We start from the raw sequence: 54840 nt of genomic DNA, 5'->3' as shown, positions 1-54840 counted from the left end.
GGCGGCTGAGCCCTTCGGCGAGCGCAGCGCCTCGTGGAACCATTCGTGGCGGTCCGAGGTGTGGTTGGGCACGATGTCCACGATGAGCCGGATCCCGGCACTGTGCAGGGCGGCGACCATGGTGTCGAAGTCCTCCAGGGTGCCGATCTTGGGGTCGACGTCGCGGTAGTCGTCCACGTCGTAGCCGCCGTCGGCCAGGGCCGAGGGGTAGAAGGGGCTCAGCCAGACGGCGTCGACCCCGAGGTCCTGGAGGTATCCCACCCGGGAGGTGATCCCGCGCAGGTCGCCGATGCCGTTGGCGTCGGCGTCGGCGAAGGAGCGCGGGTAGATCTGGTAGACCGCGGCCTGGCGCCACCAGTGGGGGTCGGTGCCGAGTCCGCTGGTCGTGCTCGGGGCTGCTGCGGTGGAGGTGAATGACAAGGGGTTCTCGTCCTTTCGATGTGTCGGGTGAGGCTCGGTCGCGGGTCGGGTCTCAGGGTCCGGGTGGATCATTTGACGGCGCCCTGGGTGAGTCCGGAGAGCACCCAGCGCTGGGAGATCACGTAGGCGATGATCGCCGGCGCCATCGCCATCAGATAGGAGGCGAAGGAGACGTGGTAGTTGTTGCTGAACTGGGTCTGGAAGATCTCCTGGATCACCGGCAGCGTCTGCAGCGTGGGGTCCGCGATGATCAGCGAGGGCATCATGAAGTCGTTCCAGGATTTCAGGAAGGCGAAGATCCCCACGGTGGCGCTCATCGGCGCCATCAGCGGGAAGACGATCCGCCAGAACGCTCCTGCGGTGGACGCGCCGTCCATCCGGGCGGATTCCTCGAGCTCCGCGGGCAGCGAGCGCAGGAACGCGGTGAACAGCAGCGTGCTGAAGGAGATCTGGAACATGATGTGCAGCAGCGCCACTCCGAGCGGGTTCGCCAGCTCGACCATGCCGGTGAGCTTGACCTGGGACAGCGCCAGCACCGGGAACGGCAGGAACATCGCGGCCAGCAGGTAGTAGAACGCCCAGCGGTAGGCCTTCTTCTCCCAGTTCCGCGAGATCGCATAGGAGGCCATCGCGCTGAGCAGGATCGTGCCGATCACGGTGACCAGGGTGATCAGGATCGAGATCGTGAAGGCGCGGGGGAAGTCGGTCAGCGCCCAGGCGGTGGTGAAACCCTCGATGCTGAACGGGGCAGGCCATGCGAACGCCTCCCCCTCGACGGCCTGCTCTCCGGTCTTGAAGGCCATCGAGATGGTGACGTAGAAGGGCAGGATCACGGTGAGCGCGCCGAGGAAGAGCAGCACGGTGGTGCCCCAGCGGTGCCGATCGGAGCGGCGAGAGGTGGGCAGCGAACCTTCCGTGGAGCGGCGCGGAGTCGTGCTCGCGGCGCAGCCGGGGACGGTGGTGGTGGGCAGAGTCATCAGATTCTCGCGTTTCCTCGGGTCAGGCGCAGCTGGATGAGTGCGATGGTCAGCGTGATCAGGAAGAAGATCGTGGAGTTCGCCATCTGATAGGCGTAGTCGCCGTTGTCGAAGCCGGAGAAGATCGTCATCGCCACCGAGCGGGTGGAGGTGCCCGGACCGCCGTCGGTCAGGCCCACGATGATCTCGTAGGTGCCCAGGAAGTCCTTGAACCCGATGATCACGTTGATCAGCACGAAGCCTGAGATCAGCGGCAGAGTGATGCTGCGCAGCTGCTTCCAGGCGGAGGCCCCGTCGATGGCGGAGGCCTCGTAGACGTCCCGCGGGACCGTCATCAGTCCGGCGATGTAGATCAGCATGGCCTGTGGGACCGCCTGCCAGGCGGTCACCAGCACGATGGAGATCCAGGCCAGATCAGGGTCCGCGAGGATCGACTCTTCCAACACCCCCAGCTGCAGCGCCTGGGCCGCGGCGGGGACCGTATTGGCGAAGATGAACTGGAAGACGAAGGCGATGATGATTCCGGAGACCACCATCGGCATCACGAAGATCGTGCGCAGCGCCGTCTTCGCCCGGATCTTGGCGGTCAGCCCGATGGCCAGGGTCAGGGCGACCACGTTGACCAGGATCACGGTGCACAGCGCGACCCCGATGGTGAACCCGTAGGAGGAGAGGATCGCCGGGTCGCTGAACATCACCAGGTAGTTGTTGAGTCCGACGAAGTCGAACTCTCCGAAGCCCACCGAGTCGGTGAAGCTGTAGAAGATGCCCATCGCCGCGGGCATGGTGATGCTCAGCGTGAACAGCACCAGGGTGGGCAGCAGGAACCAGAGGTAGACCCGGTCCGCGCGGGGTCGGCGTCGCACCGGCGTTCGGGACGCGGGGTCCCTCCCGGCGGGGACGTCTGCGGTCTGCGAAGTCCTGCGGGCGGGCTTGGTGGTCGTGGTCATGTCAGGCCTCGGTCTCTCAGCGTCGAGCCAGTCGGGCCCAGTCCTCGTCCAGCGTCCGCAGCGTTGCTTCCAGACTCTGACCGGTGACTATGCCTTGGGCGTAGTTCTCGAACGGGATGGTGCGCGGGATGGCCTGGGACACTCCCTGGTAGAACGCGGCGCGGTCGACGAAGGTCTGCAGGTCCTGCAGCCGGGGGTCCTCCACGGCGGGCGCATCCTCGCGGACTCCGAAGGCGAGGTTGTCCCGGTTATAGGCGTCGGCGATCTCCGGCGTGATCAGGTAGCGCAGCAGGTCCCGCGCGGGTTCTTGGGCGTTGGAGGCCTCGGGCACCCAGAGCGCGAGGTCGAGGTTCACCCGGACCTGCAGATCCTCGGGATCCTCGGTCATCGGCAGCGGGAAGATCCCGATCTGCGCGTCCGGGTTGAGTGTGGCGATCTCGCCCAGCGCCCAGGGGCCCTGCAGGTACATCGCGGCCTCGCCGCGGGCGAAGGCGACGTTGCCGTCCCCGTAGCCCCGGCTCGCGGCCCCGGGCTGTGAGAAGGCGGCGATCTCGAGCATCTGTTCCAGCGGTTCACGCAGGGTGCGGGAGAACGAGACCGGAGCGTCGGGCCCGGCGTCGGGGCCCTGGGCGCGCAGCTGCTCGAAGAACTCCGCGACGTCGACCGAACCGCCAACGCTGTAGTCGATGAGCCCCTGCGCCACGGTCCAGGGATCGGCGTAGGTGGAGTAGATCGGTGTCACTCCGGCCTCTTCGAGCGTGCCGCAGACCTCGAGGAACTCGGAGTAGGTGGTCGGGATCGAGAGGTCATGCTCGGCGAAGATCTCTTCGTTGTAGAGCACCGCGGCGGCCATCATCGAATACGGGATCACGCTGGTGCGCCCCGGGTAGGTCGGGTACTGGTCGACCAGGTCCTGGATGCTCGGGGCGATGCGCGCCTCCCCGGCGAGATCCGCGAGGTCGGAGAAGGCCCCGCGCTCCTGGAAGCGGACGATCTCGTAGTTGTAGTTCAGGCAGCCCAGGTCTGGCGGGTTGCCTCGGGCGAAGCCTGCTGAGAGTCCCGAGGAGGTGTCGTGGACCGCTCGCACGCCCGAGGCCTGCTGGTTGAAGTCCTGCACCAGGTCCCCGAAGTACGGGATCGCCTCGGGCTTCGACTGGTGGAACGAGACCTCTTGGGCGCCGCGGCCGGTGCCGCAGCCACTGAGGCCAGCGGCCAGAGCCACTCCTGCCAGTCCGCCGAGGAAGGCTCGTCGCGAGGGTGTGGGTGGAGCGTAGCTCACCAGGTCCCCCTTCTGTGATGTAGAACACTAAAACTTGATGTCCCGACTAAATATAGAGGCTTAATATAAGCGATGCAATAATGTGGGGAGATTTTCTCGCGCCCCACCGATCGGAAGCAGGCCACTATGAGTCAGACGCGCTCTCCGGCGCCGGCCGGTTCCTCGCAGCTGATCCGGCAGCTCAACGCGCAGCGCGTGCTGAGCTGCATGTGGGGCCGCGAACCCAGCACCGCCACGGAGCTGATGCATGCCACCGGCCTCACCCGCGCCACGATCCTGACGCTGTGCCGGGAACTCACCGAGCAGGGCTGGCTCGAGGTCTCGGAGAACTCCCGACAGGCCGGCCAGTACACCAAGGGCCGCCCTGCCCTGCGGTATGCGTTCCGCGAGGACGCCTGCCACGTGATCGGCGTCGACGCCGGGCTGCACCAGGTCACCGCGGCGGTGGCGAACCTGCGCGGCGTCGAAGTCGGCTGCGCCACCCGGCCGTCGAACCCGCAGGGATCCGACGCCCCGCTGCAGCCAGCGGCAGAACGACGACGCACCATCCTGGACACCATCGATGCCGCCCTGGGCCAGGCCGGTCTCACCCATGCCGATGTGGCCAGCCTGGTCATCGCCGTGCCCGCGCCCGTGGACTCAGACGGACACTCCCCCAAGGGGCTCAACGCCTTCTGGAGCCTGATGAACCCCGAGCTGATCACCCTGGGCGCTGAACACGGCTGGGACTGCGCGGTGGACAATGACGCCAACCTCGCCGCACTCGCTGAGCTCGACTTGCAGTCCAGCTCGGCAGATGACTCCTTCGCGGTGATCCTCTCCGGCGAGCGCCTGGGCGCAGGACTCGTGATGGACGGACGCCTGCTGCATCAGGCCCGCGGGGGCATCGGCGAGCTCGGCATGCTTGATCTAGTCCAGGGCGTCGAATCCTCCAACGGTCTGGGCTGGTGGGCTCGTCACCTCGCCCGGGAGACGCTGCGCCAGACCCCGGGACACCCCGGCCCGCTGGGCCAGGTGACCGCGGAGGACGTGACCAGCGAAGACGTCTTCGCCGCAGCGGCGGCAGGAGACCAGCTCGCTCTGGAGATCATGGATCAGCTCGCGGACCGGCTGGCGCGGATCTGCGTGGTGCTCGCCGGCCTGCTGGATCTGGATCGGATCCTGGTCTCCGGAGCGATCGCTCCGGCGCTGACCGATGTGGCCGCCCGCGCCAAGGAGAAGCTCGCCCAGCATCTCTACGCCCCCTGGCTGCAGATCGACGCCTCCACGCTGGGGGCCCACGCCGTGCGGCGCGGCGCGATCCGGCTCGCGGTGGACCGGATCCAGGACCAGGCGCTGCACCCCGGCCCGGCGGCCTGAACCCGGAGGCCCGCCCGGGGCGCGGATCCCGGCTAGATTATCTGCCATGGACACGACAGGGCGCAGCCCCATTCAGCCCGAGGACTCCTCGCCCGAGGACGCGGCATCCGAACACCAGCCGCCCGTCAGCGGCACCGCCAGGCCCGGGGTGACCGCCGATGTCGTCGTCCTGATCCTTGCCCCGTTCGCCGTGGCGCTGGTGTTTGCCTTCATGATCGCCCCGACTGCGGCGATCGGGCTGGGGCTGGTCCTTGCCGCGCTCCTCGCGCCCAGCGTGGCCGCGGTCTCGCTGCTGCGCCGGCGCCCCCGCGCGGTGTCCACCGCTGACCGGGTGACGCTGCTGCGCGTGGGACTGATCGGGGTGCTCACGGCCGCCGCGGTACTGATACTCGTCGAGGCGATTCCGGCTCGCAGCTGGGCCCTGGCCGTCGTGATCGGCGTCGCGCTGCTGCTCGATGCCGTCGACGGCGCGGTGGCCCGACGCACGCACAGCTCCAGCGCCTCCGGGGCCCGCCTCGACATGGAGGCCGATGCGGCGGCGCTGCTGGTCGTCTCGCTCATCGCAGCGGTCACCGTGGGCTGGTGGGCGGTGGCGATCGGGGCGATGCGCTACCTCTATGTGGCCGCGGCCCGGATCCGCCCGCCCCTGCGCGGGGAGCTGGGCTACAGCCTGTTCCGGCGGATCGTGGCCGCGATCCAGGCCTCGGTGCTGTGGGTGGCTATGCTGCCGATCACCCCCGTCCCCTTCGCCGCGGCGGTCACCGCGATCGCGCTGACCCTGCTGATCACCTCCTTCACCCGAGACGCGATCCAGCTGGAACGCTCCGCCAAGCTCGAGGGGCGGCACTGATGGCGCAGCACGCGTTCATCGTCCCGGCGGACCTCCCGGGACCCAGCGGCGGACTGACCTATAACCAGCGGGTGCTCGCGCAATGGCGGGCGCGCGGGCTCGACGTCGAGGAAGTGCCGATCCCAGGAGGGTGGCCGAACCCCGCCCCCGCGGATCGCGAGGTCCTGGCGCAGCGGCTTCAGCAGCACCGACAGGTGCTGATCGACGGCATCATCGGCTCCGCCGCCCCGGAGGAGCTCGCCCTCGCCGCCGCATCGGGCACCCAGATCGCGATGCTGGTGCATCTGCCGCTGCCCGCCGAATCCGGACTGAGCGCCGAGGAGCGGCAACGTCTGGCCCGCAGCGAACGCGCCGCCGTGGACGCCGCGCAGACGATCGTGTGCACCAGCAGCTGGGCGCGCGATGACCTGCACACGCGCTACGGACTGGACGCGGTCGCCGTGGCGGAGCCCGGCGTCGACCCGGCCGCACTGGCGGCGGGGAGCATGCCGCCGCGGCTGCTCTTCCTCGGGGCGGTGACCCCGCGGAAGAACCCGCTGGGGCTGCTGCAGGCCCTGGGTGGACTCACCGAGCTGCCGTGGACCGCCGTGATCGCCGGACCTGAAGCGCAGGACCCCGGCTACGCGGCGCAGGTCCGCGCCGCCGCGGACGCCCTCCCCGAGGGTCGTGCCGCGGTGATCGGGGCCGTGGGTGGTGAGCAGCTCGAGGCGCTGTGGAGCGAGACGGACCTGCTGGTGCTCCCCTCCCTGGTGGAGACCTACGGGATGGTGGTCACCGAGGCGCTCGCCCGCGGGATCCCCGCGCTGGTCGGCGCCGGCACCGGAGCGCAGAACGCTCTGCGCGGGGACGCAAGAGGCCCCCGAGCGGAGCTGCCGACACCGGGAGACGCACTGGATCCACACGATCTCGACGCCTGGTCAGCGCTGCTGCGGGAGTTCTTCGGCAATGCGTCTCTGCGGCAGCAATGGCGCGGCGCCGCGCAGGTCCACCGGGCTAGACTTCGGACATGGTCACACGCAGCGCAGGATCTCAGAACGGCGATCGAATGGTGACGCGGCCGGTGCCCGCGGACTGGCTGGGTGAGCGCCGTCGCGCCGACCACCAGGCACGCGAGAAGGCGACCCCGCTGATCGAGACGCTCACCATCCGGCTGCACGGGCTGCTCCCCGCAGAGGCCCAGACGTCCGACGCCGCCGAGACCAACGCCGCAGGGACCGGCGACGGCGCGGCCGCCGCCTCGGTGCACGTCATCGACGTCGGCGCCGGCACCGGGTCCAACCAGGCCTGGCTGGCTCCGCGCCTAGCCGTCGCGCAGCACTGGACGCTGCTGGACCATGACGCGAGCCTGCTGGAGGTCGCCGCGGAGGATCCCTCCGCCGCCGGGACGGGTCAGACCACCCGTGTGGTGGGCACAATCGAGGACCTTCCGGGCCTGACCCGCGGCGAGCAGGTCCAGCTGGTGACCTGCTCGGCCCTGCTGGACCTGCTCAGCCCCCGCGAGGCCGAGGTGCTCGCCGACGCCATCGCCGGACCCGACGCTGGTGCGAACGTCACGGCGCTGCTCAGCCTCACCGTGACCGGACAGGTGAACATCACCCCCAACCACCCCGACGACGCTGTCATCACCGAGGCCTTCGACGCCCACCAGCGCCGCGATGGCCTGCTGGGGCCCGACGCTGCTCACGCCGTGGCGCAGCTGCTGCGAGACCGCGGCGCCGAGGTCACCCTGTCCGAGACCGACTGGGCACTGGACTCCACCGAGGCGGCGCTCATCCAGCGCTATCTCCGCGACCGCGCCGACGTGGCCGTGGAACACGATCCGTCGCTGGCAGGCGTGGCTCAGGACTGGGTCGCTGCGCGCGAGGCGCAGCTGGCCCAGGACGAGCTGCGCGTCAGCGTCGGCCACCTCGATCTGCTGAGCCTGCCAGGCACCTGACTCGGTGACGCGATGAGCCTCGACCAGCGCAGCCAGACCTCCCGCCGGGGACACACCATGCTCCTCGCCGGCCTGCAGATCGCGATCACCCTGGGCATCTTCGGCTTCCTCGCCTCCCAATGGGGCATGAACCCGTTCATGGACGCGTTCAGACTGCTCCCGATCTGGATCTTCCCCGCCGCAGCGGTGCTCGGCGGTGTCGGGGTGCTCACCCAGGCCCTGCGCTGGCGCGTGATCGCCAGGCACCATCGGATCAGCATCGGTGTCGGCCCCGCAGTCGCACGCTGCTGGCAGGCCGCCTTCCTCAACGGCGTGCTCCCCGGGGGTCTGGCCGGCGACGCGCTGCGCGCTGCCGATGACAGCAGCGACGCCAAGGTCGAGGCCAGCGGCAGCGCCCTGCGCCGCGCCTTCGCGGCCATGGCCGCCGAACGGCTGATGGGCACCGCCGTGGTGTTCGTGGCAGCCGGGCTGACCCTGCTGCTGCTGGCACCGCTGGCTGGACTCGCCGCCCTGGGCGTGGCGACCGCCGCCGTCGTCGTGGCCTGGCGCTGGCTGAAGCCGCTCTCCCGCCGTGACGTCATCCACGTGGTGCTGCTCTCCGGCACCGGATGGGCGGCCTTCGCGGCGCTGTTCGCTCTCACGATCCTCGCGGTGACGCCTGAGATCCCGCTGGCATGGGCGCCCGGCCTCGCCGCCGTCGCGATCGCCGGCATGTCGGTCCCGCTGGGATTCGGCGGCTGGGGGCCCCGCGAGGCGGCCGCCGCCTGGGCATTCTCCCTGGCCGGATTCGTCCCGCACCTCGGAGTGACCGCGTCGATCAGCTACGGCCTGCTGGCACTGGCCTCCACACTCCCGGGTGCGATCATCCTGGCGCTGAGACTGCTCCCCCGGGTGGAGCGCGCGCGTCAGGTCAGAGAGCAGCGCGACGAGTCTGCCTAGGGACCCCTCGCACGTCAGCGCGACCCGTTCACCGCTGAACCCTGATGGCCTCTGGCAGGTTTCTCAAAGGAAACGCCAATAAATTCGGTTTTGTAGAAAAAATATTTTTGCTTGCGGGACCGCAGAAAGGGTGTTTAAATAAGCTTGCGCGATGGGAGGCGCAGTGCGCGCAGAGGCTCTTCTCACTGTCTCTGCGCGCATTTCCCTCGAAAAGAGGCAGCTTTCTCGTCCCGGTGTATGGATTCAGGGCCCAAGGTCTCGAAGAAGCTGTTCCACGATCGGACGATCCGCCGGGATCCACGGATAGTCCAGCAGCCGTGCGGTGACCGGGACCCAGTCCACACGGTCGTGATCCTGAAGCGGGAACGGCTCGCCGGCGAGGATCTCGCCGCGGAAGAGTCGCATCGCCGTCGTCTCCTTCAGCCACCAGCCGGCCTCTGCGACATAGCTGCTTGGTCCATCGCCGATGACCTCCGCGTGCAGCGCCACCTCGACGCCGAGCTCCTCCGTGAGTTCGCGGTGGAGCCCCTCGTGCAGCGACTCCCCGGGCTCGAGCTTCCCGCCGGGAAACTCCCACATCCCGGCGACGGACTCCGGAGAGGTTCGGCGCGCGATGAAGAGCTCCACGTCGTGGCCGGGGCGCTCGCGCAGCAGCGCTGCGGCGACGACGGTCTTGGTGAACTGGGCTGCGGTCCCGGTGCGCTGCGTGGCGGTCTGGCTCTCCATGGAGCCCAAGCTTAGGCGGAGGTCTCCACCACGGTCTTCAGGCGCGCAACAGATTGCGCCAGCATCCCAGAGCTGGTGGCCTTCGCGCGGTCAAGCCGCGACTCGTCCTGCAGCTGAGACCAGTCATAGGTGTGAGTGACCTCGGTGTCGCCGTCCTCGGTGGCGGCGAGGGACCAGCGCCACAGGTGACCGCTCGGCGCCTTGCCGACCTCCGAGGGCTTCCAGGCGATGAGCTCCCCTTCGAGGAACTCCACCACGTGGTTCTCGCGGACCTTGCCGTTGGTGAGCTCCATCCGGAAGACGTCGCCGACGCCGTTCACCCGCTGACCATTCTCGGCCTTGGCGAGGTTGTCGTTGCCGTCGAACTCGACCTGCAGCGCGGGATCGGCCAGAAACTCGAAGACCACCACGGGCAGCGCCTTGATGACGTCGCGCGCGCAGACCACACGTCCGCAGAACTCGGGGTCGTAGGAGAGATCCTCCGCGCCGTTCTCGCCGTACTGGGCCGCATGCGCGGGTGTCACAGGATCCATGGAACCGTCCTCGATTCGCCGTTGAAGTCTTGGAGCCTCAGCTTACGCCGCCGGTGCTGTGCCGCGTCTACACATGAATTCGGCCCGAATGACGACGACGGCCGTGACAGTGCTCACTCAGACCGTTCTTCCGCGCAGATCGGTGATCGACCAGCTATAGGCTGGCGCTCATGTCCGGATCCCAGAACGTTCCTCCCTGGCCAGAGGACAGAACCATCCCGCACACGCCCGCGGAAGATGTCTTCGGCGTGCTCATCGGCACCTTCCTCGCCTCGCTGGGCCTCTACGTGCTGCAGCAGTCCGAAGCCGTGACCGGAGGCACCGCGGGGTTCGCGCTGCTGCTGACCTACGCCACCCCGCTGAACTTCTCCTGGCTGTTCCTGCTCGTCAACGTGCCCTTCTTCGCACTGGCCATCTGGAAGAAGGGGTGGACCTTCACGCTCAAGACCGTGGCGGCGGTGGCGATCGTCTCCGGCTACGCGCTGCTGCATGGACCGATGCTGTCGCTGCCCGAGCTCACCCCGCTCTACGGGGTTCCGGCGGGCAACATCCTGATCGGCATGGGCCTGCTCGCGATCTTCCGGCATGGCGCCAGCCTGGGCGGGTTCAACATCGTGGCCCTCGTGGCGCAGGAGCGGCTGGGGCTGCGCGCCGGATACGTGCAGATGAGCCTGGACGTGGTGGTGATCCTGTTGGCGCTGACCGTCGTCGACCCGCTGAACGTGCTCTACTCCGCTCTGGGTGCGGTGCTGCTGAACCTGGTGCTGGCGCTGAACCACCGCCCCGGACGCTACCGGGCCTGAGCGGTCCCTTCCACGGTCCCTGCACGCTCCGCTGCCACGGTCCCGCTCAGGGGAGCCGGTGACCCGCGGCGCGCAGCAGCTCATACCACTCGCTGCGCGAGAGCCTGACCTCGGAACCGGCGGCGGCCTCTTCCACCCGGCTGCCCTGGGTGGTGCCGAGCACCACTTGGATGTCGGCGGGGTGGCGGGTCAGCCAGGCCGTGGCGATCCCGGTCGGGGTCACCCCGTGCTGCCGGGCCAGCCGTGCGAGCACCGCATTGAGCTCGGGATAGTCGGGATTGTCCAGGAAGACCCCGCTGGGTGCCTGGTATGGGGACCAGGCCTGGAGCGTGATCGCGTGCCGGCGGCAGTATTCGACGATGTCCGCGCCGGCGGGGGTGACCGTCTCGGTCTGGCCCAGCGTGTTGGCCTGGGCGCCCTCGGTGAGGATCGGCGCGTGGACCAGGGAGAGCTGCATCTGGTTGACCACCAGGGGCTGGGTCACCGCGGTGCGGAGCAGCTCGATCTGCCCCACCGTGTGGTTGGAGACACCGAAGTGGCGCACCTTCCCGGCGGCTTGGAGCTCATCGAAGGCGCGGGCGACCTCGGCGGGCTCGACCAGCGGATCGGGCCGGTGCAGCAGCAGGACGTCGAGGCGATCCGTCTGCAGCGAGCGCAGCGATTCCTCCACCTCGGTGACGATGTGCTCGTAGGAGAAGTCGTAGTACGGGCCGTCCGTGACGATGCCGATCTTGGACTGGATCAGCACCTCCTCGCGTTCGGCGCTGCTGAGCTTCAGCGCCTCGGCGAAGCGCCGCTCGCACTGGTGCGCAGAGCTGCCGTAGATGTCGGCGTGGTCGAAGAAGTCGACCCCCACAGCCCGGGCGCGATCGTAGAGCTCGCGGATCTGCTGGTCGGTCTTGTCGTGGATCCGCATCAGTCCCAGCACCAGCTGGGAGGCGGAGAGTTCGGCGGCGGGCAGCTCGATGGTCCTCATCCCTGCAGACTACTGCGCCGCGGGTCGAAGAGCTCGATGGGGTGCGCGGTGTCTCCGGTCAGCGCCAGATCCGCCAGAATCTCCCCGACCACCGGCACGAATTTGAAGCCGTGGCCGGAGAAGCCGCAGGCCACCGAGACCTGCGGGTGCTCCGGGTGCAGCCCGATGATGAAGTGCTCATCCGGGGTCACCGTGTACAGGCAGGTCTTGGCCTGGACCACCTCCCCGCTGAGGTGCGGGAAGAGCTCCCGCGCGCGAGCCTGCATGCGCACGTTCTCCGCGGGGTAGATGCTGCGATCGATGGTGTTCGCGGTGGTCGGGATGCCTTCGCGGAAGAACCCGAGCTTGAAGCCTCCTTCCGGTCCGTCGGTCATCGGGAACCCGTAGATCTGCAGACTCTCACCGGTCTGCTCCACGTAGATCGGATGCTGCTCCTGGCTCCAGGCGGGGTGGGGAATCGCGTCGAAGTCCGGGGTGAACCAGTGGAAGACCATCCGCTCCACGCTCAGCGGGAGCTGCATCCCGGCGAGCAGCTCAGGCGCCCAGGCGCCGGGGGTGATCACCAGTCGCGAGGCCCGGTAGTTCCCGACGGCGGTGCGCACGGTGACGCCCTCACCCTCGGCGGACCAATAGAGCACCGGTTCGTCGAAGTGCAGCTCGGCGCCTTTTCGCGCGGCGACCTCGACGTTGGCGCGCACCGTCTCCTCGGGGCGCACGTAGCCGGCGTTGGCCTCATAGAGACCCATCGCGTCGTCCTGCGGGTCCATGGTCGGGAAGCGGTCGCGGATCTGCGCGGCGGTGAGCACCTCATGGTCGAGCCCGTGCTCCAGGGCTGCGGCATGGGAGCCGGCGAAGGTCTTGGACTCCGGGTGCCCGATGTAGATGCCGCCGCAGAGCTGCATCAGGTCCCGTCCGGATTCCTGCTCCAGCTTGCGGAACCCGGCGTAGGAGCTGAAGAGCAGCGGCACGTAGGCGGAGTCCTCGAAGTAGGACTGGCGGATGATCCGGGTCCCGCCGTGGGCGGAGCCCTGGTCGTGTCCGGGCTGATACGTCTCCAGCCCCAGCACTCGGGCTCCGCGTTCCGCGAGCGCGTTCGCCGCGGCGCCGCCCATGGATCCCAGTCCGATCACGATCACGTCATAGGCTTGCGATCCCGGCATGTTCATCCCCTCATTCTGGTGCCGCGCGGGTCGTAGCGCGGTTCCGCGGCGACGACGGCGGGCAGCCGCTCCCCGAAATAATCGATCTGCACCGAATCGCCGATGCTGTGTCCCGCGCCGTCCAACCAGGCGTAGGCGATGGACTCCCCCACCGTATATCCCTGTTCTGCGCTGGTGACGTAGCCCAGCGGAGAAGAGCCCCCAGGGGCGAAGACCGGCTCGTGGCCGAGGACGACGCGGGCGGGATCCTCAAGCACCAGACAGTGCAGCCGACGCCGCGGCGCGACAGCTCCGGGCTCACCGGTACCGGCTTCAACCCTGTCACGCTCGGCGAGCTTCTTCGCCGCCTCCCCCGCGACGGCGAAGTCGACCCCGGCCTCGACCGGAGTGTGCTCCCGGGTCATGTCGGTGCCGAAGAGCCGGAAGCCCTTCTCGACCCGCAGACTCTCGAAGGCCCGGCGTCCCACAGGGCGGATCTGGTGTGCCTGGCCGGCCTCGGACAGCGCGTCCCAGAGGAACCCGCCGAACTCCGCCGGCGCGTAGAGCTCCCAGCCGAGCTCCCCGACGTAGCTCAGCCGCAGGGCGAGCACCGGGACCCCGGCCACCCGGAGCTGCCGCGCGCGGTAGAACCTGAAGTGTTCATCGGCGAGGTCCTCCTCGACGAGGCTCTGCAGCACGGTGCGCGCCTGCGGTCCCCAGAGGCCCAGTCCGCAGGCGCCGGTGGCTGCATCGGTGAGCTGCAGACCCGCGCTCAGCGCCGCGTCGTGTTCCGCGATCTGCGCCTGCAGCCAGGCGGTGTCCATAGGCCCGTTGATGCCGAGGTGGTAGCTCTGCGCTCCGGTACGTGCCAGGGTGATGTCGGAGAGCACGCCGCCGTGCCCATCAAGCAGCAGCGCGTAGACGATGCCGCCGACGGTCTTGCTGGGACGCCGGCTGAGCAGGCCGCGGACGTGCAGGTCCAGCAGGAAGGCGGTGGCGCCGTGCGCGTCGTGATCCGCTGCGGGATGCGCCGCCGGATCCGCTGCGGCGTCGTCGGCGGTCTGGGGACCTGCGCTGCGCAGCCACAGCCGCGGCAGCGAAGACATGTCCACCAGACCGACGTGCTCGCGCAGGTGCCGGGCCTCCCGGGCGACGATCGGGCTCCAGTGCTTCGCGCTCCAGGCATCCCGGTCCGGCAGCGGCTGGTCACCGAGGCGGGCCTCGCCCAGCTCCTGGTTGGACGTGAACCAGAGCGGTCGCTCCCATCCGGCGGCGGATTCGAAGACCGCACCCAGGTCCCGGTGCCGGGCGTGGAACGCGGAGGTGCGCAGCCCGCGCATCCGCAGCGTGGTGGCCTTGGGGTGAATGATGTCGTAGACCTCGTCGTAGGACTCCTCGCCCTGCTCGCGGGCCCAGCGGGTCGAGACGACCGCTGGGTCGAAGCGGCTCAGGTCAAGACCGTGGGTGTCGATGCCGGGGTCTCCGGTGGTCATCCAGTCGGCCATCACCTGGCCGACGCCGGCGGACTGGGTGACCCAGACGGACTGGGCCATCCACAGCCCTGCGGTGCCTGAGACGGGACCGAGCAGCGGTCCGCCGTCGGGGGTGAAGGAGAAGATGCCGTTGAAGCTGCGCGCGGTGTCCAGTCCCGCCATGCCCTGGCCCCGGCTGGTCAGCTGCGGAAGCAGACGCTGCGCCTCGGCCCAGGTGGGGGCGAAGTCGGCGGGGGTGAAGGGGTGCACGGCTGGATGGACCCCGGTCCGGGCGAAGTCTTCTGCGGCAGCGATCTGCTCCGGGGCCACCGGCAACGGACGATGTTCATAGGCGCCCACGGAGATCCGGTCTCCCCACTCACGCAGGTACATCGCGAAGTCCTGGTGGCGCAGCATCGGCTTGACGACCTCGGTGGCGGCATCGACCCCGGTGGAGGTGGGCAGGCTGAACCCGAACCCGTGCTCCACGGGCAGCATCGGCAGCGCCAGTCCCAGCTGATCGCGCGCCATCCCGGGTCCCCACAGCCCGGTGCAGAGCAGGACGACGTCGGCGGGCAGGGTCTGGGTCTCGTCTGGGCCTCGGCTCGCGGCTGGCCCGGCACCTCCGGCACCGACTGGGCTGACCTCGACGCCGGTGACCTTCGAGCCCGAGGTGTGCACCGCGGTCACGCGGGTCCAGGGCAGCAGCCGGGCTCCGCCGGCCTGCGCTCGCCGTGCCTGGAACTCCACGGCCCGCACCCCTTTGACCACCGCGTCGGTCGGGGTGTGCAGCCCGCCGAGCAGTCCCGTGGTGTCCAACCCGGGCCACAGCGCCGCGATCTGCTCCGGCGAGATCAGCTCGGCCGGGACCGCCCAGGACTGTGCGAAACCGGCCCGCCGGTGCAGGTCCCGCAGCCGCGCCTCGGTGCTGGCCAGCTCGATGCCGCCGACCCGTTTGGAGACCCACTCCCCGTTCACGCTCAGGCCCTCGAGCTTGTCCAGGGTGCGCTGGGCGAGCTGGGTCATGGCCCGGTTCGGGGAGGTCTGGAAGACGAATCCCGGCGCGTGCGAGCTGGAGCCGCCGGTCTCGAACAGCGGGCCCTGTTCGACTACGCTGACATCCGTCCAGCCGCGCAGCACCAGTTCGTCGGCCACTGCGGCGCCGACGACGCCGAGGCCCACGATCACCACCCGCGGACCCTTGGAGTGCTGCGCCATCCTGTGCTCCCTCGTCCGCCGATCGGCCGTTCTCACGTCCAGCTTTCGTTGCTTAATTCGCAACGCTACTGTGTATTACGCACCAGCCTAGGGATCCGGCGGGACCCGGACAAGAGCCGGGCAGGAATTAATCCGCTGGAAACGCGCCTTTCGCGGCCGAGCTCAGCCGCCCGCCCCTCGCAGATCGGGCAGGAATCCCAGCCGAGATTCCAGCTGCTCAGCGGCCTCGCGCAGCATCTCCACATGCTCGGCAAAGGCGGACTCCGGGAGCCTGAACGCCGGCGCCGTGGTGGAGAACGCCGCCACCACCGCGCCCTGCGGTCCACGCACCGGCACCGCCAGGGCGTTGATGCCCTCTTCCCACTCTGCCACCGCGGAGGCCCAGCCGCGCTCACGCACTGCGGCCAGCTCGGCGGAGAGCACCTCGGGCGCGGTGATGGTGGAGGCCGTGAACGCCTGCAGCGGTGAGGCAAGCACCCGGTTCTGCTCCGCGACCGGTGAGCACGCCAGCAGCACCTTCCCGGTGGAGGTGGCATGCAGCGGGGCGCGCTGCCCCACGTATTGGCGGGCGACGCCGACCATCCGCTGCCCCACGGTCTGCGTGATCGTCACCGCGTAGCCGGCGTCGAGGATCGCGACGTTGACCGTCTCGTTCAACGAGGCCGCGGCGGCGTCGCAGCACACCTGGGCGTCACGCGAGAGGTCCACCCGCGCGGTCACTGCGCTGGCCAGCCGCAGCAGCCCGAACCCGAGCCGATACGCCCCTCGCTGACCCTCCTGCTCGACCAGATCGTGGGACTCCAGGGTGGACATCAGCCGCGAGGCCGTGGAGCGGTGGACCTGCAGCCGGCGCGAGATCTCACTGACGCTGAGCGGAGACTCTGCGCTGAGCAGCTGCAGGATCTGCGCCGCACGATCCACTGACTGGACTTCGCTCATGCCGGAACCCCTGATTCGTTTCGTGCTGATGAATTCGTCTTCAATTTCGGCCAACCCCTTGACTACCCCTGTGGGGCGGCTTGCATACTTTTGTTGTGCAACACGAACGCTGTTGCACTATATGCAACAGTATCCCTGAGTGGCGGTGAAGGCAATTGAGTTTCCGAGCTTGTTCCATCAATGACCTGGTTCCCGGCGAAGGGCTGAGGATCAGCAGCGTCAGTCCGCCGATCGCCGTGTTCCTCACCGAGGAGGGCACCGTCCACGCACTGGATGACACCTGCACCCACCAGGACGCCTCCCTCGCGGCGGGCTGGGTGGAGAACTGCCGCGTAGAGTGCCCGTTGCATGAGAGCACCTTCTCCCTGCGAACCGGAGAGGTGGATCAGCCCCCGGCCAAGCGAGGCGTGCGGGCACATCAGGTCACCGTGCAGGACGGTGAGGTGCTCGTGGAGCTCTCCACGGCGGCTCCCCAGCTGCCCCCGGGGGTGGAGGTCGCATGAGCCTCGCCCCCGACGGTCACCTGCTCATCATCGGAGCCGGGCTCGCCGGCTACTACACGGCGCGCCAGATGCGCACCCAGGGCCACACCGGCCCGATCACAATCCTCGGGGCCGAGGCGCACCCCGCCTATGACCGCCCGGCGCTGAGCAAGGCCTACCTGTGCGGCACCACGAATCTCTGCGACCTCTATCTCGATGACCCCTCCGACCCGCTGGATGTCCGCTGGGTCAGATCTGATGCCGTGATCGGGCTCTCCACGCAACCGCTGGGGGTACAGACCGCCTCCGGCACCTTCTACCTTGGCGACGCGGTGGTCATCGCGACCGGCGCCGAGGCCCGACGCCTGGGCGGTCATGCGATCCGCAGCGTGGAGGACGCCGCCGCGCTGCGGGAAGCACCGCTGGCCGGCGCCCGGGTGGCGGTGATCGGGGGCGGCTTCCTGGCCCTCGAGACCGCCGCGACGTGCACCACCCGCGGAGCCGGCAGCGTCACGGTGATCGCCGGGGAAGAGCTGCCGGGTCTGCGGCGGCTGGGCCAGCCGGTGGCCCAGGCGCTGCACCGCCTGCATGAGCAGCACGGGGTGCGCTTCCTCGGCCCCGCCCGTGCGCTGAGCGTGACCCCGGTCGCCACGGCGGCGGAAGTCGGCGTGTCAGCGGGCATGCAAAACATCCAGCCAGCAGCGTCGCAGGTCAGCCACGCTCCAGGTCCGCACTCGATCACGCTCAGCGACGGTCGCAGCATCGAGGCCGACGTCGTGATCAGCGCCGTGGGCGCGGTCCCGGCCACCGGGTGGTTGACGCGCAGCGCCGTCGCTCTGGACCCCGACACCGGAGCAGTGCTCACCGATGACACCGGGTTCACCGGGATCCCCGGGGTCTGGGCCGCGGGAGACTGCGCGCTCTGGGCGGCCCAACGGACCGGGCTGCGTCCGGTCGGGCACTGGCAGGAGACCGTGGACCAGGCTCAGACGGTGGCCTCCGCCCTGCTCGGGGGGATCCCCTCCCCGATGCCGGAGCCTTACCTCTGGTCAGACCAGCACCACGTCACCATCCAGGCCGCCGGGATGCTCGCCCTCGCTGACGAGGTCAAGGTGCTGGCGGGCACCATCGAGGCCGGAGACCTGCTGGTGAGCTACCTGCGCGAGGGCACCGAGATCGGGATCCTGGGCATGAATCGGCTTCGCGAGGTCGTGCGCTGGCGTCGCACGCGCCGGATCCGCCCCGCCGCGCTGGCCGCCTGAGTCCGTGCAGCCCCCAGCCCCTCACGAAGGACGAACCCATGATCATCGAGCAGCTCGACACTCCGCTGACCGGCACCTCACTGAAACCGACCCCATCCGGGTCCGCCTATACCGAGGCGGAGATCTTCCGCCGCGAGCAGGCGGAGATCTTCGAGAAGATGTGGAACGCCGTGCTGCGCGTCGAGAGCCTGGCCAGCCCGGGACAGTGGCGCACGGTGACCGTGGGCCGCGAAGAGATCATCGTGGTGCGCACCCGCAAGGCCGGTATCAAGGCCTATCTCAACGTCTGCCGACACCGCGGCATGCGAGTCTGCACCACCGCGGAGGGCAGGTCCAAGACCCTGCAGTGCGGGTACCACGCCTGGACCTACGCGCTCGAAGGTGAGCTTGTCGCCGCACCGAACCTGACCTCGATGCCGGATGTGGATCGCGGGGAGTACGGGCTCAAGACCGTGCATGTGCGTGAGTGGCTGGGCTATGTCTGGGTCTGTGTGGCCGGCTCTGCTGGGAGCACTCAAGCGGGCGCCGCTGGAGATGCTGCCAAGGGGGCCAGCGCCCCGCCGTCGTTCGAGGAGACCGTGATGACCGAGGTCTCCACCCGTTTCGGTGAGGTCCAGAGCCTGGAGAACTACGGCCTCGAGGGTCTGCGGGTCGGTGAGACCCGCCGCTATGAGGTCGCGGCGAACTGGAAGCTGATCATCGAGAACTTCATGGAGTGCTATCACTGCGCGACCATCCATCCCGAGCTCACCGAGGTGATCCCGGAGTTCGCCGAAGGCTGGGCCTCTCAGGCGAAGGACGAGATCCACGGCGCCTCCTTCGGGGCGCAGGTGGAGAGCTTCACCGTGGACGGCTCCGCCGGCGTCGCGGCCCTGCCGGCCATCGCGCCGGAGCAGGACCGCAAGTACTACGCGATCACCGTGCGCCCGCAGGTGTTCATCAACACCGTGCCCGATCACGTGATCTTCCACCGGATGTACCCGGTCTCGGCTTCGAAGACGATCGTGGAATGCGATTGGCTGTTCATGCCCGAGGTCATCGAGCAGCGGCTGGACATCTCCCGGTCGGTGGAGCTCTTCCACCGGGTCAACCTGCAGGACTTCGAGGCCTGCGAGCAGACCCAGCCCAACATGTCATCCCGGGCCTACGACGACGGCGGGGCACTGGTGCCCAGCGAGCATCACATCGCGGAGTTCCACCAGTGGTGGGCGGAGCAGATCGGCACGCAGTTCGGCCCCTCCGCAGCACGTCGGTGACGTCTCGCGAAGGGGCCGAACAGTCCGCTGCTCAGCAGCTGCAGCCGACCGGCTGAAGCTGCCTGTCACCGGCTGGGATCAGGCGAAGCGCTCCCAGGCGCGGTGGGCGCCCATCAGGGTGAAGAGGTCCTCCGTGAGCTTCTCCGGTGGGCCCACCAGGACGCCGGGCGCCGTGGCGGTGATGCCGCTGGCGGCCAGCAGCGGGGAGCCCTCGGGGAACACCACTGCCTTGCCGTGGCGGTACGCCTCGGCGGCCATCAGGGTCAGCCGCGGATCGACCTTCGGGTCACCCGTGGGGTCACCGAGCTTGTGGTCGGTGTCCGGGCTGGCACCGGCGGCGCCGGCGGCGGTAGCAGTGAGGAAGACGATCGCGTCGAACTCGATGGACCGTGCGGTCAGGTAGGTCCGCTGGGCCGGGGTGCCGTCGGAGAGCGGCGCACCGGTGGGGGCGACCACCAGGGGCACCATGTCCTGGGCGTCGATGGCCTTGCGGAGCTTCTGGATCGCGTCGATGTCGCTTGACTCATCGACGACGACGCCGACCAATCGACCCTCGATCGGCCAGGTGCCGCCGATCTGGGACAGCGTGGGGCTGAGCAGCTCGGGCTCCACCGGGGCCTGCAGCGGCTCGGGCACGGGAAGTCCGAGGCCCTCGGCCACACCCGCCGCGAGATCAGCGTCGATGTGGGTCAGCTGCTGCAGCTGGCGCTCCTTGATGATCGGCTCGTAGCACTTCGCCAGCTCGAAGGTGTACGCCTGGATCACGTGCAGCTGCTCGGTGCGGGTAAGGCTGCGGTAGAACATCGTGACCTGGGTGTAGTGGTCGTCGAAGCTCTGCGGGCTCGCACGCACCTTGACGCTCTCTGCCACCGGCTCCGGGAAGTCGATCAGCGCGCTGGGCACATCGGAGGTCTCCGAGATGTCCTTGACCGGGTACGGGTTGCCGCCGTCGAAGGAGTTCGGGTGGTACGGCGCGATGCCGGCGTGATCCGCAGTCTGGTGGTAGCCGTCGCGGAGCATGTCGTTGACCGCCGCGCGGGGCCGGTTGATCGGGATCTGCGCGAAGTTCGGTCCGCCCAGACGGGTGATCTGGGTGTCCAGGTAGGAGAACAGCCGGCCCTGCAGCAGCGGGTCATTGGTCACCTCGATGCCCGGGACCAGGTGGCCCGGGTGGAAGGCGACCTGTTCGGTCTCCGCGAAGTAGTTCTGCGGATTCGCGTTCAGGGTCATCTTGCCCAGCAGCTGCACCTCGGCGAGCTCCTCGGGGATGAACTTGGTCGGATCCAGCAGGTCGATGCCATGGAACATCTGGTCCTCGCTGTCCGGGAAGACCTGCACGCCGAGCTCCCATTCCGGGAACGCGCCGGCCTCGATGGCGTCGGCCAGGTCCCGGCGGTGGAAGTCCGGGTCCACGCCGTTAGTCATCAGCGCCTCCTCCCAGGTGATGGAGTGCACGCCGAGCTTGGGCTTCCAGTGGAACTTCACCAGCGAGGACCCGCCTTCGGCGTTGATCAGCCGGAAGGTGTGGACGCCGAAGCCTTCCATCATGCGCAGCGAGCGCGGGATGCCGCGGTCGGACATGTTCCAGATGGCGTGGTGCTGCGCCTCGGTGTGCAGCGAGACGAAGTCCCAGAAGGTGTCGTGGGCGCTCTGCGCCTGCGGGATCTCCCGATCCGGGTGGGGCTTGCCGGCGTGGATCACGTCGGGGAACTTGATCGCGTCCTGGATGAAGAACACCGGGATGTTGTTGCCCACGAGGTCGTAGTTGCCCTCCTCGGTGTAGAACTTGGTGGAGAAGCCGCGGGTGTCGCGGACCGTGTCGGCGGAGCCGCGGCTGCCCAGCACGGTGGAGAAGCGGGTGAACACCGGGGTGGTGGTCTTCTGTGCCAGGAACTTCGCCCGGGTGAGGTGACCGGCGGTGCCATAGGACTCGAAGATCCCGTGGGCGGCGGCGCCGCGGGCGTGGACCACGCGCTCCGGGATGCGCTCATGATCGAAGTGCATGATCTTCTCGCGCAGATGGTGGTCCTGCAGCAGGACGGGTCCTCGGCTGCCGGCCTTGAGCGAGTGGTCGGTGTCGCGGACGCGGGCGCCCTGCGCGGTGGTCAGGTACTCACCCTGCTGGACCCGTCCGGTGTCGCTGCCCGGCACCTCGGCGCCGGTGGGGCTGACCGGCGCTGCGGCGCGCTGGTCCTGCTTGGGCTCCAGCGGTCCGCGGGGCGTGACCGGCTGGCCCTCGGTGGGCGGTTCGGCCTGGGGCGCACCTGGGATATGGATGTCGTTCATGGCAACTCTTCTCTGTGGTTGTCGACCAGAGCTGGTCTCACAGAAGAACCGGTTGGTCCTCTCCCCCTGGGATGAGACCTCACGTGATCAGGCTAGTCCTGCTGGCTGGTGGTCGGCAGGGCGCGTGAGGCGCCCTGCCGGCCAGCGACGTGTCAGCGGGTGGTATCGATGAGGATCTTGCCGTTGGATCCTGACTGGTTGGCCTCCATGGCGGCGGCGGACTCCTCCAGCGGGAAGACCCGGTCAACGGCCACCCGCAGGGTGTCAGCGGCGACCTTCTCCAGGAGCGCACCCAGCCGGTCGCCGTCGGGGCGGACCCAGATCCAGCGGCCGCCATGCTCTTCGACGGAGGGGTCGGCCACGGAGACGTGCCGGCCGCCGTCGGCCAGCACTGCCAGCGTGTCCTGGAGCACGCCGCCGACGAAGTCGGCCACGGTGGTGACGCCCTGAGGCGCGGCGTCGCGGACCCGATCGGCCAGGCCCTCGCCGTAGGTCAAAGGGGTCACGCCGAGTTCGCTCAGCTTCGCGTGGTTCTTCTCCGACGCGGTGCCCAGCACGGTGGCCCCGCGCTCCACGGCGAGCTGGGCGGCCAGGTGGCCCACCCCACCGGAGGCGGCGTGGATCAGCAGCGTGTCCTCGGCGGTGACCTGGAGGGTCTCCAGCGAGCGCAGCGCGGTCAGGCCAGCCAGCGGCAGCCCGGCGGCGGAGTCGAAGTCGACTCCGTCGGGGATGCGGGCCACGGAGGTGGCGGGCACCGAGACGTACTCGGCGTAGGTCCCGCCGTGGGTGAAGTCTTTGCGGGCGTAGCTGGCGACGCGGTCACCGGCGGAGAACTCCGGTACGTCGGGGCCCGTGGCCTCGATGACCCCGGAGACGTCCCAGCCTGGGATGACCGGGAATACCACGTCGATGAGCCCGTCGAGCCCCCCGGACATGAGCTTCCAGTCCACCGGGTTCACGGAGGCGCGTTCGATCTTGATCAGGACGGCTCCGGGTGCCACCTTGGGCAGCGGGAGGTCGGTGAGTTCGAGGGTCTGGGGGTCGCCGTATTCTGAATAGCTCATTGCACGCATAATCATGGCAACCCCCTGGGGAGCAGGTTCTATTCCGCGCTCGTTCGGATCCCTGCGGTCGTGGGGATCCGGTGCTGGGACTGCGGAAGCATCAGCATGAAGCGGGTACTGGGTCCGGGCTCCAGCCGCAGCGTTCCTCCGACGGCGGTGGCGAGCTCGGAGGCGACAGCGAGTCCGATGCCTTCTCCCGAGCCCTGGGTGACGCGGCGTTCGAAGAGATCGATGCGCTCAGGACGGAGCCCTTCGTTGGCCACGCTGAGCCGCAGGTGGGTCCCCGCGTCCTCGGCGCGCAGCTCCACGGTGCCGCTGCCATGGGTCAGTGCGTTCTCGATGAGCACGTCGAAGATCTGCGCGACGGGTCCCTCGTGCAGGACTGCGGTCAACTCGTCCGGGACGCTCACCGCAAGATCGCGATGGCGTTCGCCGGCCAGCCGGGCCCAGCGATAGACACAGTCCTGCAGCAGCTCCCGCAGGTTGACGGTGTGGCCGTCACCGAGACGCTGTCCGCGGGCCAGTTCCAGCAGCTCGGTCACGGCGGTGCTGAGCCGGTCCAGCTCGCCCAGCGCGTGGGTGAGCTCCGCGACCACCGACGGGGGCGTCTCTGGCCAGTAGGTGAGGTCTTCCAGCTCCAGGCGCAGGGCGGTGATCGGAGTGCGCAGCTGATGCGAGGCGTTGGCGGCGAACTCGCGCTCATGCTCCAGCAGCTGCTCGAGCTTTCGCGCGCTGCTGGTCAGCGCGGTGCCGATGGCTTGGGCCTCGGGCAGCTTGTAGTCGCGCTCCTCGAGGTCGAACCGACCGCTGCCGAGCTGGCGGGCGGCGGCGGCGAGGTCCTGGAAGGGACGGGAGAGCTTGCGGGCCATCACCAGACAAACGATGCCCGCGCTCAGCGTCAGACCCGCGCCGAGGACGACGACCGGGGTCACGGCGTCCACGATCTGCTCCTGGACGTGGAGCCCGGCACGGGTCAGCGTGAGCTGCTCGCTCTCGGGCAGCTCACGGGTTGCCACGATGTCGCTGGGATGCTCCGGCAGCTGCTCGCCGGCTTCGACGATCAGCTCACCCGCAGCGTCGAGGTGCTCGATGCGCTCAGAGTCTTCGAGCAGTCCTGCGAGATACTCCTGGTCCACACCCTGATTGTTGGACCGCTCCGGGATCAGCTCGGCGAGGAAGTCCGCCGAATGGTTGAGCTGATCCACCTCGATCTGCTGCACGCCGTCGGCCAGCAGGTAGGCCCGCGGAATCCCGTAGAGGGCGACGATCACCAGGATGAGCGTGCCGAAGGCGACCAGGAGGCGTTCACGCACTGCGGATGAGGTCTTCGAGTCTGAATCCCACGCCGCGCACGGTGACGATCTGGCTGCTGCACCGTGCGGCTTCGAGCTTGTGTCGGAGCCGACCCATGGTGACGTCCAAGGTCTTGGTGGATCCGAACCAGTTGACGTCCCACACCTGGTCCATGAGGTCTTCTCTGGTCACCACGGCACCGCGTTCGGCGTCCACCAGCGCCAGCACGTCGAACTCCTTGGCGGTCAGCGGCAGCTCGACGCCGCCGACGAATGCCTGTCGGGCATTGGTGTCCACCGACACCCAGCTGTCCTCGCGGGGCGCCGGGCCGGGTTCGGCCGGTCCCAGGTCCGGCACTGGAGCGGCCGCGGAGCTGGACTGTGCGCCGGATGGATTCGAGTCGGCGGGAGCCGCACCGCAGGGCTGGCCACGGCGAAGCAGGGCGCGCACTCGGGCGAGCAGCTCGGCGAGGCCGAAAGGCTTGGCCATGTAGTCATCGGCACCCACGTCGAGACCGACGACCCGGTCGATCTCGGCCCCGCGTGCGGTGAGGATCAGCACGGCCCCGGCGAATCCGTTCTCCCGGACCCGGCGACAGACATCGAGCCCGTCGATGTCGGGCAGGCCGAGATCCAGGATGATCAGATCCACGGCTTCCTGACGCAGGCGCAGGACCGCAGGCTCTCCTGCCGCCTCGCGCTGGACCGAGTAGCCCTCCCGCGTCAAAGCGCGGGTCAGCGGCAGGGCGATGCCGTCGTCGTCTTCGACGAGAAGTATGCGATGAGCCACGTTCGGAGCTTAGCGCACCCCTGTTGCACAACTGTGGCAAATTTGAAGGAACTCTGTGGGCCTGCTGTGGCAATGGTCTCCGTAGCGTTGTTGTCATCACCTCGACCACACCGCTTCTCAGGAGAATCCCCATGAAGAACACCGCCACCACCGCTGCCGCCGAGACCGTCGCCCCCGTCAAGTCCAACTCCCGGCGTCGTCGGGTGCTGCTGCCCCTGGCAGGTCTGCTCACCGCAGCGGCCCTGGTGGTCGGCTCCGGTGCAGACTTCACCTCCAGCTCCGTCAACGACGGCAACGCCTACACCACCGGGACGCTGACCCAGAGCAACTCCAAGGTAGATGAGGCGATCTTCAGCCTGGACGGCCTCAAGCCCGGCGACACCGTCAACGGCGGCGTGACGCTGGAGAACACCGGCTCGCTGCCCGCCTCGTTCAAACTCACCGAGTCCGCGACCAACGGCTTCGTGAACAAGTCCAATCTGCAGCTGACCATCACCGAGGCCGGCGCAAGCGACCCGGTCTGGAGCGGCACCTTCGGTGAGCTCACCACCGCCGGCGCCCTGCCCCTGGGCACCTGGGCACCAGGCGCCTCCCGGGAGTTCACCTTCAGCGTGACGCTGGACCAGGCCGCCCAGAACGACGAGCAGGGCAAGACCGCCACCGCAACCTACAGCTGGGATGCCATCCAGGGCGAGGCCACCACCTACGACCAGTGACCTCCCGGGCGGGCCCGCGTACTTGCATCCGGGCCCGCCCGCCGTCGCCCCTGCCTGCTCAACGTTCGGCAGGACCACACCAAACACCGCTCAGCTCTGAAGGGACCCGATGATGGCTCAGCAGACGAAGACCCACCACCTCCGCCGCGCCTCTGGCAAGGCGCTCGGCGTCCTGGTCAACCTGGCGGCCATCGCCACCGTGGTGCTCGCCGGAATCTTCCTGCTGCCGGGACTCGCTGGATATGAGCGCTACGTGATTACCGGGGCATCCATGTCGGGGACCTTCGAACGCGGCTCGCTGGCCTTCGCCGAGGCGGTCCCGGTGGAGGACCTGGCCGTCGGGGACATCATCACCTACCTTCCTCCACCAGACTCCGGGATCGCCGAGCTGGTCACGCACCGGATCGTCGACGTCGACAGCAGCGGCGAGGAGCCGACCTTTCAGACCCGAGGAGACGCCAACTCCTCCGCCGACCCCTGGATCTTCGGCCTGGACGATCCGACCCAGGCGCGGGTCGAGGCCACGATCCCCGGTCTCGGCTGGGTGTTCCTGGCCCTGGCGGATCGCGAGATCCGGATGCTGATCATCGGTATCCCGGCGGGCATCGTGGGCGTGCTGAGTCTCATCGAGGTGGTCCGGGCGCTGCGCAGCCCCACGACCGGGACCGACACGGCCGCCGCCGCTCACCAGCTGTCACCGGCCACCCGGCACTGAACCGCTCAGGGACCTGTTGCTGGGAACTGTTGCCTTCCTGTGGGCCAGGCACCGGTTTCTGTGGAGAGCCTGTGACCCGTGGATCCCTAGGCTGGATCGTGAACCGAATCGCTGAACGGAAGCCTGTGGAGATCATGAAGGTACGCACACTGCTGGTCCTGCTCACGCTGGTGACCGCTCTTCTGGGTCAGACAGCTCCGACCTTGTCCACCGCGGCGTTCACCTCCACCTCGAGCACCGCCGAGAGCACCATCCGGGCCGCTGCGGACTGGACTCCGCCCAAGGTCACCATGAACAGCCCGGGCTCCGCGGTCCGGGACATCGCCACGGTCTCCGCAACAGCCACCGACGCCGACTCCGCGGTCCGCAGCGTCACCCTCGAACATCGCGGCCCCGGCGCCACCGGCTGGACCGAGCTGTGTGCCACCACCTCGGCGCCCTATAGCTGCGCCTGGAACACCAAGGACGGCGACGACGGTGCCCACAGCCTCCGCGCCGTGGCCATTGACACGCACGGCAACATCGCCAGATCAGACATCGTCACCACGACCGTGGCGAACCAGGTCGCCGTGGTGGTCAGTGCGCCGAGCCAGACCATTCGCGGCGCCGCGACCCTGACGACCACGCTGCACAACGCCGGATCCACCCCGTACCGGGTCGGCGTGGAGTTCGCGCCCGCAGGGACCGACCGGTGGTCGACCGCCTGCGCCGATCTCCGCTCCCCGTTCACCTGCAGCGGGAACACCGTGGCCATGCCTGACGGTGTCTACGATCTGCGCGCCACTGCCAGCGCCGGAGACCTCAGGGTGCGTTCCGAGGTCGTGCGCAGCATCCGGGTGGACAACACCGCCCCCAGCGTGACCATGAAGGACCCCGGCCAGACGCTGGCCGGGACCCGCACCTTCGAGAGCACCGCGACGGACGGCGGTTCTGGAGTCGCCCAGGTGCGGATCCAGTACGCCGCAGCCGGCGGCAGCTGGACAGATCTGTGCACCGACTCCTCTCATCCCTACTCCTGCGAGTACGACACCAAGAAGCTCACTGACGGCACCTACAGCTTCCGCGCCCTGGCGACCGACCTGGCGGGCAATACCGCGACCTCCCCGGTGGTGCCGAACCGGACCGTCAAGAACACCGTCTCCGAGGTGGCCATGACGAACCCGGCCTCGACGATGAGTAGAACTGTGGCGCTGCGCGCCTCGGCCAGCTCCACCGCCGGCGTGAGCTCGGTCGCGATGCAGTATGCGACCAGCGGATCGAACACCTGGACCACGGCCTGCACCGTGACGCGGTCGCCCTACAGCTGCAACTGGGACTCCGCAGCAGTCGCCAACGGCAGCTACTCCTTCCGCGCCGTGCTCACCGACGGAAACGGCACAGAGACGGTCTCAAGCCCGATCACCGGCGTGCGGGTCACCAACACCGTGCTGGAGGCCCTCGGGATCCAGGTCTACAACGGACGCAGCGCCGGGGAGGTCGACGCCGGAGACACCATCAACTACATCTTCAGCGAGCAGGTGGACCTTGACTCGCTGAGCGCGGGATGGTCCGGCGGCTCCAGGTCGGCCACCGTGCGTCTGCAGGACAACGGGTCATCGGACAGGATCACCATTCTGCGCGGTGGAAGCACGGTCAACCTCGGTTCCTTCGACCTGGGCGCCAACTACATCAACTGGGGCCAGACCGTGACCTTCGATGCCACCATGACGCCCACCACTACCTGGTTCGACGGTGCCTGGCGGACCAGCATCACCGTGACCCTGGGCTGGCAGGCCGGCGGCTCCAGCTGGAGCCTCGTCGATCGGGTCTCACCCTCGGTGATGTACTGGTCCCCCTCCGCCGGAGCGACGAACCGCACTGGGACCGGGATGTCCACCGCACCCGTCGGCGTCTGGTCCAGGTTCTGATGCGCGGCGCCGTGAAGCTCGCCGCGGTGAGCGCCGCCCTGCTGGCGGGAACCCACGGGTTCTACGGGTGGCTGCAGCTTGAGGAGACGGCCTACCTGACGGTGCTCTCGGGCCTGGCCGCGGTCCTCGGGATACTCGCCGCCGGCCGTCTGTGGTGGAGCAACTGCGTGGAATCCCGGCTCACCACCGCCGCGGTGGCCCTATGCACCCTGCTGGGGCTGCTTCTGGTGACCGCCGTCGGGCTGCCGGGAGCCGGCGCGACGGACGCGCCCAGCTGGATCGAGATCCTGCTCGTGGCGCTCTCGTGTTCCACCCTGCTGCTGCTGGTGCTGAGCTCCAGTCGGTCCCGACTGGAGCCGCGCCGCGGACAGCACGCGGACCAGCACCGCAGGCACGCGTAGGATCTGCTCATGATCGAGCTCAATTCAGGAATCCAGATGCCGGAGATCGGATTCGGCACCGGCAAGGCCACCACCGAGGCCATGGTCTCCGCGCTGCATGCCGGCTACCGGCTGCTGGACACCGCGCAGATGTACGGCAACGAGGCTGAGGTGGGCGAGGCCGTCAGGCTCTCCGGGGTCGACCGTGCCGAGGTCTTCGTCACCACCAAGCTGAACAACGGCAATCATGATCCCGTCGCCGTCCGTGAGACCTTCGCGACCTCGTTGCAGACGCTGGGCCTCGACTATGTGGACCTGTTCCTGATGCACTGGCCGATGCCGATGCTCGATGTCGACTACGTGGACACCTTCACGGCGATGTTAGAGCTCACCGAAGACGGCCGGGCGCGCGCCGTCGGCGTCTCGAACTTCACCCCCGCCCAGCTTCAGCGCCTCATCGACGCCACCGGGGTGACCCCGGCGGTGAACCAGATCGAGATGCACCCGTACTTCCCCAACGACGAGGTTCGCACCTTCTGTCAGGAGCGCGGGATCGTGGTCCAGGCATGGAGCCCGCTGGCCCGCACCGATCAGTTCGGGGATGCGGTGCTCACGGAGATCGCGCAGCGGCTCGGGGTCAGCACCGCCCAGGTGATGCTGCGCTGGCATCTGCAGCGCGGAGTCATCGCCATCCCGAAGAGCAACAGCGCCGAGCGGATCGCGATGAACCGAGACCTCTACGGATTTGAGCTCGACGCCCACGACATGGCCGCCATCACGGCGCTGGACAAGGGCGAGGACGGTCGCCGGGGCGGTCATCCCGACACCTTCACCGGCTGAACGCTCCGGGCTGAGCGACGAAAGCGGCAGGTTTTGACCTCGACACGGTTCTGACCTGGGCCTGGGCGAGGACCAGATTCTAGGGCCCCTTTGGCCTCTTATGCCGGGGAACATTCGGGGGTACGCTCGCCTCATCCGCGGGGGTTGGGCATGGTGCAGCAGTCATTGGTGGGGGCCTGACTGTCCAGTGCGATCGGTGCCGCTCCCGAATGACCTTCGAGGGTGAAGGACGTGTTCGTGCGAACATTTGGCGTTGAAGAAGAGCTGCTGCTGGTGGACGAAACTGAGCTGACTCCCCTGCCCCTGGGGTGGCAGGTCGCGGAGCGCAACGGCTTCCGCGCCCATAGTGGCCATGAGCTCGCCGCAGAGCTGCAGCAGGAACAGCTTGAGGTGGTCAACCCGCCGCAGAGCACGCTGAGCGGCCAGTTGGCGAGCATCCGGTCGGGCCGCGCCTGGGCGGACGCCTGCGCCGCCGAGTTCGGCGGCCGGGTCGTGGCGCTGGCCACCGTCCCGGGGGCGGTGACCCCTCACCTTGTTCCTCAGCAGCGATTCCAGCAGATGGCCGGATGGGCGGGAATCACGGCCCTGCAGCAGCTCACCGGCGGGCTGCACATCCATGTGCTGGTGCACTCGCGGGCCGAGGGTGTGGCGGTGCTGGACCGGATCCGGATCTGGCTGCCCACGCTGCTCGCACTGAGCAGCAACTCCCCCTTCTGGGAAGGCAACGACACTGCGTTCCACAGCTACCGCTATCAGACCTGGAGCCGCTGGCCGAACACCGGTCCCCCCGATCTCTTCGGAAGCCTCGAGAGCTACGACCGGCAGCGAGAAACCCTGCTGAGGTCCCGAGTGCCGCTCGACGAGGGAATGCTCTACTTCGACGCGCGCATCTGTGACCGTCATTCCACGGTGGAGATCCGGGTCCCCGACGTCTGTCTCTTCGCCAAGCACGCCGCCGTGATCGCCGCGCTGACCCGCGCCCTGGTGGAGACCGCGGCGCGGGACTGGCGGGCCGGGGTGCCCCCGCTGCTGGTGGAGACCGCGGTGCTGCGGGCCTGGACCTGGCGGGCGAGCCGCTGCGGGGTCGAGTCGCTGCTGGTGGATCCGTACACCGCGATGCCGGTTGCGGCGGGAGAGGTGGTGACGCGTCTGCTCGACACCGTCGCGCCGGTGCTCGCGGAGTACGGGGAGGACCGCCAGGTGGATGCGTTGATCAGTGAGATTCTGCGCAACGGGACCGGGGCCTATCACCAGCGCGAGGCCTTCCGCCACGCGGGTGACTCCCGCGACGTCATCGCTGCCGCGCTCCACGCCACCCACGAGGTCAGCGACTCCGCCCCGGTCAGTCCGGGGGCCGAGTCTCTCCGGCGTGAACCGGTGAACGTCGGCGAGGAGTAGCCGACCCGCACCTCGGCGCGAGGCTCAGAGCAGGACGGCGGTGCGGTCTCGGATGTACTCCCAGTCCACGGTGCCGGGGCAGGCGGTGGGGACCACCGACTCGTGCGGGACGATCGCCGTGAGCGGATTCAGGTTGAACTGCCGGCACAGCGTGACGCAGCGGATAATCGACATGTTCAGCGTCTGGGTGGTGGGCGCGCGGTTGGGGTCGGCGGAGTGCTCGATGCCGATGCTGCGCTGGTTGAAGCCGAAGTTCCCGGAGTGCCAGGCGGTGTTGTTCACGCTCACATACTGGTGGATCCGCCCTTCCCCGATCCCGTAATGGGCGCTGACCTGGGAGGCAGGGTTCAGGAAGGTGGAATCACAGGCGGCCAGGTTGCCCACGATGTAGTGGATGACGATGCGGTCCACTGCGGTGCCGCCTCGGCCCGTCGAGAAGTTCGGGGAGGTCTTCCAGATCACGTTCTGCTTCACGGGTCAGTTCTCCATATCGTCTGAGACGGCGGTGAGCGCATCCGCGTCCTGCGCGGAGAGCTCGAGCTGAGCTCCCGCAAGCAGAGCCGGGAGCTGTTCAGTCGTGCGGGCGCTGGCGATCGGAGCCAGGATCTGGGGACGCGTGCGCAGCCAGGCCAGCGCCACGGTGGGCATCTCGACCTCGAGCCGATGTGCGATCTCATCCAGGGTCTCCAGGACCCTGACGCCGGATTCTGAAAAGTACTTCCCGGCCATTCCTGCGCGGGCTGCCCCTTCGAGGTCCTCACGCCGCCGATACTTCCCGGCCAGGAACCCGGAGGCCAGCGCGAAGTACGGCATCACGGCCAGTCTCTCCTGGCGTGCCAGCTCGCTCTTGCCGGCCTCGAAATCGCGGCGGTGGACAAGGTTATAGTGCGGCTGCAATGCCACCGGCAGGCTCGCCCCGGTGCGTCGGGCGATCTCAAACCATTCTCGGATCCGCTCGGGCGTGTAGTTCGACAGGCCGACGGCGCGGATCTTGCCTGCCCGGACGAGATCTTCGAAGGCCCCGACGGTCTCCTCCAACGGGGTCTGCTCATCGTCAAAGTGCGCATAGTAAAGGTCGATGTGCTCGGCCTGGAGGCGGCGCAGCGAGGCCTCTGCGGCAGCCGCGACGTTCGTCCCGGACAGTCCCTTGAACTCCGGATGCTGGCTCACCTTGGTGGCGACGACGACGTCGTCCCGAGTGCCGCGGGCGGCGAGCCATTCGCCGAGGATCGTCTCGGACTCACCGCCGCTGTTGCCATCGACCCAGGCCGAGTAGCTGTCCGCGGTGTCGAGGAAGTTCCCGCCAGCTGCACGGTAGGCATCGAGCACCTCGAAGGACGTGTCCCGGTCACTGGTCCAACCGAACGTGTTGGCGCCCAGGCACAGGCCGGAGGCTTCGATGTCGGTGTTCCCGAGGGTGTTCCTGGGTCCGATCCCGGATGAGGCAGCGATCAGAATCCCCTCCCGAGCGGGCAGCCGAGGGTGTTCGAGGGGTTCTCCTGCTGCCGCGACCGGTCGTATTCGGTGGGCCGGCGCCACATGCGCGGACTCGGCCGGGTACGGTACCGGCGGCGGGGCGCCGCAGAGGCGGGTACTGCGGACACGAGGGTGACGCCCGCGGTGGTGGCGCCTGCGGCAGCCGCTGTGATCATTCTGCGACGGGAAAGATGCATTCTCGCAACCTACCGGGCCTTCGGATGCGGTACAAAGTCAACCTTCGAGAGCCTGTTCAGACCTTGCCTCACCGTCCGGCTCAGAGGAGCAGGTTTATGGCACCGACGGCGGTCAGTCCCAGCACCAGACGCTCGAAGACCGCCTGTGAGATCCGTCCCGCGATCCATCGGCCGAGGAACGCCGCCACCACGACCAGCGGCACCAGCACCAGCACGATGCTCAAGATATGGGTGTTCAACAGCCCCAGACCGATCTGGAACGGAACCTTGACCAGGTTCACCGCGAAGAAGAAGTACGCGGCGGTGCCGAGGAAGGTCTTGACGTCCAGCCGCATGGCCAGCAGATACATGCTCATCACCGGCCCCCCCCCCGGCATTGGCCACCATCGTGGTGAACCCGCCCAGCCAGCCGTAGCCGAAGCCCGCCGCCAGGGCCCCGCGGCGGTGGGACGTCGGGGACTGGTTCCTCGTCGTCTGCTGTCTCGTGTCCTGGTCCGGTGACTGCTGGTCCGGCGCCTGCTGACTGGCCTGCCGGCGTCGGCGCAGCAGGGTGAAGACCAGCAGTCCTAGCAGGATCGCACCGATCACCCGGCGGACCGCGGCGTCGGAGGCGACGCCGAGGAACACGGTGCCCACAGCCACGCCGAGCAGCACGGGCCAGATCAGTCGGCGCAGGATCGCCCAGTCCACGGTCTTGCGGTACATCGAGATCGCGAACAGATCACCGACGATCAGCAGCACCAGCAGCGCCGCAGTGGACTCCCGTGCGGGCAGGGCCATGGCGAAGAGGACGACGGCGAGCGTGCCGCCGCCGGGCAGCGCTGTCTTCGACAGGCCCACCACCAGGGCACCCACTCCGAGCAGCACCCAGTTGAGCGCCTCCATTTCGACCATCGGACCAGCCTATAGACTCCGCGCATGGCCGATGACGAAGGTGCCGCACGGCGGGGGCCGCCACTGGAGCAGCTCGCCGGGCTCCAGCATGCCTTCGAGTCCCAGCTGGCAGGTGCCGCCCTCGAAGCCAAGGTGCCGCACTGCGGCGGATGGTCCGTGCAGGAGCTGGCCGAGCACCTGGGCGCCGTCCACCTCTGGGCGGCCGGCAAGGTGCTCGGCGAGAAGCTGGAGCTCCCAGATTCCGGGGTTGTGGTCCAGAATCTTTCTGACTCCCGGGCATCCGCCGCACGCTATCGGGCAGCTGCGGGGCTGCTTCGCACGACTCTCGCCTCGGTACCGATCGATCAGCCTTGTCAGACCCTGGCAGGCGTGGGGTCAGCGTCGTTCTGGCAGCGCAGGCAGACTCACGAGACGCTGATCCATCTCTGGGACCTGTGCCAGGCGCTCGGGTCACCCATGCCGCCTGTGGAGGCCGCAGTCTGGGAAGACTGTGTGGCGGAGGTGGTGGAGGTGATGCATCCCCGGCAGATCCGACTCGGCCGGGCCTCCGCACCACCACACAGCCTGCTGCTGGTCGCGGAGAGCACTCCCGGCCGGTGGCGGCTTCCGGCTGAATCATCAGCTGAGCCCTCGGCAAGGATCACCGCATCTGCCGCAGAGCTGGCCCTGCTGCTCTGGGGCAGGCGGAGCCTGGAAGGCCTGGCCGTGCGCGGCGACCATGCGGCAGCCACAGCCGTCCTCACGGGCGCGCTGACACCCTAGAGGCAAGATCCTCATCACTCATGACTGCAGAAAGTGAGGTGTGAACCCTATGGCCGCACCATCGGTGAGCGAGAGCGCCATCACCGCCAGCCTGCTCTTCGCGATCGGAATCGGGCGGACCCCGAAGCGGGAGTCCCCCGAGCTCTCAGCGGATCTGCAGGACACCGTCACCAAGATGCTCCAGGACCAGGGCGCGGCGGCACAGATCACGCAGGCGATCGAGGCCGTGCGGGCGGGCAGGGACGCAGTCGCCGCCGACCCTTCCCTGAGTCTCTCCGCGCAGAAGTATGGGCAGCTGCGCAGCCAGTTCCTTGCCGCACAGGACGCAGCGCCGGGGCGGGGCAGAAACGTCTGGCCCGTGGGCGCCAGCACTATTCTCAAGCGCGCGTCAGGCTCCTGGAGCGCGGCGCTGCAGAATGTGGGGTTGGCCGCCTCCAGTCGAACCACGCCCACGGGCTTCGGGACCGCACGGTTCTCCGAAGAACAGTTCCGGGCAGCGCTGCGCGATTTCACCGCCGACGGAGCGCGAGCAGGTTTCACCACCAGTTATCAGAGCTACGTGGACTGGCGGAAGCTCGAACAACAGGGCGGACGGACTGATCTGCCCTCTGGTCCGAGCATTCGCAACACCTACGGCAGCTGGAGCGCCGCGCTGGAGCAGGACGGAGTGCCGCCTGGAACACCCGAACCAGGGAGAACGGAGCCTGGGGACTGAGACTGAGCGGGGTCTCCGACGGCGGACCTCAGTCGTTGTAGTGCGCGATCTGCAGCAGATTGCCGCAGGTGTCGTCGAGCACGGCGATCGTCACCGGACCCATCTCCGTCGGCGGCTGGGTGAAGCTGACACCCTGGGCCGTGAGTCGGGCGTGAGCCTCGTGCACGTCGTCCACGCCCAGAACGCACATCGGAATCCCGTCAGCTGCGAGCGCCGCGGCGAACGCCATGGCCGCGGGATGGGCCTTGGGCTCGAGCGAGATCTCGGTGGCGTCCTCGCGGTCGGGATCCACCACGGTCAGCCAGCGGTGATCCCCGAGCGGGACGTCGGCCGCCTTCCTGAAGCCCAGGGTCTGGGTGTAGAAGTCCAGCGCGTGCTGCTGATCATCGACGAAGATGCTGACGGTCTGAAGTTTCATCGGTCATGCCTTTCGCAAGGGCCACCGCTGCGCGATCTGCGCCAATGGGGCGGTGTGGATGGTGTGGAGCTTGTAGCGTCCCCGCCGTTCGGTGCGGACGAGGTCGGCGGCCTCCAGGAGGTCCAGGTGCTGGGACACGGCCTGACGTGAAGGGGTGAGACCGTGGTTCATCGCCAGCTTGGAGCAGAGTTCGAACAACGTCTGCTCATCACGGGTCAGCAGCTCATCGAGCAGCAGTCGCCGCGTCTGATCTGCCAGTGCTCTATAGACCTCGGTCACAGCTCACCATAGGCAAGCGTTCACTTGCCTGTCAACGGTGGGTGAGGTGCCGGTCCGAAAGAAGCCGCCGTTTCTCCGCCGCGTCACCGGCCCGGGGTCAGCAGCCGGCTCCCCTGTGGGGGCTCGAGCAGTCGCTGTGCCCGGTCGTGGTGGGCGCGCCGCTTCTCCTGGTCCATCTTCTCCAGCAGCGAGACCACCATGCGTGCCCGCGGGTTGGCTTCGAAGACCTCGCGGTGGTCCCGGATGAAGGTCCAGTAGAGCCCGTCCCACTCCGCCGCCCAGTCACCCGTGGGCAGATCTGACATCTTGCGCAGGTAGTTGCTGCCCGAGACATAGGGCTTGGTGGTGATCGCCTCGCCTGCCGCGAACTGGCTCATCGCGTAGACGTTGGGCACCATCACCCAGTCGTAGGCGTCGATGAAGAGCTCCATGAACCACTCATAGACCGCGTCCGGGTGGATGCGCAGCAGTGACATCGCGTTGCCCAGCACCATCAGGCGTTCGATGTGATGGGCGTATCCCGTCGCGAGCACGCGGGAGATCACCAGGTCCACCGGGGCCAGTCCGGTGCTCGCATCCCACCAGCCCTCCCCGAGCGTGTTGCGGTGATCCAGCCGGTTCGCACTGCGCAGCTGACGCCCCCGGGTGCGGTAGGTCGCGCGCATGTATTCCCGCCAGCCGATCACCTGGCGGATGAATCCCTCCACGGAGGCCAGCGGGGTGGACTCGTCGGCGGCCTCAAGCACCGCATCCACCACCTCGCGGGGATCCAGCAGCCCGACGTTCAGCGCCGGGGTCAGCAGCCCATGGGCGATGAACGGGTGCTCGGCGGAGATCGCATCCTCGTAGGGACCGAAATCGTTCAGACGTTCATGCACGAACTCACGCAGGTGCTCGCGAGCCTCCTCCGCGCTGGTGGGCCAGGCGAACAGCCCCGGGTCCCCCGGGGCGTCGGGGAACTCATCACGGACCCAGGCGATGGCCCGGGCGACGTCGGCCGCGCCGTCGTCGTTCGCAGCGTCGTCGCCTCCGCCGAGCTCCCCGAGGTCGAACATCCCCTCGCGCTGCAGGATCGGGTGGCTCGCGAAGCGCCCGATGACCGGCGGCGTGTACCCGCGAGGAAGCTTCTTGCGGTTCTCGGCGTCGAAGGACCATTTCCCGCCCACCGGGTCCCCGTCGGCGTCCAGGAGCAGCTTGAACCGGCGGCGCTGCCAGACATAGAACTCGTGCATCCGGGCGTCGTGCGCGCCGAACCAGTCATCGACCTGCGTCCGGCTGGTCAGGAAGTTCGGGGTCTCCAGCACGTCCTGGGCGCGAAGCCAGTAGCCGCCTTCTTCCAGCGCGGTGTGCAGCTCTCGCTCCAGCCAGTCGTCGACGACGTCGAACACGCTGACCTGGCCCGGTGCCAGCTCGCGGACCAGGTCCGCCAGCTGGTCATGGGAGCTCGTCTCTGCCTCGCTGCGCAGCACCGTGACCTGGTGGCCGCGCGCCCGCAGGCGCCGCGCGAAGCGATCCATCGAGGCGCGGTGCAGGACCAGCTTCTGGGCGTGGAACGAGTACTGCCGGAACAGCAGGTCGTGTTCGACCATGACGAAGACCGTGTCAGGGTCGGCGTCAAGGTGTTCTTTGAAGAGCTGATGCGGAAGCACCAGCCGAAGTGACGGGGAGGTCGCCATGCGCTCAGCCGGTGAGCAGACGGGTCACGGACTCCGCGGCCTGGTCTCCGGAGACCAGGGCGCCCTGGATGGAACCGTGGTCGCGGTGATCGCCGGCGATGAGCACCCGCTCCCCGACCTGCTGCGGGCTGGCGTCGGGAAGCGGCGGCGGCTGGACCGGAAGCGTGTGCTCCACGACGTGGCGGGTGAGCAGCTCCCAGCCGGCGGTCGGGCGCTGGTAGAGCCGTTCCAGGTCCCGGCGCACCTCAGCCTCCTCGGCGAGGCCGTCGGGGCGGTCCAGCAGGGTCGTCGCCTGGATGAGGTGCTGGCCCTCGGGTGCGTAGGAGGGGGCGGCCTGTGAGACCACCGCGGTGTTCCAGATCGGACCCGCAGGACCTCCCCCACGTCGGGTGGCGTCGAGCATCAGGAAGGGCCCTTGCTGGGGCAGCTCTGCGGAGCGGAACCACCAGGTGGTCAGGCCGTGGGTGGGCGGCGCGGGCGCCTCGGTGAGTGCGGTCAGATCCTGCGGTCCCACGGCGACGACGGCGGCTCGTGCCCGCAGCGTCCCGGCGTCGGTGCTGACCTGGACGCCCTCGGCGGTGTGCTGCAGATCCCGGGCGGCGGTGTTCAGCCGGACCGGTTCGAGCAGCCACTGGGCCATCTGTTCCGGAAGCGCCTGCATTCCGCCCCGTGGCAGGCCGGGGGCGCCCAGTGCGAAGTAGCGGACCAGCAGTCGGACATAGTTCGCGGAGCTCTGCCCGCTGCTGTCGGCCAGTACGCCGGCCAGGAAGGTGTCGAGCACATCCCGGCGCAGCCGACCGGTGAGCCCTGCGGCGTCGAAGGAGTCGTGCAGCGTCAGGTCCTGGTCTGGGCGTGGACCGGTGGCGGAGTGCCGCAGGGTCGGGGCGATCCATCGGGCGAGGGCGAGCAGATCGGAGACCGGTGTGTGCGCGCTGCGCAAGGTGGCCAGGGTGTGCTCCGGGTGGCGCAGCGGATGGGCCAACGTGGTCGTGCTCGTGGCGGTGCGGATGACCGCGCCGACGCCGAACGCCTGCAGGCCGAGCGAGTCGACGTCGATCCAGTCCTGCACGGCAGGATAGGCCGGGTTGAGCACCTGGAAGCCGCGGTCGCAGCGGAATCCGTCGATGACGTCGGTGCGCACCCGTCCTCCGACGGCGTCGGCGGCTTCAAGCACGATGACCCTGTGCCCGTTGCGCTGGAGCCGGCGGGCGCACTGCAGCCCGGCGAGTCCCGCGCCGATGACTATGACGTCGGTGTCCATGGGTCTCCATCTCGTGAAGTGGTGGTCAGTCTAGGCGGAGCGTCTGACACGCCGCGGTGCGCGCGAAGGTAGAGCACGACGACGACGCCTGCCACCAACGATCCGATCCCTCCGGCGGCCATATCGCCGATGGTGTCGACGTAGGTGACAGCGATGTCGGGGGTGATGAAGATGAAGCCCAGCCATTCCACCATCTCCCAGACCGCGCTCAGCGCCAGACCGAGCGTCGTGGTGAGCACAACCCCGACCCTGGCCGCGGCGAGGCGCGTGCGTGGATCGACCACGGTGCCCGACCGCAGCAGCAGCGCATAGAGCCCGGCCGCCAGCACTGCGGTGCAGAAGAAGTGCACCAGCAGGTCCCAGTTCGGGATGCGGGTGTAGAGGTCGAACACGTTGCTCCACGCGGCGATCAGCAGGGTCACTGAGACGGTGGTGTCTGCGGCCGCGGGGAACGCGAGGAAGCGTGGTGCGACGAGTCCAGGCAGGGCGAAGGCCAGGATCCCGGCGTCGGTGAGGTCGAAGAACATCGCTGCCAGGATCACGCTGAAGAGTCCGATGCCGCGCAGCACGTCTGCGGCGATCTCGGCAAGGTTCTGCGGGGGACGCAGGAAGTTCTCGATCATGCGGAGCCGCCGTTCGGGGGAAGGTGGAGCACGGCCTGGACCGGCAGGTGATCGGAGGCCCATCCTCCGGGGTGGCGCGTCGGGTTGATCGCGGCGCGCAGCACGTCCACCGCCGGGGAGACCATGACCCAGTCGATGCGGCCGCTGTCCAGCCGTGGTGCCCGGTAGTTGGGGAAGGTGCCCCACTGCTGGCTGTCACGGTGCGCTGCTCCTGCCCAGGTGTCGGTGAGCGCCTCGCCGCGGAGCAGCTCCTGCACGGGTGCGCTCTGTTGGTCGGCGTTCATATCCCCCATGAGCACCACGGGCAACGAGCTGCTGCTGGCCAGTTCTTTGATGTTCTGGACCGAGCGCAGCCGGGAGCGGTGGGAGAGGTGATCGAGGTGGGTGTTCAGCGCGCGGAAGTCTGTGGAGGTGGCCCGGTCGCGGAACCTCGCGGTGACCAGGCTGCGCGGAATCAGGTTGCCCCAGGATCGGGAGCCCGGGTGGTGCGGAGTGTCCGAGAGCGCGCGCTGCTCCCAGTCGAGGAGCTCGAGCCGTTCGGCGTCGTAGTAGATCGGTGAGGCCTCGCCTCCGCCGTGACGGCCCCGCCCGTGGCCGACGGACCGGTAGGCATCGCCCAGTGTCTCAGCGACGAATCGCGCCTGATCCGGCAGTGCTTCCTGAATGCCGAGCAGGGTCGGACGTTCCATCTGCAGCAGGCTGCGCAGCCCGGGGGCGCGGCGGTGCCACCTGTCGGCGCGGCGCGGATGGAGCGCGAACGTGCGCCGTCGGATGTTCCAGCTCATGACATGCAGGGCAGGGTCCGGCACATGGCCGATCACGGCGGTCTCCGGGGCGCTCATGCCTGAACTCCGTCGGTCTGGGACGCGTGACCGTATCTGCGCAGAGCCGCGCGGCGCAACCGGTAGGGCGGGAGGTCCTGCGGCCAGTGCACGGTCACGGACCGGAATCCCCGCTTGACCCGGCGGTGGAATGCTCTGGCGTCCTTGAACGGACGCATCGAGATGCCCATCGGCTCTCCGCCCATCTGAGCGAGACGATGACGCTCCCCGAGGTGGAAGGACAGGTCCAGATCGTCGTGGATCTCAGGGTCGTCGCGATGCACCTCGAGGCGCACCTGTTCCCACGCCTCGCGCCGCATGGCCAGGTTCGAGCCGAACAGCGGCAGATGCCCCAGCGCGGACATCGAGAAGTATCGGTACGCCGACAGATAGGCGAACACCAGTGGACGCCGGAGCAGCACCGGGCCGTCGATGAACCTGGCAGGACCGGTCAGCGCCGCGACGTCGGGCTGCTCCTCGAAGGCTGCGACCACTTCCTGGATCCAGCGGGGCCCCGGCACGCAGTCTGCATCGAGCCGCAGGATCAGATCACCGGTGGCGGCGTCGTATCCCGCGGCGCTAGCCGCGGGAATGCCTGGCTGCGGGCAGCTCAACACGGTGGCACCTGCGGCGTGGGCGACTGCGGCGGAGTCATCGGCGGAGGCGTTGTCGACCACGATGATCTCCTCGGCGGGCCGGGTCTGTGCCGTGAGGGTGGCCAGACAGACGGTCAGTTCAGCGCTGTCATCCTTGACCGGGATGACCACCGACACGGTGACCCGCGTGGCGCGGTCGTCCCGACGCTCGTCTTGGCTCTCGTCCATGGTGTTCATAGCGGCCCCGGCCCTGATTGATCTGCAGCCCTCGCCGCCTGTCGTGAGAAGTAAGAACCTTCACCTCTTGTACTACTGGCTCAATCTACGCCGAATGAGTCCCCGCTGCGCGACACCGTGCCCGCGGCACGGTCCGTGCTCGATAGGATGCTGATCACCTGCCGCTGCTCGGACGAGCATCGACCTCCCCGCTCTGATGATGAGGTTCTCCGATGGCTTTCGACGTACTCTCCCCCGAGGCTCCTCCGCTGGGCGGTCCAGCGGTGCTGAGGCAGCGCTGGAGTGAGGTGTCCTTCGTGCATTGGCGGGTCAACCCCAGCGTCGTCGCGCCCTATATGCCTCCGGGCTGCTTCCCGGACGTGCTGGACGGCAGCTCCTGGGTGGGGCTCATCGGGTTCCAGATGTCGAAGAGCTCCTTCTTCGGCGGGCCGGCCGTGCCGTGGCTCGGGGACTTCCCAGAGGTCAATGTGCGGCTCTACTCCGTGGACGAGCACGGCCGCCGCGGGGTGGTCTTCCGCAGCCTCGAGGCCTCCCACCTGATTCCTGTGCTGGTCGCCCGGGCGGCGTTCGGACTGCGCTATCAGTGGGCCTCGATGAAGATCAAGACATCCGACGGCGAGGTCGAATACACGACGCGTCGACATGGGCGGCGCCAGGCGGCCTCCACGCTTCGCGTACGTCCCAGTCCCGAGACAGGTCCTGACACGGGTCTTGACCCTGCGCTCCCCGAGGATCCGGTGGCGAACTTCCTGACCGCACGCTGGGGCTTCCATGAGCGGCATCTGGGGCGCACCATCTACTGCAGGAACAGTCACGAACCCTGGCCGCTGCGGCAGGCCGAGCTGGTGCACCTGGACGACGGGCTGCTGGCCGCGGCGGGGTTCGAGGGCCTCAGCGACCGGACTCCTGATTCGGTGCTCTACGCGCCGGCGGTGACGACGGTCTTCGCTCCGCCGCAGCGGGGTCCGCGGCTGGGCCAGCGGTGGGTGAGCGGCCGGTCCGCACCAGGGGCTGTACCAGCCAGACCACAGGAGAGGTAGGCCTGAGCGATGAGGATGCTGTTGGCGACGGCTGGGTCACGCGGCGACGTCGAACCGTTCGCGGCGCTGGCGAGGCGGGCCCTGGATGCCGGCCATGACGTGCGTCTGGTGGTGCCCGATCATTCCGGCGTGGACCTCACCGGGCTGGATGTGGTCAGCATGGGCGTCGACTACTCCAAGCTGATCACCCAGCAGGGGGTCTCGGTGGCCGCCGCGATCCGGTCCTACCGCTCCACCGTGCAGCCGCTGATGCGCGCGGTGATCATGGAATCCGCCAAAGCCGCCATGGACTTCGGGCCCGACGTGCTGGTGACGCATCCGAAGATCCTCTCCGCGGGTCTGGTGGCGACCTCCCTGGGAGTCCCGCACGCTGTGGTCGAGATCGTTCCAGCGGTGACCCCGACGACCGCGTTCCCTGCAGCCGGGACCAGCACCCGGGACCTGGGTCGGTTCAACCGCTATACCTACGGTGCCGCCAGCGCGGGTGGGGCGATGTTCCGCCGCGATCTGCGCGACGTGTCCCGGCTGGTCGGCGGGACCTACGGGCGGACGGCCCCGCCGGCCGCCACGATTCTGCCGATCAGTGCGGCAGTCCTGGATCGCCCCGCCGACTGGCCCGAGACGGTCCACCTCACCGGGGCCTGGACCCAGGACCGGGTGAGTGCGCTCGACCCCGCGACCGCCGATTTCGTCGCCGCAGGTGATTTCGTCTATGCGGGTTTCGGGTCGATGGCGGCTGGGGATGCTCGCGCCCGTGCCCAGGAGGTCATCGGCGGAATTCGTGCCGCGGGGTACCGTGCGCTGCTCGCGACCGGGCTGGGTGGGCTCGAGGTGCCGGCGGAGCTGCGCGGAGATGACGTCCACGTGATCGGCTCCGTGGACCACGCCGCGGTGATGCCGCAGGCCGCTGCTGCGGTGCATCACGGCGGCATCGGCACCGTCCATGCGGCGACGGCGGCTGGGACCGTGTCCGTGCTGGTCCCGTTCATCGCGGACCAGCCGTTCTGGGGCGCACGGCTGCGCGCGAAGGGTCTCACCCCGGACCCGATCCCGCAGCGTCGGCTGACCGCGCAACGGCTCAGTGCCGCGCTGGGTGCGGTGGAAGGCTTCAGCCCGGCCGTCCGCGCGGCAGCAGGCCAGATGGCGGGTGAGGACGGCACCGGCAGCGCGCTGCGGATCATCGAGGGACTGCGCTGAGCCAGGCTGGGCCGGACGTGCGGCAGACTGGTGGGTGTGGAGAATCTACGCGTACCCCCGGGACCCGGGGCACCCCACGGCCTGCTCATCCCGGCCGGTGAGCTCCACGAACAGTTCTCTCACGCCTCCGGGCCCGGCGGTCAGGGGGTGAACACCACCGACTCCCGCGTCCAGCTCAGCCTCGATCTGGCGACGACGACGTCGCTCACCGAGGTTCAGCGCAGGCTTGCCCTTGACCGACTCGCCGCCCGGCTGGCCGGTACGGTGCTCACGATCAACGCGGCCGAGCACCGCTCGCAGCGGCGAAACCGGACGGCAGCCCGCGAACGGCTCGCCGAGCTGCTGCGCGAGGCCATCACGCCGGCGATCATCCGCCGCCCCACCCGGCGCACTCGGGGGTCGAACCGGCGGCGTCTCGCCGGAAAGCGGGAACGCGCAGAGATCAAGCAGAATCGCCGCCGACCGGGTGTCGACTGAGGCTTCCCCTCACCTAACCTGCCGTGTGCTCGATGAGCAGGTCGACGACGAGCCCCCAGGTGTCGTGCGGCGGCAGCTGATGACCCATATCGGTGAGCTCGACGAGCCGCGCCCCCGGAATCGCCTCCGCGAGCGCTCTGCCGTGGGCCGGCGGGAACAGCGGGTCCGCGGTGCCATGCAGCACGAGGGTCGGCACTCCGCGAAGCCGACTCAGACTGAGGTCGGCGGGGCCGTCGTCGCTGGGTTCGTCATCGGTGGGTTCGTCGTCGCTGACCAGGAAATGGTTGGTCATGCTCGCGGCGATGTCGTTCGTCCAGTCCACCACGCGGGCGGTGAGCGCGCGAACCTGTGACTCATCGAAGGTCCCCGGGCCTGCGTAGGGGCGTGCACCTTCCACGATGAAGTCGATCACGGCGTCCCGGTCGGTCCAGTCCGGCTCGGGTGACCCCGCGGCGGCGGATGCCGTGACCTGTGCGGTCGGTGACGGGAGACCCCGGATCTCGGGATCGATCGGGCTTGTGGCGATCAGCGTCAGGGACGCCACCCGGGCGCGGTGCTTCAGCGCAAGGGACTGCGCGATGCCGCCACCCATGGACAGACCCACTACATGTGCTTGGGGGACGCCCAGGTCATCGAGGATGCCGACGACGTCCGTGGTCAGATCTGCGGCGCGGTATCCGGGTGCTCCCACCGGGTAGCTGGTGGAGCGCCCGGTGTCCCGAGTGTCATACCGGATGACCAGTCGCCCGCGCTCGGCGATCCGGTGACACAGCTCGTCCTCCCACCAGTCCATCGACCAGGTGGCGCCGCCGATTAGCAGCAGCGCTGGATCGGCCGGATCTCCGATGGTCTGCACGCACAGCTGCGCGCCGTCGTCGATAGGGACGGTCGTTGTGCGGAAGCCGGGCGTCCTGGATTCGTCCGTCATCTCAGGCTCGTCCCACGCTCCGGAGCAGTCTCACCCAGGGTGCACGTTCGGCGAAGTTCTCCGGTGGGTCGCCGCTCGCAGACGCCGCGCGGTCCAGGGCGTCTTCGAGCGGCGCATCGTGCAGGGGACGGTAGACGAGGGCAACGGAGCGCACCGACCCGTGCCCGCCGGCGGCGACCCCGAGGGAACGGTCGAACCTCATCGGAGGCCATTGATCTTGGGGCCACAGCCGATCCTGAGGTGTGGCCAGCGAGTTCAGCGGTTCACCGACAGTGTCGGCACTGCCGCGAATCCGTCGCTGGTGGATGATGCGGGCCATCGTCTCAGCCTAGGCAGACTCGCCGCGCAGGTGAATCATCACCGTCCCGTCGGCCTGCCCCCTCCTGGAGGGTGAGTGTCGAGAGCAGAGTCCAGAGTGTCGCGGTAATCCCGACTACTCGGCGGCGGTCAGTTCGAAGAAGACGATCTGCGGGGGCGCCGCGATCCGGACAGGCACGAGGCTGAATCCGATGCCGCAGGTGACGAACATCCGGTTGCCTGGCTCGCCGTGCTCTGGTGGGGCGAAGCCATCCGCAACAACTTGCTCGTCCTTGGTCATCTGCATCCACGACCAGTCCTTAGTGCCCGGCAGCGCGATCTGACCACAATGGGTATGCCCGGCCATAGAGAGTGGGGCACTTCCGCCAGGCAACTGCGTGTAGGTCCTCGGGTTGTGCATCAGCACCACGCGCGGAGCGCTCTCTGGCAGATCCGCGAGCGCGGTCTCCACATCGTCCAGTCCGGGACGAGCTGGGCCGATTCCGACGACATGAAGCTGATCCGCCGCGGAGGCGCCCGGCTCCGAGAGCGCAAGCGCCTCGTTCAGCAGCACGGAGATGCCTGCGGACTCGAAGGCGGTGGTGAGCTCCTCCTCGGCTTCGGCCTCGTAGTCGTGGTTGCCCAGCACCGCGACCGTGGTGATCCCGGAGTCGATGATGGGCTGGAGGATCGCCATGGCGTCGTCGACCGTGCTGGGGTCGTCGCCGTAGACGAAGTCCCCACCGAGCAGGATCACATCGGGCTCTTCCTCGACGATCCTCTCCACGGCCTTCTCGGCCATGCCGGTGTTGGTCCACCACATGCCGACCTGGATGTCGGCGAGGAACGCAACCTTGGTCCCTTCCCATTCCTCACCGAGCTCGGGGATGGCAGTCGTGTGGTGCTGTTCGTCGAGAATGAGCCGCGGCTCTATCAAGGTGCCATAGCCCAGGAGCAGGACGAGGAATATGCCCACCACCGCCGCACAGTACTTCCACAGCTTCACGTCAGCCTCTTCTCGGCGTCGCGTTCGCCTGGGTCCGGGACAGCGCGTGCTGGCCGGGCGATCTCGGGTCAGTCATCGCTGAACTCGAAATCAACATCGATGTCTTCGTCGATCGCTTGGATGATGCCGGTGTAGATGGCACGAGCCTGGTCTTGCAGGAGATCCTGATTCGACTCGATCTGCTCGGTCATCTCACCCTCGCTCAGGATCTCGGTGATCATGGCTGCAGTGTCGATCTCCGGGGTGACCCAGCTCAGCGCGCCGTTCTCCTCGGTCGCAGTCTTGAAGTCCGCACGGTCATGACCGATGAAGATGAACTCCGGCACCGTCACCAGGAAGGTGTCTTCGCCAGTCTCCTCGATCGCCACCTCCCCGCCTTCTATGCCGAGTTTGGCACGATAGCTGTACTGCAGGAACTTCGTCCGCCCGGTGCCAGGAAGAGTCCGGCCGAAGAGCTCGCTGTAGACCTGTTCATCCTTCAGACCTTGAACGCTCGTGCTCAGCAGCACGATCTGCTCCTGACGCTCGATGGCTGTCACGATCTGTGAGTCGCGTGACTCAGTGCTCACGCCGAAGAGCGAGTCCCGAGCTGCGGGCCCGACCGCAAGCACCGCCACCACGGCCGCAAGCACGAGGAGGACTGCCAACGCTGGCAGAAGTCGTCGCTTCATACATTTCACCGGTTCCCGAGTAGAGATTGACAAGCAGTCAAGCCGCCCACCTGTCGTGAAGACCAACCTCGACATCATGGGAGATCGCGCCGAGCCGGAAAAGCTCACTGTTCGCTGAAAGAACCATAAGGGCTTGTGTCCGAAAGTCGGAAATACCCAGAGATCATCGGCGCGCACTCGACCCAGGTCAGCAACCGGTGATCCAGCCTCAGCGTGCGGCGTACAGTCGGGACAGGAGCCGCCCTTGGTTCCCTCATGATGGGAATGCCGATGTCCAGCACCACCTCCTCTTCCGCTGCTGCCTCTTCTGACGCCGCGAAAGCCGCCTCCTCGACCGAGGACCTGCTCCCGCTCGGGCTGCTCGCGAACTCCTCGATGGAGAACGAACGGCGTCTGCCCATCCACCCCCACCACCTGGACCAGATCGACCCGGATCTGCGCGCGCAGATGATCGTCGAGCGCGGCTATGGGTCTGACTTTCAGCTCACCCCGGACTACGTTGAGTCCCGGGTGGGCAGGGTCGCCGAGCGTGCCGAGGTCATCGCGTCGGCTGATGTCCTGCTGCTGCCGAAGCCGCAGCCGGACGATGTGGCGGCGCTTCCCGCGGGCAGCACCCTGTGGGGCTGGCCGCACTGCGTCCAAGATGTCAGCCTGGCGCAGACCGCGATAGACAACCGACTCACCCTGATCGCATTCGAGGCGATGAACCACTGGACCCCGCGTGGAGACTTCAATCTGCACGTGTTCCACAAGAACAACGAGCTTGCCGGCTACTGCTCCGTGCTGCACGCGCTGAGCCTGACCGGCGCGACCGGTGACTACGGACCTCGACTCAGCGCAGTGGTCATCGGGTTCGGCGCCACGGCACGGGGTGCGGTGACCGCACTCAAAGCCCAAGGCATCCACGACATCCAGGTCTTGACCCAGCGCGGCGCGACAGCGGTCGGCTCACCGATCCACACCGCGCACATCACCCAGCTCAAGACGGCGGCAGCGACCACGCCCGAGAGCGAGGTCCTCACCTCCGCCGGAGATGTGCCGCTGCCCGAGTTCCTGGCCTCGCATGACATCGTGGTCAACTGCACGCTCCAAGACGTGAATGCACCGCTGACCTACCTGCGAACCAAGGACCTGGAGCTCTTTTCCGGTGGAAGCCTGATCATCGACGTCTCCTGTGACCCTGGCATGGGGTTCGAATGGGCTGAGACCACCACGTTTGAGGAGCCGATGTTCACCGTCGGCCGCGGGGTCAACTACTACGCCGTCGACCACAGCCCCTCCTACCTGTGGAACTCTGCGACCTGGGAGGTGAGCGCGGCGCTCCTGCCGTTCCTGCGCACCGTCATGGAGGGCCCCCAGGCGTGGGCGAAGAGCCCGATCATCTCCCGGGCGATCGAGATCGACGGCGGCGTCATCCAGAATCCGAACATCCTGAGCTTCCAGCACCGGGAGCCCGCCTACCCGCACAGCCGGACCATCTGAGAAGGGAAGACCCAGCGATGACCGAGGCAGCAGAACCTACAGGGACGCTCGGCGAGGGGCCGCACGGCTCAGAGCTCCAGCTCCGACGCACTTTCACGGAATCTCTCGAGACTGTCTGGACCGCGATGACGGACTCCGCACAGCTGGAGCAGTGGATCGGACGCTGGGAAGGAGACCCTGCCAGCGGCCAGGTCACCTTCCTGATGACCGCCGAAGGTGAAAACGCTCCGCCGGAGGAGTGCCGGATCCTGGAATGCAGCCCTCCGCGCAGCCTCATCGTCGAGACGAGCGTCGGACCGAGCACCTGGCATCTGCGGTTCGAGCTCAGCCACGAGGGTGACATCACCACCCTGCTCTTCGCCCAGCGGATCGGCGAGGATCCGTTGGGCAGTATCGGGCCCGGCTGGGAGTACTACCTGGACCGGCTCGCGGCGGTGCTCGGTGGTCGGGACGCCGGCGAGGTGGTCTGGGATGACTACTACCCGCGGCTCTCGGAGCACTACGAGCAGCTGAGCTGACTATGATGCGGCGGCTGCGTCGTCGTCTGCTGGCGGCGCAGGCCTGACCAGGATCTCGGCGATGCGGCGGCGGTCGACGCGCGTGACCTGGAGGGTCGCGCCGTGGACGTCGACCGTGTCACCTTCGCGGGCCAGACGACCGAGCCGGTCAAGCACGAACCCGGCGACGGTGTCCCAGGTGCCGCGGGGCAGCTCGATACCGGTGGTCTCGGTGAAATCCTGCAGATTCAGCCGGCCGTCGACGACGCCGCCGCCCTCCGCGAGGACCTGCGGAGCCTCGTCCGTGTCGCGCTCGTCGAAGATCTCCCCGACGACCTCCTCGACCAGATCCTCAAGCGTGACGATTCCGTCGGTGCCCCCGTACTCATCGACCACCACCGCGATGTGGGCGTTGCTGGCACGGAGCGTGGTCAGGGTGGGCAGCACCCTGGCCGTCGAGGGCAGGTAGGGAATGGTCCGCATGGCCTCCTCCAGCGGGGTGGCTGGATCGCGGGCGGCGGCGTCGTAGAGGTCCCGGACATGCACGAAGCCGGTGATGTCATCGATCGACCGGTCCACCACCGGGTAGCGCGAAAAGGGCAGACCCTCGATGTGCGCGATCGCCTCGCTGACCGAACCCCCACCGGTCACGGCGAGCACCTCGGGACGGGGACGCATCACCTCGCTGAGCTGCCGATTGCGCAGCGACAGGACGTCATCCAGAATCCGGCGCTCGTCAGCAGGAAGACCCTCGTGACTCGTGACGATATCGCGCAGCTCCTCCTCCGAGAGCTGCTCGGCAGCCCGGTTCGGATCTCCACCGAGAAGTCTCACCACAGCGTTGGTCGAGACCGACAACAACCAGATCACCGGCTGCATGAGTCGCGCGAAGCCGTTGAGCACCGGCGCGACGGCGTAGGCGAACTGCGCGTTGCGCTGGATGGCCAGCCGCTTCGGAGCGAGCTCCCCGAGCACGAGCGAGAGATACGCGATGACCAGGGTCAGCAGGATGGTCGACACGGTCAACGCGGCCTGATCACCCAGGCCCAGCGACGCCACCCACGGAACCAGCGAGGGCGCGATCGACGAGGCCCCATAAGCGGCCGAGGCGAAGCCGGCAACGGTCACCCCGATCTGCACCGCGGAGAGGAACCTGTTCGGATTCCGAGCCAGCTCGGCGACCTTGGCCCCGCGCTTGCCCCGCTGGGCGATCGCGTTGACCTGGCTGACCCGCAGCGTGACGAGCGCCATCTCAGTTGCCGCGAACACGCCACCGATCAGGACGAACACCAGGACCAGCGCAATATTGATCAGCAGCTCACCGGTCATCGCGATGTTCCGTCGGCGCTGGGTCGATCGTGGGTGCGTTTCATGGATTCACTGTAGACAGTGGTGCCGATGCTGGCGACCCATCTGTCGACGCCGAGGTGCTCGTCAGGCCAGAGGGATCCTGCGGCGTGTCCCAGGAGCAGCTTCGGGTAGTAGGTCCACGCGAACCAAGGTGCCGCTGCGGATCGATCAAGGACTCCGTCAAGCACCAGTCCACCGACGGTGAGCATCGCACCGAGGTCACGCCGTCGAGACGGCGACGCTCGAATGACAGCGGTGGCGAGCAGCATGTAGCCGTAGTGCACAAGACCCCAGGCCACCCCGTTGTTCCGTGCCCCGACACGCTGATCCGTAACGCCCACGATCAGCGGGTGCAGATGGCAGGCCGCGAACACGAGGTGCTCGCGTCTCCCCTGCCCAGCCCGTTCGTACCAGCGGACGCAGGCCCGGGTGTTGTTCACATAGGCCCCGCCGAACAGATCCAGCGCCAGCGCTCCAAGTGCCTCCCTGGCGATCCGTCCCGCGCCGACCCGAGTCGCGGACGCTCGGGCGTAGGCCAGACCAAGGATCCCGGAGCCGATGGCGATGACGTTGTCCAGACGGGTCGCCTCCGGCCCGACGAACTCGCCCCAGCCGCGCTTCAGAGACTCGACCCCGAGGTCGGCGCGGCAGTCGATGCGCGCCCCGCGGAGCTGACTCGTGGCTCTCCGTTCCACCAGCGACAACTCCTCGGCTCGATGCAGACGCGTGCGTGAGGTGATCTTAGCCGCGGCCTCTCCACTCGGCGGGGCAGATGCATCAGGGGGAACCTGCTCTCTTGACCGTCTTTGGCCCAGCGTTGTGGAATATCCAGAGTCCGTCCTGAGTGGAACAGCTCGAAGGTCTGCGCTGCGCAGACAGGAGTGAGTGATGCGCCTGGTCTCCCAGAAGATGGGGATACGATCCGGGATTCGTGCCCACATCGTGGGAGCGCCTCCGGATGCACTCAGCGCACTGGACCTGCCTGAGCTGACACTGACGGACCAGCTCCACGGTCAGTACGACTACCTGCATCTCTTCGTCGTGAAAGCGATGCAGATGGACGAGCAGTTCCCCAGACTGCGAGACCACCTCTGCGCCGGAGGCATGCTGTGGGTGTCCTGGCCCAAGGGCAGGCAGCTGGGAACTGATCTCACCCTGCCCGAGGTGATCCGTCTCGGTTACACCCACGGACTGGTCGAGAGCAAGACGCTGGCGGTGGATGCCACGTGGTCGGCGATGAAGTTCACTCACCCCCGCCCAGGACAGCGTTACAACAACAGCTACGGCACCCTGCCCAGGCCTGAACCAGAACTTCCATAGCTGTACCTCATGTCTTGTTAAAGTTATCAACGACGACCATCTCTGATAACTTTAACAAGCAAGTGGATTCTTGATAAAGTTATCAACATGAGGAAGGCCATCGATTCACCGTTCAGTCCCGGGTCGGACACAGTGCCGCAGGTGTGGGCAGGACGGAGTGCCCAGCTCAGTGACTGGCGGGACCACGTGCGCCCGCGCCGTATCGCCGGCATCCACGAACGAGGTCGCACTATTCTCGGGGAAGCCGGTCTGGGCAAGTCTTCCCTGGTGCGTCGCATCGCTCGCAGTGCCGCGGAATCCGGTGACTGGGTGACTCCCCAGCTCCGAATCCCCTCCGGCACCGATCCCCTCAAGCGCGTTGCCGCTGCGCTGCTGGTGCTGGCTGAGCAGGCCGGCCTCGCCGCGTCCCGCGAGAAGAAGATCGCTCAGCTGCTCAAGCGCGTGGAGGCAGTCGCCCTGGCAGGCGCCTCCGTGTCTCTGCGTCGGGCGTCAGGTCCTGAGCCTTACACAGAGTTGACCAATCTTCTGATCGAGATCGGTCGAGCCGCCATTCTGCACGGCGATGTCATGGTGATGATCCACGTCGATGAGATCCAGAACATCAGCGACGAGGACGTGCTGTCACAGTTGCTGACGGCTTTCGGTGATGCGCTGACACACGAAGAACCCGTCACCGCCCCGGGTGGAGTGCAATTCGACCGCGCGCTCCCGCTGGCCGTCTACCTGACCGGCCTGCCGGAGTTCCTGGACATGGCCGGGGCGCGCAAGGGTGCGACGTTCGCCCGTCGATTCCAGACCACCACTCTGGCACCCCTCGGCGATGACGATCTTTTCGCAGCCCTGCAACCCTTCGTCACCGAAGGCTGGGAGATCGCAGCAGGGGACGCGGGGTCCGAACGGGTCTTCATGGAGCCGAGTGCGCAGCGCGCCATCGTCGACCTGACCTGCGGAGAACCGTTCCTGTTCCAGTTGGCCGGCGAACGCGCATGGTACGCCGACACAGGCACCATCATCACCGCCGATCACGTGATGATCGGCTGGCGCGGCGCCCGAGACGAGGCTGAAGGACACGTCCAGCGCATCCTGGAACGCCTCCCCGACCGCGAACGGCAGTTCCTCGAGTCCATGGCCGCGCTCGATCCGGAGGATCGTACGCTGACCACGATTGCCCAGCACATGGGATACGGAAAGGGCACCGAAGCAGGACCTGTCTCTCAGCGCCTCGACCGACAGCGTGGCATCATCACCCGCGGCAAGCCCTACACGTTTCGCCACCGAGCAGTGGAGGCGTACCTGACGACTGACTGGCCCGATCTCAGCTGAGACTGACGGCCGAGGAGGCACCGTCGCGCCATGTGGAGCTCGTCCCCCGACGCGCCCTTCAGCTCTCGTCCGTCTCGCGGACCGGCTGCTGCAGCTCGACGACGAACTCATCCGTCCGACCGGATTCATCGGCTCGGAGATAGAGCTCCCGACAGGGGCCATAAGGCTCAAAGCCCCGGGCGATGATCCCTTCGTGGAGGTCCCGCCAGGTCTCGCTGATCCCGGCGATCTCACCGAGATGCACGGCGACGAAGGCCAGCCCGGCCGCGGGCAGACTCACCAGCTCGACACCCTCGCGCGCGTCTCCGCCATAGGCGTAGCCGATCGTGGCCTCGATCCTGTCAGCCTCGGCGGCGTAGGCTGCGATCGGAGTCTCCAGGGCGCCGCGGACTCCGCCGATGATCTCGGCGACGGCGTCAAAGGTGGGTCCGACGACGCCGGCCAGTTTCGGCTGCTCGGCCACGCGCACTTTGATCGCCGCGAGCTGGATCGCTGGCAGGGGCTTCTGGACGATCTCGATCTTGGACACAGTCTTCTTCCCTTCGTTGAATAGAAGCATAGGACCAGTGGCCGTTGAAGGGGTCGGTGTGTGAAGACACCAGAAGACCGGTCCGGTCCCACTGCCGCAGCATGCGGTAGGTCACCTGGCCGATCTGCGCGAAGCCTCCAATGGATAGCACGTCTCCACCTCACGGTCTGAGACTGTGCCAGGGTCAAGACTGCCACGGTCCTGGACGCTGTGGGCCAGGCTTCTTCACTCGGTCGGCACCTTGCTGGTGGGACCCTCCAGGACCCGTCGAAGAGGGGTGTGCGCAGATCAGAGGTCCAACCCCCTCCAGACGTTGCGAAACAGATCTGTCGAGCTCCAGCCCGTGACGGGCATCCGTGTCGTGCCGGACGACAGCACCCGCAGGCCTCGCTGGCGACCTGCCACAGGCCGCGGATTCAGCTGGCGAAGATGGCGGCGTCAAACGTGATGCGCAGCAGTGTGCGGGGCGACCGGGTCTCGTCGGGTTGGGCCCAGGTGACGAGGGCGACGTCGAAACACGCGAGGCTGGCTTGAACGATCGCCTCTGCCCGCACTTCAGCGTCGTCACCGGTCAGTCGCTCGGCGGCGAGAGGGGCGAGCATCCGTGCCCAGGCAAAGTGCTTCTCAAGATTGCGAGCCCGCAGCGTGGGAGCAGTGATCAGTACCCGCATCGTCAACTTCTGCCGGGCCTGATCCGTTTCGAATGCCGCGATCATCAGATCGTAGGCGGCATGCAGCGAGGCCCATACGGTCTCGTCTCTCGGGCGCTCCGCGAAGGCTTCCCGGACGAATTCGCCCCACAGCGGTGCGTCACCCATGACCGCGTCTTCTTTGGTCGGGAAGTACCGGTTGAAGCTGCGCGAGGAGATTCCCACGGCGGCCGCGATCTGGTCGACGGTGACCCGCTCGAACCCATGCTCTGCGAAGAGGTCTATCGCGGCATCTGCGATGCGAGCGCGCACGACGTCGCGTTTCAGCTCTCGCAGCGAACGCTCAGGAGTCAGGGATGGGTCGATCACCTGATAATTATACGCGGTGAGCCAAACGTGTCTGGTTCAGACATTTTAGGCGTATGCTGACATTACCCATCAACGAGAGGAACCATCATGCAGACACGCACCCTCGGTCATCAGGGCCTCACCGCATCCGCTATCGGCTACGGCTCCATGGGAACCAAGATGGCCTACGGCCCCAGCGACGACACAGAGTCGATCGCCGCGATCCGCCGAGCGCACGAGCTCGGCACCACCCACTTCGATACCGCCGAGCTCTACGGCTGGGGCGAGGGCGAGAAACTCCTGGGCGAAGCACTCGCACCGATCCGCGATGAGGTCACGATCGCGACCAAGTTCGGATTCACCCCCGCCTACGGCACCGATTCCCGACCCGCCCACATCCGCGAGGTCGTCGACGCCAGCCTGCGCAACCTCGGCACCGACCACATCGACGTCCTCTATCAGCACATAGACGACCCTGCCGTTCCGATCGAGGAAGTCATCGGCGTGATGAAGGAATACGTGGAGGCCGGCAAGGTCTCCTACCTCGGGCTCTCCAACACGACCCCTGAGAACATTCGTCGGGCGCACGCGGTGCATCCCGTCAGCGTGCTTCAGACCGAATACTCGCTGTTCGCTCGCGAATCTGAAGAGGTCATGCCGGTCTTGGAGGAGCTCGGGATCGGTCTGGTGGCGTACTCCCCTCTGGCTCGGGGATTCCTCACCGGCGTGGCCAAGCCGCGCTCGGAGTACGCAGCAGATGATGCCCGCCAGCAGACCCCGTGGTGGGCTCCGGGCAACTTCGAGGCCAATCAGTCGATCGTCGCCGAGCTCACCGCACTGGCCGAGAGCAAGAACGCCACCATCTC

At 67.9% G+C, this 54840-nt stretch carries 57 protein-coding genes and 1 pseudogene (2 of these 58 running past the window's edge); 25 read left to right on the top strand and 33 right to left on the bottom strand.

The window, feature by feature from the left end; all coding sequences use genetic code 11:
• From ACHAA4_RS12730 to ACHAA4_RS12715, 4 genes are all read right to left on the bottom strand, one after another.
• Nucleotides 1–420, bottom strand: partial view of a glycoside hydrolase family 13 protein gene (locus ACHAA4_RS12730; protein ID WP_435774552.1) — the start only. Its footprint begins 1287 nt before the window's first position; only the first 420 of its 1707 coding nucleotides appear in the window; it begins with the start codon at nucleotides 418–420; the stop codon falls past the left edge of the window.
• A 68-nt stretch (nucleotides 421–488) separates the two neighbouring features.
• Nucleotides 489–1397 carry a carbohydrate ABC transporter permease gene (locus ACHAA4_RS12725; RefSeq protein WP_435774551.1) on the bottom strand — a complete coding sequence of 303 codons (909 nt, stop codon included), beginning with the start codon at nucleotides 1395–1397 and terminating at the stop codon, nucleotides 489–491.
• The gene (locus tag ACHAA4_RS12720) at nucleotides 1397–2347 is read right to left on the bottom strand and encodes a carbohydrate ABC transporter permease (RefSeq protein WP_435774550.1); all 951 of its coding nucleotides are present in this window, start codon (nucleotides 2345–2347) and stop codon (nucleotides 1397–1399) included. Before ACHAA4_RS12720 ends, ACHAA4_RS12725 begins: the two co-directional genes overlap by 1 nt.
• Nucleotides 2348–2363: 16 nt before the next feature.
• Nucleotides 2364–3626 carry an ABC transporter substrate-binding protein gene (locus ACHAA4_RS12715; protein WP_435774549.1) on the bottom strand — a complete coding sequence of 421 codons (1263 nt, stop codon included), beginning with the start codon at nucleotides 3624–3626 and terminating at the stop codon, nucleotides 2364–2366.
• A gap of 126 nt (nucleotides 3627–3752) precedes the next feature.
• Here ACHAA4_RS12715 and ACHAA4_RS12710 point away from each other — a divergent pair, with 126 nt between their 5' ends.
• From ACHAA4_RS12710 to ACHAA4_RS12690, 5 genes are read left to right on the top strand one after another with little or no spacing between them, the layout of a single operon-like run.
• The gene (locus ACHAA4_RS12710) at nucleotides 3753–4985 is read left to right on the top strand and encodes an ROK family protein (protein WP_435774548.1); all 1233 of its coding nucleotides are present in this window, start codon (nucleotides 3753–3755) and stop codon (nucleotides 4983–4985) included.
• A gap of 46 nt (nucleotides 4986–5031) precedes the next feature.
• The gene (locus tag ACHAA4_RS12705) at nucleotides 5032–5835 is read left to right on the top strand and encodes a CDP-alcohol phosphatidyltransferase family protein (RefSeq protein ID WP_435774547.1); all 804 of its coding nucleotides are present in this window, start codon (nucleotides 5032–5034) and stop codon (nucleotides 5833–5835) included.
• Complete coding sequence (locus tag ACHAA4_RS12700; protein WP_435774546.1) at nucleotides 5835–6887, top strand: glycosyltransferase family 4 protein; 1053 nt, start codon at nucleotides 5835–5837, stop codon at nucleotides 6885–6887. The genes ACHAA4_RS12705 and ACHAA4_RS12700 overlap by 1 nt, the downstream gene beginning before the upstream one ends.
• A complete protein-coding gene (locus ACHAA4_RS12695) occupies nucleotides 6842–7771 on the top strand; it encodes a class I SAM-dependent methyltransferase (protein ID WP_435774545.1) in 930 nt (309 codons plus the stop codon). The genes ACHAA4_RS12700 and ACHAA4_RS12695 overlap by 46 nt, the downstream gene beginning before the upstream one ends.
• 12 nt (nucleotides 7772–7783) lie before the next feature.
• Nucleotides 7784–8710, top strand: coding sequence for a lysylphosphatidylglycerol synthase transmembrane domain-containing protein (locus ACHAA4_RS12690; RefSeq protein WP_435774544.1), 927 nt, complete (start codon nucleotides 7784–7786; stop codon nucleotides 8708–8710).
• Between the two features lie 243 nt (nucleotides 8711–8953).
• Here ACHAA4_RS12690 and ACHAA4_RS12685 read toward each other — a convergent pair whose 3' ends face one another.
• Entirely contained in the window at nucleotides 8954–9436 is a 483-nt protein-coding gene (locus ACHAA4_RS12685; protein WP_435774543.1) for a (deoxy)nucleoside triphosphate pyrophosphohydrolase, read from the bottom strand.
• A gap of 11 nt (nucleotides 9437–9447) precedes the next feature.
• Nucleotides 9448–9969 (bottom strand): SRPBCC family protein, encoded by a 522-nt coding sequence (locus ACHAA4_RS12680; RefSeq protein ID WP_435774542.1) that lies wholly within the window; start codon nucleotides 9967–9969, stop codon nucleotides 9448–9450.
• 170 nt (nucleotides 9970–10139) lie between these two features.
• On the opposite strand from ACHAA4_RS12680, the gene ACHAA4_RS12675 reads away from it, so the two are divergent.
• Nucleotides 10140–10772, top strand: coding sequence for a YitT family protein (locus tag ACHAA4_RS12675; protein ID WP_435774541.1), 633 nt, complete (start codon nucleotides 10140–10142; stop codon nucleotides 10770–10772).
• A 46-nt stretch (nucleotides 10773–10818) separates the two neighbouring features.
• On the opposite strand, the gene ACHAA4_RS12670 is transcribed toward ACHAA4_RS12675, so the two are convergent.
• The 4 genes from ACHAA4_RS12670 to ACHAA4_RS12655 form a co-directional block, all read right to left on the bottom strand.
• Nucleotides 10819–11748, bottom strand: coding sequence for an aldo/keto reductase (locus tag ACHAA4_RS12670; RefSeq protein ID WP_435774540.1), 930 nt, complete (start codon nucleotides 11746–11748; stop codon nucleotides 10819–10821).
• The gene (solA, locus tag ACHAA4_RS12665) at nucleotides 11745–12908 is read right to left on the bottom strand and encodes an N-methyl-L-tryptophan oxidase (protein ID WP_435774539.1); all 1164 of its coding nucleotides are present in this window, start codon (nucleotides 12906–12908) and stop codon (nucleotides 11745–11747) included. Before solA ends, ACHAA4_RS12670 begins: the two co-directional genes overlap by 4 nt.
• Before the next feature lie 2 nt (nucleotides 12909–12910).
• A complete protein-coding gene (locus ACHAA4_RS12660; RefSeq protein WP_435774538.1) occupies nucleotides 12911–15577 on the bottom strand; it encodes a GcvT family protein in 2667 nt (888 codons plus the stop codon).
• Nucleotides 15578–15739: 162 nt separating this feature from the next.
• Complete coding sequence (locus ACHAA4_RS12655; protein WP_435774537.1) at nucleotides 15740–16516, bottom strand: IclR family transcriptional regulator; 777 nt, start codon at nucleotides 16514–16516, stop codon at nucleotides 15740–15742.
• 155 nt (nucleotides 16517–16671) lie between these two features.
• Here ACHAA4_RS12655 and ACHAA4_RS12650 point away from each other — a divergent pair, with 155 nt between their 5' ends.
• The 3 genes from ACHAA4_RS12650 to ACHAA4_RS12640 are packed head-to-tail and all read left to right on the top strand — an operon-like array spanning nucleotide 16672 to nucleotide 19516.
• A complete protein-coding gene (locus ACHAA4_RS12650; RefSeq protein ID WP_435774536.1) occupies nucleotides 16672–17019 on the top strand; it encodes a bifunctional 3-phenylpropionate/cinnamic acid dioxygenase ferredoxin subunit in 348 nt (115 codons plus the stop codon).
• Nucleotides 17016–18260, top strand: coding sequence for an NAD(P)/FAD-dependent oxidoreductase (locus ACHAA4_RS12645; RefSeq protein ID WP_435774535.1), 1245 nt, complete (start codon nucleotides 17016–17018; stop codon nucleotides 18258–18260). The genes ACHAA4_RS12650 and ACHAA4_RS12645 overlap by 4 nt, the downstream gene beginning before the upstream one ends.
• Nucleotides 18261–18298: 38 nt before the next feature.
• Nucleotides 18299–19516, top strand: coding sequence for an aromatic ring-hydroxylating oxygenase subunit alpha (locus ACHAA4_RS12640; protein WP_435774534.1), 1218 nt, complete (start codon nucleotides 18299–18301; stop codon nucleotides 19514–19516).
• Between the two features lie 78 nt (nucleotides 19517–19594).
• Here ACHAA4_RS12640 and ACHAA4_RS12635 read toward each other — a convergent pair whose 3' ends face one another.
• The 4 genes from ACHAA4_RS12635 to ACHAA4_RS12620 form a co-directional block, all read right to left on the bottom strand.
• Nucleotides 19595–21802 carry a catalase gene (locus tag ACHAA4_RS12635; RefSeq protein WP_435774533.1) on the bottom strand — a complete coding sequence of 736 codons (2208 nt, stop codon included), beginning with the start codon at nucleotides 21800–21802 and terminating at the stop codon, nucleotides 19595–19597.
• A 152-nt stretch (nucleotides 21803–21954) separates the two neighbouring features.
• A complete protein-coding gene (locus ACHAA4_RS12630; RefSeq protein ID WP_435774532.1) occupies nucleotides 21955–22866 on the bottom strand; it encodes an NADP-dependent oxidoreductase in 912 nt (303 codons plus the stop codon).
• Nucleotides 22867–22904: 38 nt separating this feature from the next.
• Nucleotides 22905–24179, bottom strand: coding sequence for a sensor histidine kinase (locus ACHAA4_RS12625; RefSeq protein ID WP_435774531.1), 1275 nt, complete (start codon nucleotides 24177–24179; stop codon nucleotides 22905–22907).
• Nucleotides 24172–24948 carry a response regulator transcription factor gene (locus ACHAA4_RS12620; RefSeq protein WP_435774530.1) on the bottom strand — a complete coding sequence of 259 codons (777 nt, stop codon included), beginning with the start codon at nucleotides 24946–24948 and terminating at the stop codon, nucleotides 24172–24174. The genes ACHAA4_RS12625 and ACHAA4_RS12620 overlap by 8 nt, the downstream gene beginning before the upstream one ends.
• A gap of 131 nt (nucleotides 24949–25079) precedes the next feature.
• Between ACHAA4_RS12620 and ACHAA4_RS12615 the strand changes: the two genes are divergently transcribed.
• The 6 genes from ACHAA4_RS12615 (at nucleotide 25080) to ACHAA4_RS12590 (ending at nucleotide 30904) form a co-directional block, all read left to right on the top strand.
• Entirely contained in the window at nucleotides 25080–25664 is a 585-nt protein-coding gene (locus tag ACHAA4_RS12615; protein WP_435774529.1) for a TasA family protein, read from the top strand.
• Between the two features lie 112 nt (nucleotides 25665–25776).
• On the top strand, nucleotides 25777–26379 hold the full coding sequence (locus tag ACHAA4_RS12610) for a signal peptidase I (RefSeq protein ID WP_435774528.1): 603 nt from the start codon (nucleotides 25777–25779) through the stop codon (nucleotides 26377–26379).
• 134 nt (nucleotides 26380–26513) lie between these two features.
• On the top strand, nucleotides 26514–28286 hold the full coding sequence (locus ACHAA4_RS12605) for an Ig-like domain-containing protein (RefSeq protein ID WP_435774527.1): 1773 nt from the start codon (nucleotides 26514–26516) through the stop codon (nucleotides 28284–28286).
• Nucleotides 28286–28687, top strand: coding sequence for a hypothetical protein (locus ACHAA4_RS12600; RefSeq protein WP_435774526.1), 402 nt, complete (start codon nucleotides 28286–28288; stop codon nucleotides 28685–28687). The genes ACHAA4_RS12605 and ACHAA4_RS12600 overlap by 1 nt, the downstream gene beginning before the upstream one ends.
• 9 nt (nucleotides 28688–28696) lie before the next feature.
• The gene (locus tag ACHAA4_RS12595; RefSeq protein ID WP_435774525.1) at nucleotides 28697–29506 is read left to right on the top strand and encodes an aldo/keto reductase; all 810 of its coding nucleotides are present in this window, start codon (nucleotides 28697–28699) and stop codon (nucleotides 29504–29506) included.
• A 237-nt stretch (nucleotides 29507–29743) separates the two neighbouring features.
• The gene (locus ACHAA4_RS12590) at nucleotides 29744–30904 is read left to right on the top strand and encodes a glutamate--cysteine ligase (RefSeq protein WP_435774524.1); all 1161 of its coding nucleotides are present in this window, start codon (nucleotides 29744–29746) and stop codon (nucleotides 30902–30904) included.
• A 24-nt stretch (nucleotides 30905–30928) separates the two neighbouring features.
• Here the strand turns inward: ACHAA4_RS12590 and ACHAA4_RS12585 are convergent, their stop codons facing one another.
• From ACHAA4_RS12585 to ACHAA4_RS12570, 4 genes and pseudogenes are all read right to left on the bottom strand, one after another.
• Nucleotides 30929–31378 (bottom strand): N-acetylmuramoyl-L-alanine amidase, encoded by a 450-nt coding sequence (locus ACHAA4_RS12585; protein ID WP_435774523.1) that lies wholly within the window; start codon nucleotides 31376–31378, stop codon nucleotides 30929–30931.
• A gap of 3 nt (nucleotides 31379–31381) precedes the next feature.
• Nucleotides 31382–32338 (bottom strand): aldo/keto reductase, encoded by a 957-nt coding sequence (locus ACHAA4_RS12580; protein WP_435774579.1) that lies wholly within the window; start codon nucleotides 32336–32338, stop codon nucleotides 31382–31384.
• 319 nt (nucleotides 32339–32657) lie between these two features.
• Nucleotides 32658–32933: a TSUP family transporter gene (locus ACHAA4_RS12575; RefSeq protein WP_435774522.1), complete on the bottom strand. Its 276-nt coding sequence runs from the start codon at nucleotides 32931–32933 to the stop codon at nucleotides 32658–32660.
• A 94-nt stretch (nucleotides 32934–33027) separates the two neighbouring features.
• Nucleotides 33028–33462 (bottom strand): annotated as a pseudogene (locus ACHAA4_RS12570) (TSUP family transporter); the annotation flags it as partial.
• Nucleotides 33463–33495: 33 nt separating this feature from the next.
• On the opposite strand from ACHAA4_RS12570, the gene ACHAA4_RS12565 reads away from it, so the two are divergent.
• Entirely contained in the window at nucleotides 33496–34233 is a 738-nt protein-coding gene (locus ACHAA4_RS12565; RefSeq protein ID WP_435774521.1) for a maleylpyruvate isomerase family mycothiol-dependent enzyme, read from the top strand.
• A gap of 49 nt (nucleotides 34234–34282) precedes the next feature.
• Nucleotides 34283–34948, top strand: coding sequence for a hypothetical protein (locus ACHAA4_RS12560; protein WP_435774520.1), 666 nt, complete (start codon nucleotides 34283–34285; stop codon nucleotides 34946–34948).
• A gap of 28 nt (nucleotides 34949–34976) precedes the next feature.
• Here the strand turns inward: ACHAA4_RS12560 and ACHAA4_RS12555 are convergent, their stop codons facing one another.
• The 7 genes from ACHAA4_RS12555 to ACHAA4_RS12525 form a co-directional block, all read right to left on the bottom strand.
• On the bottom strand, nucleotides 34977–35366 hold the full coding sequence (locus ACHAA4_RS12555; RefSeq protein WP_435774519.1) for a VOC family protein: 390 nt from the start codon (nucleotides 35364–35366) through the stop codon (nucleotides 34977–34979).
• A 3-nt stretch (nucleotides 35367–35369) separates the two neighbouring features.
• The gene (locus tag ACHAA4_RS12550) at nucleotides 35370–35645 is read right to left on the bottom strand and encodes an ArsR/SmtB family transcription factor (protein ID WP_435774518.1); all 276 of its coding nucleotides are present in this window, start codon (nucleotides 35643–35645) and stop codon (nucleotides 35370–35372) included.
• Between the two features lie 83 nt (nucleotides 35646–35728).
• On the bottom strand, nucleotides 35729–37321 hold the full coding sequence (locus ACHAA4_RS12545; protein ID WP_435774517.1) for a cryptochrome/photolyase family protein: 1593 nt from the start codon (nucleotides 37319–37321) through the stop codon (nucleotides 35729–35731).
• Nucleotides 37322–37325: 4 nt separating this feature from the next.
• Complete coding sequence (locus ACHAA4_RS12540) at nucleotides 37326–38582, bottom strand: flavin monoamine oxidase family protein (protein WP_435774516.1); 1257 nt, start codon at nucleotides 38580–38582, stop codon at nucleotides 37326–37328.
• The gene (locus tag ACHAA4_RS12535; RefSeq protein WP_435774515.1) at nucleotides 38564–39205 is read right to left on the bottom strand and encodes a DUF2238 domain-containing protein; all 642 of its coding nucleotides are present in this window, start codon (nucleotides 39203–39205) and stop codon (nucleotides 38564–38566) included. Before ACHAA4_RS12535 ends, ACHAA4_RS12540 begins: the two co-directional genes overlap by 19 nt.
• Nucleotides 39202–40047: an endonuclease/exonuclease/phosphatase family protein gene (locus tag ACHAA4_RS12530; protein ID WP_435774514.1), complete on the bottom strand. Its 846-nt coding sequence runs from the start codon at nucleotides 40045–40047 to the stop codon at nucleotides 39202–39204. Before ACHAA4_RS12530 ends, ACHAA4_RS12535 begins: the two co-directional genes overlap by 4 nt.
• The gene (locus ACHAA4_RS12525; protein WP_435774513.1) at nucleotides 40044–40850 is read right to left on the bottom strand and encodes a glycosyltransferase family 2 protein; all 807 of its coding nucleotides are present in this window, start codon (nucleotides 40848–40850) and stop codon (nucleotides 40044–40046) included. The genes ACHAA4_RS12530 and ACHAA4_RS12525 overlap by 4 nt, the downstream gene beginning before the upstream one ends.
• A 221-nt stretch (nucleotides 40851–41071) precedes the next feature.
• On the opposite strand from ACHAA4_RS12525, the gene ACHAA4_RS12520 reads away from it, so the two are divergent.
• From ACHAA4_RS12520 to arfB, 3 genes are read left to right on the top strand one after another with little or no spacing between them, the layout of a single operon-like run.
• On the top strand, nucleotides 41072–41899 hold the full coding sequence (locus tag ACHAA4_RS12520; RefSeq protein ID WP_435774512.1) for a YqjF family protein: 828 nt from the start codon (nucleotides 41072–41074) through the stop codon (nucleotides 41897–41899).
• A gap of 15 nt (nucleotides 41900–41914) precedes the next feature.
• Entirely contained in the window at nucleotides 41915–43096 is a 1182-nt protein-coding gene (locus tag ACHAA4_RS12515; RefSeq protein ID WP_435774578.1) for a glycosyltransferase, read from the top strand.
• Between the two features lie 36 nt (nucleotides 43097–43132).
• Nucleotides 43133–43573: an alternative ribosome rescue aminoacyl-tRNA hydrolase ArfB gene (arfB, locus tag ACHAA4_RS12510; protein ID WP_435774511.1), complete on the top strand. Its 441-nt coding sequence runs from the start codon at nucleotides 43133–43135 to the stop codon at nucleotides 43571–43573.
• Between the two features lie 13 nt (nucleotides 43574–43586).
• Here the strand turns inward: arfB and ACHAA4_RS12505 are convergent, their stop codons facing one another.
• From ACHAA4_RS12505 to ACHAA4_RS12490, 4 genes are all read right to left on the bottom strand, one after another.
• Nucleotides 43587–44501 (bottom strand): alpha/beta fold hydrolase, encoded by a 915-nt coding sequence (locus ACHAA4_RS12505; RefSeq protein WP_435774510.1) that lies wholly within the window; start codon nucleotides 44499–44501, stop codon nucleotides 43587–43589.
• 1 nt (nucleotide 44502) lies between these two features.
• Nucleotides 44503–44820, bottom strand: a complete 318-nt coding sequence (locus tag ACHAA4_RS12500) for a hypothetical protein (protein WP_435774509.1) — start codon at nucleotides 44818–44820, stop codon at nucleotides 44503–44505.
• A gap of 114 nt (nucleotides 44821–44934) precedes the next feature.
• On the bottom strand, nucleotides 44935–45804 hold the full coding sequence (locus ACHAA4_RS12495) for a metallophosphoesterase (protein ID WP_435774508.1): 870 nt from the start codon (nucleotides 45802–45804) through the stop codon (nucleotides 44935–44937).
• Between the two features lie 68 nt (nucleotides 45805–45872).
• Nucleotides 45873–46451 carry a hypothetical protein gene (locus ACHAA4_RS12490; protein WP_435774507.1) on the bottom strand — a complete coding sequence of 193 codons (579 nt, stop codon included), beginning with the start codon at nucleotides 46449–46451 and terminating at the stop codon, nucleotides 45873–45875.
• A 399-nt stretch (nucleotides 46452–46850) separates the two neighbouring features.
• Between ACHAA4_RS12490 and ACHAA4_RS12485 the strand changes: the two genes are divergently transcribed.
• Entirely contained in the window at nucleotides 46851–47957 is a 1107-nt protein-coding gene (locus ACHAA4_RS12485; RefSeq protein WP_435774577.1) for a N(5)-(carboxyethyl)ornithine synthase, read from the top strand.
• Between the two features lie 17 nt (nucleotides 47958–47974).
• Entirely contained in the window at nucleotides 47975–48475 is a 501-nt protein-coding gene (locus tag ACHAA4_RS12480; RefSeq protein WP_435774506.1) for an SRPBCC family protein, read from the top strand.
• Here ACHAA4_RS12480 and ACHAA4_RS12475 read toward each other — a convergent pair whose 3' ends face one another.
• Nucleotides 48476–49783 (bottom strand): hemolysin family protein, encoded by a 1308-nt coding sequence (locus ACHAA4_RS12475; protein ID WP_435774505.1) that lies wholly within the window; start codon nucleotides 49781–49783, stop codon nucleotides 48476–48478. It lies immediately after the preceding gene.
• On the bottom strand, nucleotides 49780–50499 hold the full coding sequence (locus ACHAA4_RS12470) for a hypothetical protein (RefSeq protein ID WP_435774504.1): 720 nt from the start codon (nucleotides 50497–50499) through the stop codon (nucleotides 49780–49782). Before ACHAA4_RS12470 ends, ACHAA4_RS12475 begins: the two co-directional genes overlap by 4 nt.
• 193 nt (nucleotides 50500–50692) lie before the next feature.
• Between ACHAA4_RS12470 and ACHAA4_RS12465 the strand changes: the two genes are divergently transcribed.
• Complete coding sequence (locus ACHAA4_RS12465; RefSeq protein ID WP_435774503.1) at nucleotides 50693–51124, top strand: hypothetical protein; 432 nt, start codon at nucleotides 50693–50695, stop codon at nucleotides 51122–51124.
• 87 nt (nucleotides 51125–51211) lie between these two features.
• On the top strand, nucleotides 51212–52447 hold the full coding sequence (locus tag ACHAA4_RS12460) for an ATP-binding protein (protein ID WP_435774502.1): 1236 nt from the start codon (nucleotides 51212–51214) through the stop codon (nucleotides 52445–52447).
• Nucleotides 52448–52505: 58 nt separating this feature from the next.
• Here the strand turns inward: ACHAA4_RS12460 and ACHAA4_RS12455 are convergent, their stop codons facing one another.
• Nucleotides 52506–53006: a GyrI-like domain-containing protein gene (locus ACHAA4_RS12455; protein ID WP_435774501.1), complete on the bottom strand. Its 501-nt coding sequence runs from the start codon at nucleotides 53004–53006 to the stop codon at nucleotides 52506–52508.
• Nucleotides 53007–53392: 386 nt separating this feature from the next.
• Entirely contained in the window at nucleotides 53393–53995 is a 603-nt protein-coding gene (locus ACHAA4_RS12450) for a TetR/AcrR family transcriptional regulator (RefSeq protein WP_435774500.1), read from the bottom strand.
• A gap of 87 nt (nucleotides 53996–54082) precedes the next feature.
• On the opposite strand from ACHAA4_RS12450, the gene ACHAA4_RS12445 reads away from it, so the two are divergent.
• Nucleotides 54083–54840: the 5' portion of an aldo/keto reductase gene (locus ACHAA4_RS12445; RefSeq protein WP_435774499.1), read on the top strand. Its footprint extends 184 nt past the window's final position; the window shows 758 of its 942 coding nt (coding positions 1–758); the start codon lies at nucleotides 54083–54085; the stop codon falls past the right edge of the window.

Origin of the sequence: Nesterenkonia maliinae (assembly GCF_051262655.1) — a bacterium.
In the GTDB taxonomy this organism is placed as follows: Bacteria; Actinomycetota; Actinomycetes; order Actinomycetales; family Micrococcaceae; genus Nesterenkonia.
The sequence above is the reverse complement of the archived record's forward strand: the minus strand, read 5'-3'. Positions and strand labels throughout refer to the sequence as shown.

What these genes read in the sequence shown, in the direction of transcription:
- ACHAA4_RS12635 (WP_435774533.1), bottom strand. Translation starts at nt 21,802, where the DNA reads ATGAACGACATCCATATCCCAGGTGCGCCCCAGGCCGAACCGCCCACC.
- ACHAA4_RS12605 (WP_435774527.1), top strand. Translation starts at nt 26,514, where the DNA reads ATGAAGGTACGCACACTGCTGGTCCTGCTCACGCTGGTGACCGCTCTT.
- ACHAA4_RS12520 (WP_435774512.1), top strand. Translation starts at nt 41,072, where the DNA reads ATGGCTTTCGACGTACTCTCCCCCGAGGCTCCTCCGCTGGGCGGTCCA.
- ACHAA4_RS12525 (WP_435774513.1), bottom strand. Translation starts at nt 40,850, where the DNA reads ATGGACGAGAGCCAAGACGAGCGTCGGGACGACCGCGCCACGCGGGTC.
- ACHAA4_RS12545 (WP_435774517.1), bottom strand. Translation starts at nt 37,321, where the DNA reads ATGGCGACCTCCCCGTCACTTCGGCTGGTGCTTCCGCATCAGCTCTTC.
- ACHAA4_RS12515 (WP_435774578.1), top strand. Translation starts at nt 41,915, where the DNA reads ATGCTGTTGGCGACGGCTGGGTCACGCGGCGACGTCGAACCGTTCGCG.
- ACHAA4_RS12565 (WP_435774521.1), top strand. Translation starts at nt 33,496, where the DNA reads ATGGCCGATGACGAAGGTGCCGCACGGCGGGGGCCGCCACTGGAGCAG.
- ACHAA4_RS12685 (WP_435774543.1), bottom strand. Translation starts at nt 9,436, where the DNA reads ATGGAGAGCCAGACCGCCACGCAGCGCACCGGGACCGCAGCCCAGTTC.
- ACHAA4_RS12455 (WP_435774501.1), bottom strand. Translation starts at nt 53,006, where the DNA reads ATGCTTCTATTCAACGAAGGGAAGAAGACTGTGTCCAAGATCGAGATC.
- ACHAA4_RS12500 (WP_435774509.1), bottom strand. Translation starts at nt 44,820, where the DNA reads ATGGCCCGCATCATCCACCAGCGACGGATTCGCGGCAGTGCCGACACT.
- ACHAA4_RS12675 (WP_435774541.1), top strand. Translation starts at nt 10,140, where the DNA reads ATGTCCGGATCCCAGAACGTTCCTCCCTGGCCAGAGGACAGAACCATC.
- ACHAA4_RS12705 (WP_435774547.1), top strand. Translation starts at nt 5,032, where the DNA reads ATGGACACGACAGGGCGCAGCCCCATTCAGCCCGAGGACTCCTCGCCC.
- ACHAA4_RS12690 (WP_435774544.1), top strand. Translation starts at nt 7,784, where the DNA reads ATGAGCCTCGACCAGCGCAGCCAGACCTCCCGCCGGGGACACACCATG.
- ACHAA4_RS12530 (WP_435774514.1), bottom strand. Translation starts at nt 40,047, where the DNA reads ATGAGCGCCCCGGAGACCGCCGTGATCGGCCATGTGCCGGACCCTGCC.
- ACHAA4_RS12645 (WP_435774535.1), top strand. Translation starts at nt 17,016, where the DNA reads ATGAGCCTCGCCCCCGACGGTCACCTGCTCATCATCGGAGCCGGGCTC.
- ACHAA4_RS12555 (WP_435774519.1), bottom strand. Translation starts at nt 35,366, where the DNA reads ATGAAACTTCAGACCGTCAGCATCTTCGTCGATGATCAGCAGCACGCG.
- ACHAA4_RS12600 (WP_435774526.1), top strand. Translation starts at nt 28,286, where the DNA reads ATGCGCGGCGCCGTGAAGCTCGCCGCGGTGAGCGCCGCCCTGCTGGCG.
- ACHAA4_RS12485 (WP_435774577.1), top strand. Translation starts at nt 46,851, where the DNA reads ATGGAGAACGAACGGCGTCTGCCCATCCACCCCCACCACCTGGACCAG.
- ACHAA4_RS12480 (WP_435774506.1), top strand. Translation starts at nt 47,975, where the DNA reads ATGACCGAGGCAGCAGAACCTACAGGGACGCTCGGCGAGGGGCCGCAC.
- ACHAA4_RS12460 (WP_435774502.1), top strand. Translation starts at nt 51,212, where the DNA reads ATGAGGAAGGCCATCGATTCACCGTTCAGTCCCGGGTCGGACACAGTG.
- ACHAA4_RS12505 (WP_435774510.1), bottom strand. Translation starts at nt 44,501, where the DNA reads ATGACGGACGAATCCAGGACGCCCGGCTTCCGCACAACGACCGTCCCT.
- ACHAA4_RS12560 (WP_435774520.1), top strand. Translation starts at nt 34,283, where the DNA reads ATGGCCGCACCATCGGTGAGCGAGAGCGCCATCACCGCCAGCCTGCTC.
- ACHAA4_RS12475 (WP_435774505.1), bottom strand. Translation starts at nt 49,783, where the DNA reads ATGACCGGTGAGCTGCTGATCAATATTGCGCTGGTCCTGGTGTTCGTC.
- ACHAA4_RS12680 (WP_435774542.1), bottom strand. Translation starts at nt 9,969, where the DNA reads ATGGATCCTGTGACACCCGCGCATGCGGCCCAGTACGGCGAGAACGGC.
- ACHAA4_RS12610 (WP_435774528.1), top strand. Translation starts at nt 25,777, where the DNA reads ATGGCTCAGCAGACGAAGACCCACCACCTCCGCCGCGCCTCTGGCAAG.
- ACHAA4_RS12710 (WP_435774548.1), top strand. Translation starts at nt 3,753, where the DNA reads ATGAGTCAGACGCGCTCTCCGGCGCCGGCCGGTTCCTCGCAGCTGATC.
- ACHAA4_RS12700 (WP_435774546.1), top strand. Translation starts at nt 5,835, where the DNA reads ATGGCGCAGCACGCGTTCATCGTCCCGGCGGACCTCCCGGGACCCAGC.
- ACHAA4_RS12660 (WP_435774538.1), bottom strand. Translation starts at nt 15,577, where the DNA reads ATGGCGCAGCACTCCAAGGGTCCGCGGGTGGTGATCGTGGGCCTCGGC.
- ACHAA4_RS12640 (WP_435774534.1), top strand. Translation starts at nt 18,299, where the DNA reads ATGATCATCGAGCAGCTCGACACTCCGCTGACCGGCACCTCACTGAAA.
- ACHAA4_RS12615 (WP_435774529.1), top strand. Translation starts at nt 25,080, where the DNA reads ATGAAGAACACCGCCACCACCGCTGCCGCCGAGACCGTCGCCCCCGTC.
- ACHAA4_RS12540 (WP_435774516.1), bottom strand. Translation starts at nt 38,582, where the DNA reads ATGGACACCGACGTCATAGTCATCGGCGCGGGACTCGCCGGGCTGCAG.
- ACHAA4_RS12670 (WP_435774540.1), bottom strand. Translation starts at nt 11,748, where the DNA reads ATGAGGACCATCGAGCTGCCCGCCGCCGAACTCTCCGCCTCCCAGCTG.
- ACHAA4_RS12575 (WP_435774522.1), bottom strand. Translation starts at nt 32,933, where the DNA reads ATGAGCATGTATCTGCTGGCCATGCGGCTGGACGTCAAGACCTTCCTC.
- ACHAA4_RS12630 (WP_435774532.1), bottom strand. Translation starts at nt 22,866, where the DNA reads ATGAGCTATTCAGAATACGGCGACCCCCAGACCCTCGAACTCACCGAC.
- ACHAA4_RS12695 (WP_435774545.1), top strand. Translation starts at nt 6,842, where the DNA reads ATGGTCACACGCAGCGCAGGATCTCAGAACGGCGATCGAATGGTGACG.
- ACHAA4_RS12655 (WP_435774537.1), bottom strand. Translation starts at nt 16,516, where the DNA reads ATGAGCGAAGTCCAGTCAGTGGATCGTGCGGCGCAGATCCTGCAGCTG.
- ACHAA4_RS12535 (WP_435774515.1), bottom strand. Translation starts at nt 39,205, where the DNA reads ATGATCGAGAACTTCCTGCGTCCCCCGCAGAACCTTGCCGAGATCGCC.
- solA (WP_435774539.1), bottom strand. Translation starts at nt 12,908, where the DNA reads ATGCCGGGATCGCAAGCCTATGACGTGATCGTGATCGGACTGGGATCC.
- ACHAA4_RS12725 (WP_435774551.1), bottom strand. Translation starts at nt 1,397, where the DNA reads ATGACTCTGCCCACCACCACCGTCCCCGGCTGCGCCGCGAGCACGACT.
- ACHAA4_RS12465 (WP_435774503.1), top strand. Translation starts at nt 50,693, where the DNA reads ATGCGCCTGGTCTCCCAGAAGATGGGGATACGATCCGGGATTCGTGCC.
- ACHAA4_RS12720 (WP_435774550.1), bottom strand. Translation starts at nt 2,347, where the DNA reads ATGACCACGACCACCAAGCCCGCCCGCAGGACTTCGCAGACCGCAGAC.
- ACHAA4_RS12595 (WP_435774525.1), top strand. Translation starts at nt 28,697, where the DNA reads ATGATCGAGCTCAATTCAGGAATCCAGATGCCGGAGATCGGATTCGGC.